Origin of the sequence: Cohnella sp. GbtcB17 (assembly GCF_019091135.1) — a bacterium.
Classification (GTDB): domain Bacteria; phylum Bacillota; class Bacilli; order Paenibacillales; family Paenibacillaceae; genus Cohnella.
Window position 1 is genome coordinate 95,272 of the sequence record NZ_JAGXJW010000011.1, and the last position, 57,671, is coordinate 152,942.

Annotated in this window: 42 protein-coding genes and 2 riboswitches (1 of these 44 running past the window's edge); of the genes, 4 read left to right on the forward strand and 38 right to left on the reverse strand. The window is 61.4% G+C overall.

The annotated features are described in order from the left end of the window. Positions 1-467: 467 nt before the first annotated feature. The 5 genes from KVT38_RS08205 to KVT38_RS08225 form a co-directional block, all read right to left on the reverse strand. A complete protein-coding gene (locus KVT38_RS08205; RefSeq protein WP_217593201.1) occupies positions 468-1,226 on the reverse strand; it encodes a phytanoyl-CoA dioxygenase family protein in 759 nt (252 codons plus the stop codon). Beyond that, the gene (locus tag KVT38_RS08210; protein ID WP_217593202.1) at positions 1,223-2,629 is read right to left on the reverse strand and encodes a class I adenylate-forming enzyme family protein; all 1,407 of its coding nucleotides are present in this window, start codon (positions 2,627-2,629) and stop codon (positions 1,223-1,225) included. The genes KVT38_RS08205 and KVT38_RS08210 overlap by 4 nt, the downstream gene beginning before the upstream one ends. Then, on the reverse strand, positions 2,608-4,026 hold the full coding sequence (locus KVT38_RS08215) for a DUF4872 domain-containing protein (RefSeq protein WP_254639082.1): 1,419 nt from the start codon (positions 4,024-4,026) through the stop codon (positions 2,608-2,610). Before KVT38_RS08215 ends, KVT38_RS08210 begins: the two co-directional genes overlap by 22 nt. After that, complete coding sequence (locus KVT38_RS08220; protein ID WP_217593203.1) at positions 4,010-5,404, reverse strand: alpha/beta hydrolase; 1,395 nt, start codon at positions 5,402-5,404, stop codon at positions 4,010-4,012. The genes KVT38_RS08215 and KVT38_RS08220 overlap by 17 nt, the downstream gene beginning before the upstream one ends. 251 nt (positions 5,405-5,655) lie before the next feature. Then, positions 5,656-6,930, reverse strand: a complete 1,275-nt coding sequence (locus KVT38_RS08225) for an MFS transporter (RefSeq protein WP_217593204.1) — start codon at positions 6,928-6,930, stop codon at positions 5,656-5,658. 179 nt (positions 6,931-7,109) lie between these two features. Here KVT38_RS08225 and KVT38_RS08230 point away from each other — a divergent pair, with 179 nt between their 5' ends. Together KVT38_RS08230 and KVT38_RS08235 are read left to right on the forward strand one after the other, a co-directional pair. Continuing rightward, positions 7,110-8,036: a LacI family DNA-binding transcriptional regulator gene (locus tag KVT38_RS08230; RefSeq protein ID WP_217593205.1), complete on the forward strand. Its 927-nt coding sequence runs from the start codon at positions 7,110-7,112 to the stop codon at positions 8,034-8,036. A gap of 257 nt (positions 8,037-8,293) precedes the next feature. Then, positions 8,294-10,453: an alpha-amylase family glycosyl hydrolase gene (locus KVT38_RS08235; RefSeq protein ID WP_217593206.1), complete on the forward strand. Its 2,160-nt coding sequence runs from the start codon at positions 8,294-8,296 to the stop codon at positions 10,451-10,453. A 101-nt stretch (positions 10,454-10,554) separates the two neighbouring features. Here the strand turns inward: KVT38_RS08235 and KVT38_RS08240 are convergent, their stop codons facing one another. The 5 genes from KVT38_RS08240 to KVT38_RS08260 form a co-directional block, all read right to left on the reverse strand. Further along, positions 10,555-12,582: a methyl-accepting chemotaxis protein gene (locus tag KVT38_RS08240; protein WP_217593207.1), complete on the reverse strand. Its 2,028-nt coding sequence runs from the start codon at positions 12,580-12,582 to the stop codon at positions 10,555-10,557. An 86-nt stretch (positions 12,583-12,668) separates the two neighbouring features. Further along, positions 12,669-14,213, reverse strand: coding sequence for an alpha-amylase family glycosyl hydrolase (locus KVT38_RS08245; protein ID WP_368859068.1), 1,545 nt, complete (start codon positions 14,211-14,213; stop codon positions 12,669-12,671). Positions 14,214-14,386: 173 nt separating this feature from the next. Continuing rightward, positions 14,387-15,223: a sugar ABC transporter permease gene (locus KVT38_RS08250; RefSeq protein WP_217593209.1), complete on the reverse strand. Its 837-nt coding sequence runs from the start codon at positions 15,221-15,223 to the stop codon at positions 14,387-14,389. Next, a complete protein-coding gene (locus KVT38_RS08255) occupies positions 15,220-16,530 on the reverse strand; it encodes a carbohydrate ABC transporter permease (protein WP_217593210.1) in 1,311 nt (436 codons plus the stop codon). The genes KVT38_RS08250 and KVT38_RS08255 overlap by 4 nt, the downstream gene beginning before the upstream one ends. An 87-nt stretch (positions 16,531-16,617) precedes the next feature. Continuing rightward, positions 16,618-17,958: a sugar ABC transporter substrate-binding protein gene (locus tag KVT38_RS08260; protein WP_368859069.1), complete on the reverse strand. Its 1,341-nt coding sequence runs from the start codon at positions 17,956-17,958 to the stop codon at positions 16,618-16,620. 450 nt (positions 17,959-18,408) lie between these two features. On the opposite strand from KVT38_RS08260, the gene KVT38_RS08265 reads away from it, so the two are divergent. Then, on the forward strand, positions 18,409-19,437 hold the full coding sequence (locus KVT38_RS08265; protein ID WP_217593211.1) for a LacI family DNA-binding transcriptional regulator: 1,029 nt from the start codon (positions 18,409-18,411) through the stop codon (positions 19,435-19,437). A gap of 6 nt (positions 19,438-19,443) precedes the next feature. After that, positions 19,444-21,417 (forward strand): glycoside hydrolase family 15 protein, encoded by a 1,974-nt coding sequence (locus KVT38_RS08270; RefSeq protein ID WP_306795300.1) that lies wholly within the window; start codon positions 19,444-19,446, stop codon positions 21,415-21,417. 315 nt (positions 21,418-21,732) lie between these two features. Here the strand turns inward: KVT38_RS08270 and KVT38_RS08275 are convergent, their stop codons facing one another. From KVT38_RS08275 to KVT38_RS08410, 28 genes are all read right to left on the reverse strand, one after another. Beyond that, positions 21,733-21,987, reverse strand: a complete 255-nt coding sequence (locus KVT38_RS08275) for a S66 peptidase family protein (RefSeq protein WP_217593212.1) — start codon at positions 21,985-21,987, stop codon at positions 21,733-21,735. Between the two features lie 149 nt (positions 21,988-22,136). Next, the gene (locus tag KVT38_RS08280) at positions 22,137-22,958 is read right to left on the reverse strand and encodes an alpha/beta hydrolase family protein (protein ID WP_217593213.1); all 822 of its coding nucleotides are present in this window, start codon (positions 22,956-22,958) and stop codon (positions 22,137-22,139) included. 333 nt (positions 22,959-23,291) lie between these two features. Further along, a complete protein-coding gene (purD, locus tag KVT38_RS08285) occupies positions 23,292-24,551 on the reverse strand; it encodes a phosphoribosylamine--glycine ligase (RefSeq protein WP_217593214.1) in 1,260 nt (419 codons plus the stop codon). A gap of 22 nt (positions 24,552-24,573) precedes the next feature. Then, a complete protein-coding gene (gene purH / locus KVT38_RS08290) occupies positions 24,574-26,133 on the reverse strand; it encodes a bifunctional phosphoribosylaminoimidazolecarboxamide formyltransferase/IMP cyclohydrolase (protein ID WP_217593215.1) in 1,560 nt (519 codons plus the stop codon). Between the two features lie 377 nt (positions 26,134-26,510). Beyond that, a complete protein-coding gene (gene purN / locus KVT38_RS08295; protein WP_217593216.1) occupies positions 26,511-27,131 on the reverse strand; it encodes a phosphoribosylglycinamide formyltransferase in 621 nt (206 codons plus the stop codon). Then, entirely contained in the window at positions 27,128-28,174 is a 1,047-nt protein-coding gene (gene purM / locus KVT38_RS08300) for a phosphoribosylformylglycinamidine cyclo-ligase (protein ID WP_217593217.1), read from the reverse strand. Before purM ends, purN begins: the two co-directional genes overlap by 4 nt. Before the next feature lie 192 nt (positions 28,175-28,366). After that, positions 28,367-30,004, reverse strand: coding sequence for an amidophosphoribosyltransferase (purF, locus tag KVT38_RS08305; RefSeq protein ID WP_483298165.1), 1,638 nt, complete (start codon positions 30,002-30,004; stop codon positions 28,367-28,369). Beyond that, the gene (gene purL / locus KVT38_RS08310) at positions 29,989-32,232 is read right to left on the reverse strand and encodes a phosphoribosylformylglycinamidine synthase subunit PurL (protein ID WP_217593218.1); all 2,244 of its coding nucleotides are present in this window, start codon (positions 32,230-32,232) and stop codon (positions 29,989-29,991) included. Before purL ends, purF begins: the two co-directional genes overlap by 16 nt. Next, entirely contained in the window at positions 32,210-32,902 is a 693-nt protein-coding gene (gene purQ / locus KVT38_RS08315; RefSeq protein ID WP_217593219.1) for a phosphoribosylformylglycinamidine synthase subunit PurQ, read from the reverse strand. Before purQ ends, purL begins: the two co-directional genes overlap by 23 nt. A gap of 6 nt (positions 32,903-32,908) precedes the next feature. Continuing rightward, positions 32,909-33,151, reverse strand: coding sequence for a phosphoribosylformylglycinamidine synthase subunit PurS (gene purS / locus KVT38_RS08320; RefSeq protein WP_217593220.1), 243 nt, complete (start codon positions 33,149-33,151; stop codon positions 32,909-32,911). Between the two features lie 329 nt (positions 33,152-33,480). After that, a complete protein-coding gene (locus KVT38_RS08325) occupies positions 33,481-34,404 on the reverse strand; it encodes a phosphoribosylaminoimidazolesuccinocarboxamide synthase (RefSeq protein ID WP_217593221.1) in 924 nt (307 codons plus the stop codon). A gap of 32 nt (positions 34,405-34,436) precedes the next feature. Then, complete coding sequence (gene purB / locus KVT38_RS08330; RefSeq protein ID WP_217593222.1) at positions 34,437-35,732, reverse strand: adenylosuccinate lyase; 1,296 nt, start codon at positions 35,730-35,732, stop codon at positions 34,437-34,439. A gap of 6 nt (positions 35,733-35,738) precedes the next feature. Then, complete coding sequence (purK, locus tag KVT38_RS08335) at positions 35,739-37,022, reverse strand: 5-(carboxyamino)imidazole ribonucleotide synthase (protein WP_483298167.1); 1,284 nt, start codon at positions 37,020-37,022, stop codon at positions 35,739-35,741. A gap of 5 nt (positions 37,023-37,027) precedes the next feature. Next, positions 37,028-37,513, reverse strand: coding sequence for a 5-(carboxyamino)imidazole ribonucleotide mutase (gene purE, locus KVT38_RS08340; protein WP_217593223.1), 486 nt, complete (start codon positions 37,511-37,513; stop codon positions 37,028-37,030). A 264-nt stretch (positions 37,514-37,777) separates the two neighbouring features. Continuing rightward, positions 37,778-37,879: riboswitch (purine riboswitch) on the reverse strand. A gap of 244 nt (positions 37,880-38,123) precedes the next feature. Next, positions 38,124-38,693, reverse strand: coding sequence for a hypothetical protein (locus tag KVT38_RS08345; protein WP_217593224.1), 570 nt, complete (start codon positions 38,691-38,693; stop codon positions 38,124-38,126). 230 nt (positions 38,694-38,923) lie between these two features. After that, positions 38,924-39,439, reverse strand: a complete 516-nt coding sequence (locus KVT38_RS08350; RefSeq protein ID WP_217593225.1) for a hypothetical protein — start codon at positions 39,437-39,439, stop codon at positions 38,924-38,926. A 28-nt stretch (positions 39,440-39,467) separates the two neighbouring features. After that, entirely contained in the window at positions 39,468-41,597 is a 2,130-nt protein-coding gene (locus KVT38_RS08355) for an ABC transporter transmembrane domain-containing protein (protein ID WP_217593226.1), read from the reverse strand. Positions 41,598-41,911: 314 nt separating this feature from the next. Continuing rightward, positions 41,912-43,303: an NCS2 family permease gene (locus KVT38_RS08360; RefSeq protein WP_217593227.1), complete on the reverse strand. Its 1,392-nt coding sequence runs from the start codon at positions 43,301-43,303 to the stop codon at positions 41,912-41,914. A gap of 130 nt (positions 43,304-43,433) precedes the next feature. Beyond that, positions 43,434-43,534, reverse strand: a riboswitch (purine riboswitch). Positions 43,535-43,728: 194 nt separating this feature from the next. After that, entirely contained in the window at positions 43,729-44,481 is a 753-nt protein-coding gene (locus tag KVT38_RS08365) for a YdcF family protein (protein ID WP_217593256.1), read from the reverse strand. A 75-nt stretch (positions 44,482-44,556) separates the two neighbouring features. After that, positions 44,557-46,077, reverse strand: a complete 1,521-nt coding sequence (gene guaA / locus KVT38_RS08370; protein ID WP_217593257.1) for a glutamine-hydrolyzing GMP synthase — start codon at positions 46,075-46,077, stop codon at positions 44,557-44,559. A gap of 253 nt (positions 46,078-46,330) precedes the next feature. After that, positions 46,331-46,807, reverse strand: coding sequence for a thioredoxin-dependent thiol peroxidase (bcp, locus tag KVT38_RS08375; RefSeq protein WP_217593228.1), 477 nt, complete (start codon positions 46,805-46,807; stop codon positions 46,331-46,333). A gap of 179 nt (positions 46,808-46,986) precedes the next feature. Continuing rightward, complete coding sequence (locus KVT38_RS08380) at positions 46,987-49,152, reverse strand: Sip1-related alpha-galactosidase (protein WP_217593229.1); 2,166 nt, start codon at positions 49,150-49,152, stop codon at positions 46,987-46,989. 53 nt (positions 49,153-49,205) lie between these two features. Beyond that, complete coding sequence (locus KVT38_RS08385; RefSeq protein WP_217593230.1) at positions 49,206-50,246, reverse strand: ROK family protein; 1,041 nt, start codon at positions 50,244-50,246, stop codon at positions 49,206-49,208. Beyond that, the gene (locus tag KVT38_RS08390; protein WP_217593231.1) at positions 50,243-50,872 is read right to left on the reverse strand and encodes a D-sedoheptulose-7-phosphate isomerase; all 630 of its coding nucleotides are present in this window, start codon (positions 50,870-50,872) and stop codon (positions 50,243-50,245) included. The genes KVT38_RS08385 and KVT38_RS08390 overlap by 4 nt, the downstream gene beginning before the upstream one ends. A gap of 32 nt (positions 50,873-50,904) precedes the next feature. Beyond that, the gene (locus KVT38_RS08395) at positions 50,905-53,340 is read right to left on the reverse strand and encodes an alpha-mannosidase (RefSeq protein ID WP_217593232.1); all 2,436 of its coding nucleotides are present in this window, start codon (positions 53,338-53,340) and stop codon (positions 50,905-50,907) included. Then, positions 53,341-54,846 carry a sedoheptulokinase gene (locus KVT38_RS08400; protein WP_217593233.1) on the reverse strand — a complete coding sequence of 502 codons (1,506 nt, stop codon included), beginning with the start codon at positions 54,844-54,846 and terminating at the stop codon, positions 53,341-53,343. Between the two features lie 106 nt (positions 54,847-54,952). Further along, positions 54,953-56,212 (reverse strand): amidohydrolase family protein, encoded by a 1,260-nt coding sequence (locus tag KVT38_RS08405; protein ID WP_217593234.1) that lies wholly within the window; start codon positions 56,210-56,212, stop codon positions 54,953-54,955. A 170-nt stretch (positions 56,213-56,382) separates the two neighbouring features. Next, positions 56,383-57,671, reverse strand: partial view of an extracellular solute-binding protein gene (locus tag KVT38_RS08410; protein ID WP_217593235.1) — the 3' portion only. Its footprint extends 73 nt past the window's final position; 1,289 of the gene's 1,362 nt are visible here — the last part of the coding sequence; its start codon lies off the right edge, out of view; it ends in the stop codon at positions 56,383-56,385.

The window sequence follows — 57,671 nt, forward strand, 5'->3', positions numbered from 1 at the left end:
TTCCTAACCGAGACTTCGGCGACCGCGCGATGGCGCATGAGGGCCAGTTTGTTCCTAACCGAGACTTCGGCGACCGCACAATGGCGCATGAGGGCCAGTTTGTTCCTAATCGAGACTTCGGCGGCGGGGCGACAGTGCGAGCGTAGTTGTTTGTTTCTAGCCGAGAATACTTCGGCAACTCACGGTGAAACCGTCTCTTGGGTTGCTACTGAAGCAAACTGAAATAGGGCAGCATCCAACACCGAATTTTTCTGATAGGTGCAATAAAAGCGGCAGGCTCTCCGCCTGCCGCTTGTTGCCGATACCGGCATCCTACTAAAGCCACTGGACGCTGATATCGCGATCCGTCGGCCTGACTTCTATGCTTTTCTCGCTTTCACGCTTTTCACGCTTTCACGCTTCTCACGCTTTCATGCTTTTCGCACCTTCACACTTTCCGCGCCTTTACACTTTCCGCGCTTGGCCGCTTAAAACACCTGCTCGCTGTAGCCCATCAGCCGCCGCCTGCGCGGATTGCTGCGCTGGGCGATCTCCTCGGGCACCCGATAGGCTCCGTTGATATCGTAAGTCATGTGCGGCACAATAAACTTTTTGCGGTAGATGACCTGCTGCACGTAGCGAGGATCGTCGCTTTGATTGCGCGCGCCCCGGTGCCAGATTTGGCTGTTGAAGACGAGGCAGTCTCCCGCTTCGGCCAAGATCGACACAGGTCCTTGCCCTTTGTATTCGCCGATCTCCTCGGCGAAGCGGATCGCCCGGCCTGCGCGGTGGGAGCCCGGCACGACCTGGGTCGGACCCTGATCCTCCGTGACGTCGTCCAGATAATACAACGCGTTCAACAGAAATACCGGCATCGGGATGCTCGCGTCCAGCTCGGCGCCCTCGGGCAGCGGGAAAAACAGCGCCTCGTCGACATGCCATTTGCTGACGCCGTTGTTCCTGGTCGTACGCATGCCGTTCATGCTGCTTAACTGGCAATCGGGCCCGAGCACCTCCTCGATGAAGGCGCTGATGACGGGATGGTCGACGAGCGTCTCAAATATCTCGCCGCGTTCGAACATCGGCCCCTGCATCATGACATGGTCGTCCTTGCCCTCAAACGCCAATCGTATCCCTTCCTTGAGCGCAGCCGTCTGCCCTCGGTCCAGCACGTTTTTAAATAAGACGTAACCGTCCCTATGAAGCTGCTCCAACTCTTTGGCAAAATGCGTCGCGATCGTCGTCATTTTGATTCCGCCTCTCTTCGTTCATTCATATATGGCATGCCTGCCTGCGCTTGCGGATTGCGAATTTTTTTCAGCCGGCTGCTGATCAACGATTCCCGGGTAATGACGATCTTCTGCGGGATCTTGTGGGCCGGCAGCTTATCCCGGCAAAATGCCCATATCCGCCTTCGAAGCTCGCTCACGCTCGGATCCGCATCCTCGCGCAGCTTCACGGTCGCCATCACCATTTGCCCCGTGATGCCGCTCGTCTCCGCGCTCACGACGACTTCCTCGATGCCGGCCAGCTCCTGAAGCACGCTCTCCACCTCCGCGGGATAGACCTTTTCGCCGCCGACGTTGATGATCTCGGATCGCCGCCCCAGAATGCGGATGTAGCCGTCCTCCACGACCGCCTCGTCCCCCGTGCGCAGCCATCCGTCTTCGGTGAACGGGTCGGGCGCGTTCAGATAGCCGATCATCGCGGATTCGGCCTTGATCTCGAGCAGTCCGTCGACGATCCGGTATTGGGCCCCGTCTCCCTGCAGCGAGAACAGCAGCGAATCCGAGCTTTTGGACTTCGTCTTGAGCACGCCGAGCTCGGACATGCCGTACGCCTGTACGGTGCGGATATCGGGGAACGCCGCGTTCCAGGCTGCAAGCGTGTAAGCCGGCATCACTTCGGAGCCGTAGGAGACGACCTTCAGGCTGCTTAAATCGTATGTGCGATGCGCGCCGCTCAGGAGCAGCAGGTTCATAAAGGTCGGCGAGACCGGCAGCGCCTCGATCCGATAGCGCTCGATCGTCCGGCACACCTCCTCCGGTGACCGGTCCTTCAGCACGTGCAGGCAGCCGCCGTTCGCCAGCGTCGTCAGCATCGTGTTCATCCCGCCGATATGATCGAACATCATGAAGGGAATCGTCCTCGCGGCTCGCCCTTCGGTGCGGAACTTCGCCAGCAGCCTGTCGGCGCGGTGCACAGCCGCCTTGCTTCTGCCCGTCGAGCCGGAGGAAAAAAGTACGATTCCCGGTACGCGCTGGTAGAGAAGACCGCGCAGCAGGGGACTGCGAACCTCCCTGCCGTCCATGCGGCGGATCGACAGCCCCGACTCGCTCGCGCCTATCCTTGCCTGCGCTTCGCCGACGTCGAGGTACTCCTCGATCTTGGCCGCCACCAGGCTATCGTCGATCGGCAGCACGATGCAGGACTGACCGAACAAAGCGAACACAGCGGCTGCGGCATAAGGCGAATATTCGGTCTCGAGCGAGACGACGACGCGCTCGAGACCTTCGGCCTGCAGCCGCCTTCTCATCGCCTCGATCTGTCCGATCAGCCAAGCGTAAGAATAAGCCCGGTCCCGCCAAACGATCGCCGATCGTTCGCCGTACCGTCCGAACCGCTCCGTCAGCATGCTGTATTCTTCCATCGCGCTCCTCCTCGCTCCGCCTCCGGCAGTCGTTCGAGCAAATATTCGACCAACGTGCCGACCGTGCGGTAGGGACTGTCGGGCACGGCGGCGGCAGCGATATCCGACAGCGCCACGGCAAATCCGAGCGTCTCCTCGATGCCTTGCTCGACAGAAGCGAGCAGCGAGACGAGTCCGAGCGAGTCGAGATTGCCGTTGCGGCCGTAGAGCGGCGCTTCGGTGCCGAGCTCGACGGGAATGGCGCCGTCATGGAGCCGATTCACGTCCTCGCAGCTATCGAGTACGATTCGCAGCAGCGCTTGCCGAACGCCCGTGTCTCCATCTTCCTGACGCCTTCGCTTGCCGAACAAGCCCGCCGTCCGCGAATCCGCCCAGAGCGTCTCGTACAGCCGATGCTCGCGACCGGCCAATGCCTCCAGCGAGGCGCCGAGCTGCGCCAGTCGTTCGGCGGCCGATCGGCCCTGCAATTGCTTGTGCGCCTCCTCCCACTCCGCGACGATCGCCTCGAACGCTTCGGCATGCGCCTTGAACGGCGAACCGAGCGTCTCCGCCGCCTCCCGCAGCAAGTCGCGGAAAAAATACCGGCTCCACCGCATGTCGAACACGAAAGCCGACAGCGTGCCAAGAGACGCCGTCCCTTTAGCCAGAATAAGATGCAGCTGGCCCAGCAGTCTCCTTGTCACCGCGTGGCCGAAATAATACGTACGCTCCCCTTCCGCGATCTCCCGGGCCGACAAGTATTCGTGTGCATGCGTGGCTACCGCTCGCAGCAGCAGCTCCTCATAGGAAGAGGAACGCGTATCGTCGGAGGCGGCGATGCCGATGGAGCAGTACGAATGCAGCTCCTCCTTGCGTTTCGCGCCCGCCAGCTCGGGGATTGCCTTGTTGCCCTTCCAGAAATCGTCGAACGCCTGCAGCGACAGCGGACCGATATATCGTGCCGGCACCGGGTCGTAGACGTGCAGCCGCGTCTCTTCGATGCCGTACACGGCGAGCCAATGATCGACCAGATACTGGCGCGAGGCGGGATCGACGAGCTTCGCGATATACTTGGGAGACAGGTAATCTTCGCAATAAGGCAGGTAGTAGCTGGTGCCGGTGACCAGGAACAGCTCGCCTTCGCCAATGAGCCGGCGCCCTTCCCGCAGGCCTTCCTCGAGGCTCGCGAACTCCGTCTTGCCCGTCTGGCGCCAGACGGCCTCTGAATAATCCAGCTTGTTGAAGTAGGTCTTCACCAGACCCGTGTCCGAGCAGGCAGTCACGCCGTACAAACGCGCAGCAGCCAGCAGGCCGAGACCGCTCCGCACGCCTTGCCGTTCGAGCACTTCGCGGATGAGCGGAAAATTGCAGGGAAAGTAATAGGGAATGTCCATCAGCGGTTCAAAAGGTCGGATCAACGCGGCCCCTCCCTTCCGTCGTGCGGGATCGCGTCTCTTCCCAGCGCGCGATCTCGTAGCGAAGCGACAGATCGCCCGACGCCCGGAACGAGCGGTTCGGCAGGACGCCGCCTTCGGCATCCGTCTCGAACTTGCGGAATCCTTTGGTGAAGCGGAAGCGGTAGCCCGTGTCCCTCGGCACCCGGAATCGTCCGGCATACCGGGTACCGCCCCTATGCTCCAGGCGCATGCCCATCGCCCCGTAGATGGCGTCCGGCAGCTCTTCCCCCGGCGACACGTCGGCGGTTATCTCGACGACGACGCGATCGGACAGAACGGGAACTACCGTGTAGACGCCGGTCGCCACAAGCCCGCCGGCCGACAGCGTCAAAGTCGTCGTGCCCGGCCGCAGCGGGATCAACGTGCCGTCGGGCAGCGCCTCCAGCACGGTCGGATCTCCGACGCGGTAGTCGCCGTTGAGCACGCTCATCGCGAAGCCGCTGTCGTAGCGCAAAATCGCATTGACATGCGCCCGGTGTCCGCCCGCCAGGCCGATCTCAGTCCGGCCGCGCAGCTCAAGCGATACGGGTCTTCCCGTTCGTCCGAACATGAACAATAGCGGGATATGCGCCCGATCGCCCCAGTCGGTCTCCTGGTGCGCGGCCTCCGGCTGCTCGAGATAAGCAAGATCATCGCCGTAGCGGAAGCCTTGCCCGATCAGGTCGACGGCGACTTCGCGTACGTGCCTCGGCAGAAACAGTCCTTCCGCATCCCCGATGTCCATCCATACTTTCAGGGGAGAGCGACTCTTGTACGATTCATAAAGTCGTTCTTCCCGCAAGCCGGCGGGCGCCTCGTCGTCCAGCTGCGCCTTGACGAAGTAGGGCGACAGCAGCATCAGCTTGCCGAATACGTCCGGACGGCGGAATCCCATGTGGTAGGTGCACAAGCCGCCGGCGGATGACCCGATCAGGCCTGTATTCGCCGGATCCGGCAGCGTGCGGAACCGGGCGTCGATGTACGGCTTCACTTCGCTGACGACAAAATCCTCATAGTCAAGTCCTGCGCACCGGATAGCGTTCGCTTCCTCGGCCGGGGCTTTGAAGTGATAATACTCGTTGACTTCGGCGGGCCTGACATGGGCGATCGCCACGATGATGATCCCGTCCATCAGCCCCGCTTCGATCAACCGGTCGGCTGCGCGATGAATGCGCCAGGACTCGGTTCCCGGCGCGGCCGGATCGAAGGCGCGCTGTCCCGCGTGCATATAGAGCACCGGATAATGCGTGGACGTCTCACGCTCGTAGCCCGGGGGCAAGTATATGAATAACCTCCTTTCATTGTCTAAACGGCTGGCGCGAAATCCATCTACCGTCAGTACAGCTGCTTGAAGCGGCATATCTCTCCCTCCAATCTGCTATCTTTCTAAACTACTCTCCTCCTCCTCTTCTCCTCTCCTCCTTCCGCGCCTCCCCACTCCGAGCTGCGCCAAAAAACCCCGCTCTCCCGAAGCATGCCGGGAAAACGGGGTTGTTTTTAAAACATGACAACCATGTTTTAAAAATTCATGGCCCTCAGATTGTACGTGAACGACGCACTTCCAACTTAATACAATTTGGATAATTTGTAAATATTTAATTTTCGACATGCTTATCGATAATTGCGAATCGGCTTCAGCAGCGCTGCGGCAACAATGCCCAGCGCCAGCAGCAGCAACCCGAGAACGACGAGCACGCGCCCGGCGCCCCAGCGGTCGGCGAGTATGGAGACGGCCGCCAGCGACAGCGTAGGCGCCACGCTCGTGATGGCGCCGAGCGTCCCGTAGATGCGGCCCTGCAGTTCTCCTCGAACCTCCGACTTCAGAATAATCTGGATCATCATCGAGCAAAAGGCGAACAGCAGACCGCCGAGGAGGATCAACGGCAGCGCCAGCAGCGGGGACGAGATAAAGGATACGGCGGCGTATAACGGTCCGAGCGGCAGAAGACCGGCGAATACAAGCCGCCCCCTCCTGCCCATCCTTTTGCCCAAACTCAGGATGATGCCGGCCCCGGCCAGATAGCCGAGCGGAATGCACATCTCGAGCAGGCCGAACTCGACGGGATTCGCCCGCCACCGGCCGACGGCGATGACTTGGACGAGCATGATGGCGCTCAGAAAGAAGGCGGACAGCAGCGGCGCCAAAAACACAATGGATCGAACGAGCGCATCCTGCCGTATATAGTCGATTCCGCCTCGCCAATCCTGCAAAAAAGTGGGCCTGGTATCGACGGCGGTGCGCTCCACCGGCGGAAATCCTCGCGTGAAGAGCGTGCAAACGGCGGAAAACAAGAAGGCGGCGGCAGTGGTCAAAATGGCGGTCAATCCCCCGAAGGAAGAAACGACGACGCCGGCAACCGCCAGCCCCGAGATGCGTGCGGCATTGTCGGCAATATGAATGGCGCTCGCGGCCTGCTGAACGCGCGCGGGACCGACGATTGCCGTCGTCGACGCATGGAAGGCGGGGCTAAGCAGCAGGCTGCAGAACATGGACAGAGAAGCCAGCACGAGCAGCGTCGGGAACGGCGCGTGGAAAACAAACAACGAGACGGCCAGAATCGCCGCGATCGCGCTGCGCGACAGCTCCGAGAACAGCATCAGGCGACGGCGGTCGATCCGGTCCGCGATCGTGCCCGCGAACGAGCCGAACAGGAAGCCGACGCTCAGGTAGCAGATCTGCACGGCTGCCATTCGCTGCGCGCTGCCGGTCGTCTGCAGCACCCACAGGCTGATGGCGATGCCGTTGAAGCTGTCTCCGAACACGGACGCCGTATAGCCGGTCAGCAGCCGCATGAACGAGCGATTGCGCCATACCGGCAGCGTCTCGCCGACAGCCGTCGGTCCCGCCTGCCGGCGGGCGTCCGCGGCTTGAAGCGGCGTTTGCATTCGTATCCCCCTTTCTGAAATTCGCTTGAGCGACAACAACTTAAACGTTTAAGTTTCTTAAGTATAATAACTCTCCCTAAAAATGTCAATCGCGTTTTGCTCGTTTGACAGTCTCTCTAGAGGCCAACTATGATAGATCTAATACGCGAAATCGGACCGGAAACGAGGTAGTGCCGCCCATGAAAAAACCGACGCTCAAAGACGTCGCCAAGGAAGCCGGCGTCTCCGTCGCAACGGTGAGCTACGTCCTGAACGACGTCGCCCACCAGACGATCCCCGATGAGACCAAGCGTCGCGTCCTCGAGGCGGTCGGCAAGCTGAATTACGTGCAAAATCTCGCAGCCCGCTCGCTTTCCTCCGGCCGGACGCAGCTCCTTGGCGTCCTGCTGGTGGGAAGCGAGCGCGATCTCGTCTCCAAGTACATCAGCTACGGCAAGTTCATCGACGAGCTGGAGCGGATGAGCAAACCGCAGGGCTACCACCTTATGACTTCGCAGATCGACCCGGTGACCCCCAACTTTGCCATCATCGCCGAACGCAAGCTGGACGGCGTATTCCTGATCGACGCGCGGGAAGGCTCGTTTTATTCGGTCTCCGAGAAATTTCCCTACGGTTCGCCGCTCGTGCTGGTGGACGGCAACATCGAGGATCCGCTCTTTCGCAGGCTCATGCCCGATTTTAGCCAGCTGTTCGGACTTGTCCGCGAGACGTTCGCCGGCAGTCCCTTCGCCGTCATCTGCGAAAACTACCACAACCGGTCCATGACCGAGTCGCTGGCAGCCGCAGCGGACGTTCCTCCGGAGCGGCTGCTTGCCCTGGACGCCGACGGGGACCTGGCCGCCTTTCTGGCGCGCAACCGGGGGCTTCCGCTTGTCGTGTTCAACGAGTTCCTCGCCATGCGGCTGCTCGGACGCGTCGATCCGTCCGCCATGGTCGTCGTCTGCGCTTCCGAGGCGCCCGGTTACCTGCCGGAAGGGATCCGCCTTCTTGTCCTCGAGGATTCCAAGGCATCCGTCGCCTACGCGACGATGGAACAGCTGCTTCACCGGCCTTACGAGCCCGAAGAAAAGATTCGCAAATTCCGTTTTAAATTGTTCACGTCATGACGCCGCTATTTTTTGATTGACAAAACGACCAAAATTTTCTTATTATTAGGTCGCTAATCATAATTTGAGGGCACTGCTTTTTAAACCTGACGGTTTAAAACAACCCCGGTAACTCCCTTCGGAGCTGCCGGGGTTTTTGCCGTTGCGCAAAAGGAGGTGGCGCGGACGCATTTCGCAAAGTACGGCGACTCGGAACTCGTTTTGTAACCGCTTCAGACTTGTCCAGGGCACCCCATTTCAGAAAGGTGGATTTTCTCATGTACAAATGGCTTAAAAAGGGATTGATCTCCGCGGCCATCGCGGGGCTGCTCGTCGCGGGGCTCGCTGCGCCTGGCACGCCGATCGGCACCGCCTCCGCAGCGGCCGACACCGCCGTCTCCAACAAGCAGAACTTCAGCACGGACGTCATTTATCAGATTTTTACGGACCGGTTCTACGACGGCAATACGTCCAACAATCCTTCCGGCTCCACCTTCAGCTCCGGATGCACGAACAAGCGCGTTTACTGCGGCGGCGACTGGCAGGGCATCACCGACAAGATCAATGCCAACTACTTTACCGACATGGGCATCACGGCGCTGTGGATCTCCCAGCCGGTCGAAAATATTTATGCCGCAGTCACCTACTCCGGCGTCGTCAACGCCTCTTATCACGGCTATTGGGCCCGGGACTTCAAGAAGACGAATCCTTATTACGGCAGCTTCACGGACCTGCAGAACCTGATTAATGCCGCGCACGCCAAAGGCATCAAGATCGTCATCGACTTTGCCCCGAACCATACGTCGCCCGCGATGGAGACCGACACCACGTTCGCCGAAAACGGCAAGCTGTACAACAACGGCACGCTGCTGGGCGGCTACACGAGCGACACCAACGGCTACTTCCACCACAACGGGGGCTCCGACTTCTCCAGCCTCGAGAACGGCATTTACAAAAACCTGTACGACCTGGCCGATATCGAACAGCAGAACAGCACGCTCGATACTTACTTTAAGGACGCCATTAAAGTATGGCTCGATCTCGGCGTAGACGGCATTCGCGTCGACGCAGTCAAGCATATGTCCATGGGCTGGCAAAAAAACTGGCTCTCCTCCATCTACGGCTATCAGCCCGTCTTCGTCTTCGGCGAGTGGTTCCTCGGCTCGGCCGCTGCGGATGCGGACAACACCAAATTCGCGAACGAATCCGGCATGAGCCTGCTCGACTTCCGGTTCAACGCCAAGGTGCGCAACGTGTTCCGCGACAACTCGGATACGATGTACGGCCTAGACTCGATGATCTCGGCGACCGCCGCCGATTACGCGCAAGTGGCCGATCAGGTCACCTTCATCGACAACCACGACATGGAGCGCTTTAAGAACAGCGCCGTCAGCGACCGCCGGCTTGAGCAGGCGCTCGCCTTCACGCTCACGAGCCGCGGCGTACCGGCTATCTACTACGGCACGGAGCAATATATGACCGGCGGCACCGATCCGGACAATCGCGGCATGATGAGCTCGTTCTCGACGACCACAACTGCGTTCAAAGTCATCAAGGCGCTCGCGCCGCTTCGCAAGTCCAACCCTGCGATCGCGTACGGCACGACCCAGCAGCGCTGGATCAACAACGACGTGTACGTCTACGAGCGCAAATTCGGCAGCAGCGTGGCGGTCGTCGCCATCAACCGCAGCGCCAGCGCCTCCGCCTCAATCTCCGGGTTGATCACGTCGCTGCCTGCCGGCACCTATAGCGACGCACTCGGCGGCCTGCTCGGCGGCGGCGGCATCACGGCCGGCAGCGGCGGCGCCGTGAGCACCTTCACGCTTGCCGCCGGCGGCGTGGCGGTCTGGCAGTCGACGCCGGCCACGACGACGCCCGTCATCGGCCATGTCGGCCCGGTTATGGGCAAAGCGGGCAACACCGTCACGATCGACGGCCGCGGCTTCGGAACCACCAAGGGAACCGTATACTTCGGCACGAACGCGGTGACGGGAACGAATATCGTCTCCTGGGAAGATACCCAGATCAAGGCCGTCGTCCCCGCAGTAGCGGCCGGCAAGTACAACGTCAAGGTCCGCACCTCCGGCGCCGTCGACAGCAACGCCTACAACGGGTTCAACATTTTGAGCGGCGACCAGGTCTCCATCCGCTTCATCGTGCAGAACGCGACGACGTCGCTCGGCGAGAACGTCTACCTGACGGGCAGCGTATCCGAGCTCGGCAACTGGGCGCCGGCCTCGGCTGTAGGCCCGATCTTTAACCAGGTCATCGCCGCTTACCCGAATTGGTACTATGACGTCAGCGTGCCGGCGAACACGGCGCTGCAGTTCAAGTTCTTCAAGAAAAACGGCTCTGTCGTCACGTGGGAGGGCGGCTCGAATCATACGTTCACGACGCCTTCGAGCGGCACGGCGACCGTGACGGTGAACTGGCAGTAGCAGAAGCTTGAGCGCAAAGCGTACTCAAAAAGAGGAGAAGCGGGATCATCCGCCTCTCCTCTTTTGGCTTCGCTTTTAAACCCTGACCGAAACTTAATCGATCAAGCCTTCTTTTGATCGAACATCTCCAACTGCGCGATCAGCTGTTGCGACAGCGACTCCAGTTCGTCGGCGAGCGCGACGAGGCTGGCGCTGACGCCCAACTGGCCGGACGTCATCCTCGCGACCGCCTCGGACGAGGCGGCAGATTGCTCCGAGACGGCGCTCACCGTGCCGATCGCCTCCACGAGCGCTCGCTGCGAGCCGTCCAGCTCGACAATAGAGGCCGAGGATTGCGCCAGCTCTTCCGCGAATTCGCTCATCTCGTGTTTGACGCCGCCGAAAATATCGGCTGCCTCCTTGACCGCTCTTCCCTGCTCCTGCAGCACGGGGGACACTGCGCCCAGCTCGGCGACCGTCGCGTCGATCTCCTGCCGGATATCGCCAATAATGCGGGAAACGACAGCGATCGAATCCTTGGATTCGGCCGCCAGGCGGCGGATCTCGTCCGCCACGACGGCGAAGCTCTTGCCGTAGGCGCCTGCGCGCGAAGCTTCGATTGAAGCGTTAAGCGACAGAATGTTCGTCTGCTTTGACATCTCGTTAATGACGTTAAGCACGGTATGAATCGAACCCGCCCGCTCCTTGAGTTTGCCGACGCGCGCCGCCAGGGAACCGGACAGCCGCTCCGTCTCCTCGGTCTTGCCGATAAGCTCCGCCATATAGGCGGTACCGCGTCCGCTAATCTGCTGTACGCGCCCTGCCGACGACTCCAGTCGCGTGTTGGTATCGATCGCGATTCGAAGCTTGGCGCCGATCGTCTCGGTCTGCCGGATGCCGCGCTCGGCCTCCGTCGCCAAACTGGACGCGCCTAGCGCGATCTGTTCGGTCACCGCGGCGATATCGCCCGCCGTGGCGGCCGTCTCCTGCGAGACCGCCTTCAGCTCCTTCGCGGAGCTCACGAGGCGCAGCGCCGACTCGTTCGTTCGGCCGACGAGCGCGCCGATCTGTTCCATCATCCGGTTGAAGTTGCCGGACAGCCGCCCGATCTCGTTGCTGCGCCTGTAGTCCATGCGGACCGACAAATCGCCCTTCTCTCCTCGCTCCATCAGTGCGCACAGCCGCTCCAGCGGATTGCCCACCAGACGTATTAAGAGATAGCCGATGGCGATCGCGGCGACGGCCGCGGCAGCGATCATCCAGACGGTTAGGCTGAGGATCGTCTTGGAGTCGCGCTCCAGCTCGCCGAGCGGCACCGAACCGACCAGTTTCCAGGCTGCCAGCCTGGACGGCTCGTTCAGGATCAGACGGTCGTCGTCCCAGGCCGGGGGCGTCTGCTCGATCAGCGAAGTATCGGCAGCGTAGACGACCTTGCCGTCGTCTGCCAGGACCCGCATCTCGCCCGTCTCGCCGATCTTGAAGTTGGCGAAGGCATCGCCGAGCAGCTTGCTTTTCAACTCGATCAGCAAAATGAATTCGGCGTCCGGATGCTGCAGGTTTTTCATCAGACGGCCCAACGTCACCGACGGTTCGGAGGCGTAGCCGAACAGCCCCTTGCTCATCGTCGGCACGTAGACGATCTCTCCTTTGGCTTCCGCCATCTTCTGCAGCCATGCCTTGCTGCCGTCCGAGATCTGGAGCGCGCTTGCGCCTGTCGAAGACAACGCCCCCGTATTGTCCAGCGTTTTCGGCACGATGCGGATAGACATCATGTTGGGCTCAGCGGACAGCATGCTGTTGAAACGGTCGACGATGCGATCCTGCGCCGCCTGCTTCTCGCCCAGGGGCGAATCCGTCCTCGAAAAGGCGACGAGATCCTGACGCAGCGAAGTATCGACCATGAACTGCCGGCTAAGTCCCCCGTACATCGACAAGAGGAAGTCCAGCTTGTCCCTCGCCTGCTGCAGCGTCTGCTGCGACGACAGCGACATTTTGTCGCGGATGATGCTTTTTGCCAGCTGATAGGAGCTGAGACCGAGCGCCGTCACGATGACGACGATGCTGGCGAACACGATGCCCAGCATCTGGACCCCCAGCGACTTGCGCTTCTCTCTCCATGCTTGTCCGAGCGAACGAGTGGCGGCAGACATGCCCAGGTCTCCTTTATGGATGGAATCGGGTAAAAAAAGAGCCGCTTCCTTGCGGAATGCGGCCATTGGCGCTCCTGCTTCTGCGATCACTGCAAAATCGCCGTACCGTAGGGCGGCAGCCGCAGCTTGCCGTCCGCGAACGCGGTCGACTCGCTGTCCGTGGCAAAGCGTACGCCGCCGACGGAGCTCGCGCCGACGGCATGCAGATCGACGGTTCGCGTCTCGCCCGTCAGATTGTGCACGACGAGCAGCGCCGCAGACGCGCTTACCCGTGCGAAAGCGAGTATGCCGTCCGCCTCGACTTCGTACGGAGCGAAGCCTCCGTCCCCAAGCGCCGGCTCCTCGTTGCGCCAGCCGATCAGCAGCCTGTAACGGCTGAGCAGCGAGTCCGGGTCGGCGAGCTGCTCTTCTACGGATGGCGTATCTGCATTGCTCGACGGACTCTCCCACGACGTCTGGCCGCCCGACTTGCGGTCCTTCTTCCAGAGCATCGGCTCCCGGATGCGTTCGTCCGGCTTGACGCCCTTCATGCCGATCTCTTCGCCGTAATACAGGAACGGATTGCCCGGCATCGTCAGCAAGAGAGCCGCTGCCAGCTTAGCCCGCCCGACGTCGCCGCCCAGCTCGCTCATGACGCGGTTTTGGTCGTGATTGCCCAGAAACGGCGCGTCCACGAACCCGCCGCCCGACACTTTACGATAGTAGGCAAGCTGACGCGCCAGCACCGAGTCAAACGAGGAGGCGTCGCCCGTCTTGACCGCGTCCAATACGAGCTTCGCCGCCTCGAAGTTCAGCGCCGAATCCAGCGCCTTGTCGAGGAAGGGGCCGACGACCGCGGTCGTGTCCCATACCTCGCCGACGAGATACGGCTCGCGCCCGCTCTCCGGGACGCCTTGGCGGAATTGCTGCCACCAGGCGACGTTTTGCTGCGAGGTCGCGGGATCGGCCGACGACGATTGGAAGTCTTCGTATACATGCTTGGCGGCATCCAGACGGTAGCCGTCCAGGCCCAGCCCGAGCCAGTATTTTCCGATGCGGATCAGTTCCGCGCGCACGTCCGGGCTGTCCAGGTTCAGATCCGGCATCCCGTCCGAGAATACGCCGAGATAAGAGCCGCCGGATGGCCCACGGTGCCACACGGCCTGTCCCCACGGACCGAGCGCGGATACGTCCGCTCCGTCCGAGGCCCACTTGTACCAATCCCGCTTGACGCTCCTCTCGCCACCGGCGGAATCAACGAACCAGGGATGCCGGCTGCTCGTATGGTTCAAGACCAAGTCCATGATGACCTGGATGCCTCGATCGTGCGCCTCCGCGAGCAGCGTCTTCAGGTCGTCGACCGTCCCATATTCGGGGTTGACTGTGTAATAATCGGTTACATCATAACCGTGGTACGAGGGGGACGGGTTGATCGGCATGAGCCAGATCCCCTTGATGCCGAGCTGCTGCAGGTAATCCAGCTTGTCCGTGACGCCTTGCAGGTCGCCGATGCCGTCGCCGTCCGAATCGCTGTACGAGCGTACGAAAATCTCGTAGAATACGCCGCTGCTCCGGCCCATCGCCGGCTTGTTCGCTTCGCCGAGCGGGGCTGTTCCTGCGTCCGAAGCTTCGGCGACGGGCGAAGCCGGCACCGTGGCAGAGGCAGGCGCCGAAGCTTTAGTCGATATCCTGGGAGACCCAGAACCGCTTGCAGCGCCGCCCGGCGCATCCGCCCTTTCGCAACCTGTGAGCCATACCGTCCCAGCCACGCACAGCGACACGGCCAACGCCAGCGGGAGACGCCTCCCCCTCCGCCGGCGGCGCCTCATCCTTTGTCCGCGCCGGCCGTCAAGCCTTCGACCAGCAGCCGCTGGAAGATAATAAAAATGACCACGACCGGAATCGAGACGAGCACGGAGCCTGCCGCAAAGACGGTGAATTCCGTCGATGTCTGCGTGTTGACCATGTTGAACAAGCCGACCGCCAGCGTCTGCTTGGCCTCCGTCCGAAGCACCGTCTGCGCGAAGATGAACTCGCTGAACGTGCCGGCGAACGAAGTGACCGCCATGTATACGACGAGCGGACGGGACAGCGGCAGCAAAATCCGGACGAATACGCCCCAGTTGCTTGCACCGTCGATGATGGCGGCCTCCTCGAGGCTTTTCGGAATCGTATCGAAGTACCCTTTTACCAGCAGGTAACCGACGGCCGCGCCGGCCGAAGACACCATAATTAGCGCCGTGTGCGTATTGAGCAGCTTCATGTTCAGCAGCAGCACGTATACCGCCGTCAAGCTGAGAAACGAGGGAAACAGGCCGATGATGAACAGGCCGCTCATGATCGACTTGCGCGATTTGAATCGGAACCGGGAAAAGGCGTAACCGGTCAGCAGTTGGAAGAATACGCTGAGCACCATCGTCGTAAGCGAGATTTTGAGCGAGTTCATGTACCAGCGTCCGAACTGGAACTTCTCGAACAGCTCCTTGTAATGAATGACCGTCCATTTCTCGGGGATCAGCGTCTCGCTGAACAGCGACGTGCCCGCGCGGAACGAGGACAGGACGATCCAAAGCGCCGGATAGATCGTAAAGACGGCGATCAGAATCAATAGCACGTAGCTGACCGTCAGCCAAGCGTTTTTTCTAAAACGATATCCGCTCATCGCAACAAATCATCCTCTCTGAACGAGCGTGTGCGCCTGAAGCTGAAAAGCGCGAAAAGCGCGATGATGATAAACAGGAAAATGCTGATGACCGCCGCGAAGTTGTACCTGCCGTTCGTAATCGAGAGGCTGTACAGCCAAGTGATTAATATATCGGTATGTCCCGCGAACTGGTACTCGCTGTTCGTCGGGCCGCCTCCAGACAAGAGGAAGATCACGTTGAAATTGTTGATATTTCCCGCGAATTGTCCGATGAGGATCGGCGACAGGGAGAACATGACGCTCGGGAACGTAATTTTCCGAAATTTATAAAACGCCGAAGCTCCGTCGACTTCGGAGGCTTCGTACAGGTCGCGTGGAATCGTCGTCAGGATGCCGATTATAAGCAGCATCGAGAGCGGAAATCCAAGCCACAGGTTGACGATGACGATCGTCGCCTTGGCCCAGAACGGATCGGACAGCCACTCCGGGCCGACGATTCCGAACTTGAGCAAGGTCGAGTTGATCGGTCCGAATTGGGCGTTGAACAAATTGCGCATGATCAGCAGCGACAAAAAGGCGGGAATCGCGAATGGAACCATGTAGATGGCGCGGAAAAACGATTTGAAACGGATGCCCTTCTGCTGCACGAGCAGCGCCACGGCAAACCCGCCGAAAAAGGTGGTGAACGTGGAAAGCACCGCCCAGGTCATCGTCCACGTGAAGACGCCGAAAAACGTATGCGCCCACTGGCTCAGACTGAACAGATCCTTGAAAGCGCGAAAGCCTTGCCAATCGACCAGCTTGCCCGGCGGCTCGTGCGTATTGTTATAGTTGGTGAATGCGATCATGACAGAAAAAATAATCGGCAGCACGCTGAAAAAGAACACGAAGACCAGCGGAATCGTAATGATTAAGTGCGCGAACTTTTTGTCCGGAATATAGCGAAGCGTCTGCTTGATATTGTTAAGCTTCTTTCCTTCATCGCGCAGCTTGCCTCCGCGATAGGCGTCGATCGCGTTCATGACGAGCAAATAGGCAAAAAGCGCGAAAATGAAGAGCATGATGAGCCCTTCAATCATCAAAAAGATCGAGTGGTCGCCCTTGACGGGCTTGTAAATCTTGCCGACTAGCACAAGTTTCTGCTGCGTCTCTCCGAGCGTGGTGATCCCCCAGATCGCGTGATGCCAATTGGCGATCGTAAAGTAGACCGCGAACGCGTAGAAAGCGGCGAACGCCGATCCCTTTACGTATTGTCGGTTGTATATTTGGCCCAAGCCCATAAAAACAGCCGAGAGCGTTGCTGCCGTAATCCGATGCTGGCGCAATGTCGGACTCTCCTCTCATTGGACAATCACCCGCAGCAGGTTACGGGTGATTGTCGGTTAATCTAACTTCTGCCTGTCGGAAAAAGACTACTTCGCTTGCTGGATCAGCGTCTTCATGTCGGAGACGGCTTTGTCGAGCGTTGCCTTCACGTCCGCGTTGTTATCCCAGATTTGCGGATAGACGGCTCCCATCGCGGTCCAGAACGAAGCGGTCTCCGCGATCGAAGGCATCGCCTCCACGTTTTTGAACTGCTCGACGAACGCGGCGACCAGCTCGTTGTCCTTAAGCGCCGGATCCTGATCCAGCCCGTTGCGGGCGGAGACGACGCCGGACATCTGGTACATCTTGATCGCGGCGTCCTGCGACGAGACGTAGTGGGCGAACAGCTTGGCCGCGTTCGGATATTGCGAGAACTGGCTGACGAAGTAAGCCTGCACGCCGGCGAACGGCTTGGGCGACTTACCGTTCGGCATCGGAGGCAGCGGCACGGCGCCGACGTCGAAGCCGAGCTTCTCCTTGGTGAACGAGCCGAGCTGCCAGATGCCGTCCATATCGATGGCGAGCTTGCCCTTTTGGAACAAATCCGTCTTGACGTCCGGCGTCGCGTCGGCCACCTTGAACGGCATGACTTCCTTCATGCTCTGCATGAACTTGAGGCCTTCTACCGAGCCTTCGTTGTTGAGGCCGATGTCGGTCGGATCGGTATTGTTATTGCCGAATACGTAGCCGCCGTTGCCGCCCATGAATGCGTAGTTGAAGTAGGAGTCGTCGAGCTTCCACATGATGCCGAATTTTTTCTCCGCCGGTACGTTGTACGCCTTCGAGAATGCCTTGATCGCGTCCCAGGACGCCAGATCCTCGGCTTTGGCAAGGTTTTTGTTATAGAAAAGCAGATAGGTCTCAATATTGCGAGGATAGCCGTATAAGATGCCGTCGGTCGCCGTCACCGCATCGACCGCCGTCTTTGCGAAGTTCGCCTGGGTATCTTCCGCGTAGAAGTCGTTCGGAAGAACAACGCCCGCTTGAACGGCGCGGTTCAATTGGTCGTGAGCAAGCATGAACAGGTCCGCGCCGACGCCTGCGGGGCCGTCTTTTACGATTTTATTGAGCGCGTCCGCGGAACCCACTTTTTGGAATTCGACTTTGATTCCGTATTTCGCTTCAAATTCTTTGCCCATCGTCTCCAGGAAATCTTTTTGTTCCTGGGCTGCCCATACAACGAGCTTGGCGCCGGCTTCGGGCTCGATGTCCGTCGCTTCCGGCGATGCGGATTCGGATGGCGCCGATGCGGACGCGCTGGCGGAAGGAGACGCGGCGGATGCCGACGGCGAGGCGTTTCCTTTCCCGTTGTTGCCGCTGCAAGCTGCGAGCGATGCGGCCATCAGGGACAGGGCGGAGATCATAGCCAAAGATTTGTTTAATTTCACTGCTTTTTCCCCTCTCTTCAGATCGAGTTCAAGCTTGGGCACAATGCGCAAACGTTTGTACTACGGGGCAAAAAAAGGCGGAACATCGACTTTGAACGATTTGGATAACCGTTTAAGTTGTCCCGCATCTCCCTGCCGTTCATTTGGAAGCGCTTTATGTGCCGCACAAATAATATACAACATTTTCCCGGTATGTAAAAACGATTGCGCATGCCAAAAACAGATTCGAAAACCTAACAAACTTCTGTTTTCTCATTAATTCTCATCATTTCTCACTCATTCTAAAATTCAATTTCTTTTTTATTACATTTATAAAAGCAGGAACGCAGAAGTAGTACCGGTTTCCCTCATTCGTGTTTTTCCAGTCCAAGGTACCGTTTACAATAACGGAGCGTTCATGTAACATAGAATTATTCATGAGTTCAAACGCTTGCATAAGTGGAGGTCGCCATGACAGTCACGATTAAGGACGTCGCCAAGAAGGCGGGCGTATCCCCGTCCACCGTCTCCCGCGTGCTCTCCAACCATCCGCGCATCAGCAAGGAGACATCGCAGAAGGTGAAGGAGATCGTCGAGGAGCTTGGCTATCATTCGAATATTATGGCCCGCGGTCTCATCAGCAACAAGACGTACACGCTTGGTATGGTGCTGCCGCGTCCGGCCGAAGAGCTTTTTCAGAATCATTTTTTCTCGGAGAGCATCAGGGGCATTACGACTCAGGCTTCCCGCCAGGGCTACGATGTGCTGATGACCGCGGGCAGCTCGGAGCAGGACGAAGTGGAGGCGGTCACGCGTCTGGTCAGGGGAAGGCGCGTCGACGGCATTATACTGCTGCAATCCCGCAAGAACGATCCGATCATTTCGTTTTTGCAAAAAGAAGCGTTCCCCTTTATTCTGATCGGTCACTACGGGAACGAGGAGATCCTGTGCGTCGACAACGACAACGAGCAGGCTTCCTACGACGCCACCGTTCACCTGATCTCGCAGGGACACGAGCGGATCGGATTCGTCAGCGGACCGACCAATCTCACCGTATCCGACGACCGTCTCAAGGGTTACAAAAAAGCGCTGTCCGAACACGGGCTCCGGATGGAGCCGGACTGGATCGTGGAGGGAGAATTCCTTCAGGAGAGCGGCTATCGGGCGATGGCCTTCTTCATGAATCTTCCGGAGCGGCCTACCGCGCTGGTCGTCATCGACGACATCGTCACCTTCGGCATTCTGCGCGGATTGACGGAGCTAGGCTACAAGGTCCCCGACGATCTCAGCCTGGTCAGCTTCAACAATATCGCGCTCTCCGAGCTATCGTCGCCGCCGCTCTCGAGCGTGGACATCGGCATTTATCAGCTCGGCTACATGGCCTCGCAGCTGCTCATTCGACACATCGACGAAGACAAGCCCCAGCAGCTGCGCACGATCGTGCCGCATAAGCTGATCGTCCGCGAATCTTCCGTTAATCTCAAACGCAATTGGAGCTGAACCTCATTGAACGATTTTACGCTTAACAAACCGCATTTGATCGACGCCGTCGCAGGCAACGGACGCATGCTTGCCTCGCTGGGACGTACAGGACGTCTGTACCGTCTTTGGTGGCCGCACGTAGACTTCCCGCAGCACGTCGACGAGATTCGAACCGGCCTTAAGCTCGACCATTCGTCTTCGGGCACAGTCTGGTTCGACGCCGACGAAGACGGCTGGCAGCACCGCATCGAATACGTGCCGCACACCAATATCGTCCAGGTGCGCGCCGAACATCCGAGTTTTCCGCTCGCGGTCGAACAGAGCGACTATGCGGTGCCCGATCAGGATTTTATGGTGCGGTCGTACAAGATCGACAATCGTTCCGCCGAGCCGCTCTCTTTTACTTTCGTCTGGTACGCTTCGTTTCGCATTGCGGAGAGCGCGCTGTACAATACGACCCTGTTCGACGAAACGAACGATGCGATGGTCCATTACCGTCACCGCTACTTTTTCGCCGTCGGCAGCGATCGCGAATGCGTCGGCTTCCAGTGCGGATCGTCCAGGGAGCAGGCGGAGCATGCCTGGCTGAACGGCAACGATATCGATATGCAGCCGGACGGCGCGCTCGTCTGGCGCATCGAGGATCTTCAGCCCGGGGAATCGTTCACGCTCCCCGTGTACATCGCGGCGGGCCATAACCGGCCGGAAGCGCTCGGCGCGCTGGCGCACGCCAAGAGCCGCTCCGTCTCCGAATGGTTCGAACGGACGACAGACTATTGGCATCAGTACCTTCGCGATGCCAATCGCGCGTCGGCTGGCGTCGATCCGGCGATTGCCGATGCATACGAACGTTCGCTCCTGACCTTCAGGCTGATGGCGGACGAACGGACTGGCAGCCTGCTGGCGGCGCCGGAGCCCGACGAGCAATTTTCCCGCTGCGGCGGATACGCTTATTGCTGGGGCCGCGATGCGGCATTTATTACGACCGCGCTTAACAAATCCGGACTGTCGGGCGTCTCGGAAAAATTTTACGAATGGGCATTGAGCGCGCAGGAGCCCGACGGCTCCTGGCAGCAGCGGCATTATCACGACGGCAGCCTCGCGCCCTCATGGGGGCTGCAGATCGACGAAGGCGCCTCCGTCATCTGGGGCATGTGGCAGCTGTACGAACAAACTCGCGACGCGGCGTTCGCGGAGCGGATGTGGCCGGCCGTCGCCAAGGGCGCGGCGTTCCTCGCGGGCTACATCGACGAGGAGACGGGGCTGCCGCTCCCCAGCATGGACCTGTGGGAGGAGCGCAAGGCCGAGCATACGTATTCCGCGGCAGCGGTGTGCGGCGGGCTGCGAGCGGCTGCATCGTTCGCGGAGCTGATGGAGGACGCCGAGCTGGCCGGCCGTTGGCGGGAGATCGCGGACCGGATCGCCGCATCGATCGAGTCGCTATGCTGGAACGAATCGGCCGGCAGCTTCTACCGCGGGCTGAAGCTCAAGGTGGACGGCGGCGTCTTCGCGCATGCGGTCGCTCAAGGCTCGGAGGGCAGCGCAGGCAGGACTGCCAAAGGCTACGAGCATTACGAGCTGCGACACGATCCAATCGTCGATATCAGCCTGCTCGGCGTATCGGTGCCGTTCGGCGTGCTGCCGGCGGAGCATCCGTATATGCAGCGAACGGCGGATACGATCGCCCGATTGCTGCACGTCGAAGGCGTGGGCGGCATCAAGCGCTACGAGAACGACGGTTACATCGGCGGCAACCCGTGGATATTGACGACGCTGTGGCTTGCGCAATACCGCGTGCAGAATGGACAGCTGGCCGAAGCCGGCGAGCTGCTGCGCTGGGCGTGCGAGCATCGCACGGAGACCGGCTTGCTCCCGGAGCAGATCGACCGCGTCACCGGCGAGCCGGCCTGGATCGTACCGCTCACCTGGTCGCATGCGATGTTCGTGCTGACGGTGTCGATGCTTGCGGAAGCGGGGTATTGGTCCGGCAAGGAATGAGCGAAGATGGCAAGCAAAAAGAACCGCTGCGAGGCGGTTCTTTTTGCTTTACGGGCCACGCTTGCTCCCTTGCTTCGATCGTACCGTTGCAGCGTTGGTTTTCTCGCTTACAGCTGGGACCAAGCCTTTGTTCCTCGCTGTAGCCGTGCTTTTCTCGCTTACAGATGCGGCCCGCGCCTGTAACGATCATTTTCTCGCTTACAGGCCTGTTTGTGACCCGGTGCTTCTCTGTAGCCGTGCTTTTCTCGCTTACACTCGCGGCGGTCGAGCCCGCGGCGTCATCGATCCGATCCGATCCGCTCCGATCCGCTCCGCTTAATGCTTAAATGTCTGCACCAGCGTCCCCCGTCCCGCTTCGACGGTAACCTCGGCATACGCTCCGTTGATAAGCGTCAGCTGCGGCGGCTTGTGTCCGCAGTCGATATCGTACGCGACCGGCACGCCGATCTCTTCGGCGATTTCTTCGAACATATCGAGCTCGGTATAGCCTTCTCTCGGCATATGCACGCCGCTGCGTCCGAACAGAATGCCCGAGCCATTTTCGAACCATCCTACCCCTTGATCACTCACCGGCTAGCCAATCGCCGTACGCCGAATCGGCTGCGTGCGTCCATCGGGACTGAACCAATGTGTGCTCACGGCAAAGCGAACCGCGTTCAAAACCGATCGCATCGCGCAAAAAAGCAGCGGCCTGGGCCGCTGCTTCGCCATATTAAGCATCAAATGCTCCAATGCTGCCAGTCCCGCTGCCGCTGCTCGTACCCGCCGAGCCAATCGCCCGTCGCCTTGAAGAGCTGTTCCTTATGCTCGCCCTTCGAATACGTATGATCCGCCTGGAAAATAATCGACTTCTCGCAGCGCCCTTCGCCGCGAAGCCAAAATGTCTTTTCCAGCAGGAACGTATAGTCGACTGGAATCGTCTCGTCCCCCGTGCCGTGTACCAGGAGCACGTCGCCCGGGAATTTCTGCGTCTCCTGAAACGGCTGATGCTTCATCAGCGCATCGAAAAACGCCGGTTTGATCGAGTAGCCGAGATAGTCTGCCCGGCCTTTGGTGACGGCTTCGTCGTACGCCTTGCGTCCGACAATTCGGAGAATGTCGTTAAACGGGTAGGCGACCGGCGACCAGAGCGCCAGCGACTTGACGCGCCGGTCGCGCACGCCCGTCAGCAGGGCGACCGCGCCGCCCAGACTATGACCCAGCAGCGTAACGCGCGTCGGGTCGACGATATCAAGGCTCAGCGCATAATCAAGCACCGCCCGCGTCTGTTCGATCATCGAATCGAGTCCGTGATCCCCGTATGAGCCCTCGCTCTCCCCGCATCCCGCGAAGTCGAAGCGGATCACGAGGCTACCCCGCCCGGCGAACTCCCGCGCCGCCAGCACGAAGAGCCGATCCACGCCGATGCGGTTGCCCACGAAACCGTGATTAATGATGACGAGCGGCAGCTTGTTGCACTCGGTCTTTCCCTCGGCAGACGGATAATGAATCGTCGCGGCCAGCGACAACTCGCCGTATCGTATCGTTAAAGAGCGTTCCATAAGAACGACCTCCTTTTCCATTAATTCCGATTAAAATACTATGTATTAAATATACCGCCTGCCGCCCTTCCTGTCAACATAGTCGATGAGAAATTAAGGCGCGACTGGGCAACACTAGCCTTATCGACTCATCAACCTGCGAGGAGGTCGTCGGATGGAAGCTTTCACGGATTGGGTGTCCTCACATGTACTCACGTCTATGCTGATCGTCGGATCGGTCGTCGCCGTCGTTTTCGTGTTCGCGAACCGCAAAGCGCTGTTTTACAAGCAGTAAACGAAAGAGCCGCCCCGGCGCTGCGATAGCGCGGATGCGGCTCCTGTGTTATATGGCGATTAAACCAATGCCTTTGCGGCGATGTCCGTGCGGTTCTGCTTGCCTTCGAACGTGATGCCGGAGGCGGTCCGGTAAGCCGCTTCGCGCGCTTCGGCGATGCCGGCGCCAAGGCCCACGATGCCCAGCACCCGACCGCCCGCCGTCACGATCCGGCCGTCTTTCTCCGCGGTACCTGCGTGGAAAACGAGGCCTTCGATTGCCGTATCGAGCCCGTCGATCGGCAGCCCCTTCGGATAGGATCCGGGATAACCCCCGGATGCGAGCACGACGCATACCGCCGCTTCGTCGCTCCATTCGATCTCGATGTCGCCGAGACGTCCTTCGAGCGAAGCCAGAATAATCTCCAGCAGATCGCTCTTCAGGCGCGGCAGCACGACCTGCGTCTCCGGATCGCCGAAGCGCGCGTTGAATTCGACCGTCTTGGGCCCTTCCGGCGTCAGCATGAGGCCGCCGAACAGCACCCCGCGGAACGGGCGGCCTTCGGCAACCATCGCGCGCGCGGTCGGCTTCACGATGTTCTCGATCGCTTCGTCGATGACCGACTGCGGGATGTGAGGCAGCGGCGAGTAGGTGCCCATGCCGCCCGTGTTCGGACCTTTGTCCCCGTCGTATGCCGGCTTGTGATCCTGCGCCGCAGGCATCGCCCGCACCGTCTCGCCGTCCACGAAAGCCAGGATCGACATCTCCTGCCCGGTCATGAATTCCTCGATGACGATGCTATCGCCGGCTGCGCCGAACGATTTGTCGACCATCGTGTCCTTCAGCGCCTGCTCCGCCTCCTCGCGGGTGAAGCAGACGGTGACGCCCTTGCCCGCCGCCAGCCCGTCGGCTTTGATGACGATCGGGACCGGCTGTGAAGCGAGATAGTCGCGCGCCGACGCGTAATCCGTGAACGTCTCGTACTTCGCGGTCGGAATATCGTATTTTTTGAGCAGGTTTTTCATGAAAATCTTGCTGCCTTCGATCTCCGCTGCAGCCTTGTTCGGCCCGTATACCGGAATCGCTGCCGCTTCAAAGGCGTCTACGATACCCGCGGCCAGCGGATCGTCCGGCCCGACGACGACGAGGTCGATCGCCTGATCCTTGGCGAACTGCACGAGCTTGTCGAACTCAAGCTCGCCGATCGGCACCAGTTCGGCAAGCTGCGCAATCCCCGCGTTGCCCGGGGCGCAGAAGATGTGCTCGGCCTTCGGATTTTTGCGGAGCGCCCAAATAATCGTATGCTCCCGGCCGCCGCGGCCGATGACTAAAATACGCATGTACTCGTTCTCCCCTCGCCGATCAATGCTTGAAGTGACGGACGCCCGTGACGACCATCGCGATGCCGGCTGCGTTCGCAGCCGCAACCGATTCTGCGTCCTTGACGGATCCACCCGGCTGGATGATCGCAGTGATGCCCGCTTGCGCAGCCAATTCGACCGTATCGCCCATCGGGAAAAACGCATCGGAGGCGAGCACCGCGCCTTTAGCCTTGTCGCCGGCTTGTTCGATGGCGATGCGGGCTGCGCCGACGCGGTTCATCTGACCGGCACCTACGCCGACCGTCATGCTGTCCGCCGCCAGCAGGATGGCGTTCGACTTCACGTGTTTGACGACTTTCCATGCGAAAAGCAGCTGCTTCAGCTCTTCGGCCGTCGGCGCTCGCTCCGTGACGACCTGCAGGTCGGCTTCGTCCAGCGAATGAACGTCGCTCTGCTGCACGAGCATGCCGCCATCGACGCTCGTCACGAGCCATTCCGGCTTGCGCTCCGCTGCGCTCTGTACCTGGCTGTCAGTGCCGGTGGCGAGCAGGCGAATGTTCTTTTTGCGGCTCAAAATGTCCAGCGCTTCCGGCGTGAAGTCCGGCGCGATGATGATCTCGAGGAAAATCTGCGCAAGGCGATCCGCCGTCTGCACGTCGATCGTGCGGTTCGCCGCGACGATGCCGCCGAAGATCGACGTCGGGTCGGACTCGTACGCTTTGACATACGCTTCGTCGATGTCCGCGCCAATGCCGACGCCGCACGGATTCATATGCTTGATCGCCACGACGGCCGGCTCGTCGAATTCGGAGACGATCGCAAGCGCCGCGTTCGCGTCGTTAATGTTGTTGTAGGACAGCTCCTTGCCGTGCAGCTGCTTCGCCGTCGTGATACTAGGACCCTTCTTGGCGAGCGGCTTGCGGTAAAAGGCGGCTTGCTGGTGCGGATTCTCGCCGTAGCGCAGCTCCTGCACTTTTTCGTAGGTGAACGTCAGGCTCTCCGGGAGCGGATCGCCGAGCTGTTCGGCGAAGTATTCGGAGATGAGCGCATCGTAGGCGGCGGTGTGACGGAACACTTTGGCTGCAAGGCGTTTGCGCGTCTCGAGCGTCGTGTCGCCGTTCGCTTGGATTTGCGCGAGCACCTCGGCGTAGTCGCCTGCGTCGACGACGACGGAGACGAATGCATGATTCTTAGCAGCGGAGCGCAGCATCGTCGGACCGCCGATGTCGATGTTCTCGATGGCGTCCTCGTAGCTGACGTCGGGTTTGGACACCGTCTCCTTGAACGGGTACAGGTTCACGACGACGAGGTCGATGTAGTCGAGGCCGAGCTTCTCCATCGCCTCGACGTGCTCGGCACTGTCGCGGATCGCGAGCAGTCCGCTATGAACGGCGGGGTGCAGCGTCTTGACGCGGCCGTCGAGAATTTCCGGGAATCCCGTCACGTCCGAGATGCCGATGACCGGCACGCCTTCGCGTTCGAGCAGTGCATGCGTGCCGCCCGTCGAGATAATCTGCACGCCTTGCGCGGCGAGTGCACGGCAAAATTCGGTGATGCCCGTCTTGTCGGATACGCTGACCAGCGCTCTTTTGATAGCCATGACTTTTCATCCACTCCTAAATGGTTGATTAATGCCGCCGGGGTGGGGTTATCCCCTTCACACAGGACGGCGCGGGCGGAAGCCGCACGATACCTGAGCGAACGGGATAAGCCCACCACGGGGCGGGCTTGCGATAAGTCTGGGGTGACGCTTGAGACCGGCGAGCGGCTAGTTCGTTAAAGCGAAATAGCGGATACGGCGCTTCTTGCATGGAGCAAGTGATGCGCTCCGGTGCGATTAGCGGTATGGCAGAGCGTTATGCGGCATATGTGGCGCTTCATTGGGCAAATAGCGGTGCGGCAGATCGTTATCGAGCGGCCCCCGCGCGATTATCGATCGATAGCGATACGGCACATCGTTAAATCCGCGCTCCCCGTCTACGCGTCGACCGTGACGAAACGCCCGGCCAGCTTGACGCGGCCTTCTGCGATCAAGCGCACCGTTTGCGGCAGAAGCTCGTGCTCGATCGCATGGATACGCGGCGCGAGCGTCTCCGCCGTGTCGCCGGGAGCGAGCTCGATGACCCGCTGCGCGATGATCGGGCCGCTGTCGAGACCTCCGTCCACGAAGTGAATCGTTACGCCCGTAACTTTGACGCCGTAGTCGAGCGCCTGCTCAATCGCGCGGACGCCGGGAAACGCGGGCAGCAGCGACGGGTGCACGTTGATCATGCGGCCCTCGTAGGCGCCGACCAGCACGTCCGTCAAGATTCGCATATAACCGGCCAGCACGATCAGGCCGATCCCGCGCGCGGCCAGCTCGGCCGCGATCTCGGTTTCGTACGCCTCGCGGGACGCGTATTCCTTCGGCCGGAAGGCGAACGTCTCGATGCCAAGCTCGCTAGCACGGGACATGACCTTGGCCTCCGGCTTGTCGCAGACGAGCAGCGCGATCTCTGCAGGGCCGAGCTCGCCTGCCCTCGCCGCTTCGGCCAGCGCCTGGAAGTTGCTCCCGCTGCCGGACGCGAATACGGCGATGCGGAGCTTGTCGCGGCTCATTCGAATTCGGCGCCTCCGAACGTCACGACGCGCGAGCCTTCGGTAACGCGGCCGATAACGTAAGCTTTCTCGCCGAGCTCGCCCGCCAGCTTGACTGCCTGCTCCGCCTGGTCGGCGGGCACGACCAGCACCATGCCGATGCCCATGTTAAACGTCGTATACATATCGCGGTCGCTGATTGCGCCGTCGCGCTGCATAAGCCCGAACACCGGCTGCACCGGCCATGCGCCGAGATCGATATCGACGTTGACGCCTTCAGGCAGCACGCGCGGGATGTTCTCGATGAACCCGCCGCCTGTGATATGCGCCATGCCCTTCACCTGCACACTCTCGATCAGCTTCAGAACCGACTTCACGTAGATGCGCGTCGGCTCGATGAGCACCTCGCCCAGCGTCTTGCCTTCGAGCTCTGGCAGCTTGTCCGAGAACTTGTAGCCCTTCGTGTCCAGCAGCAGCCGACGAACGAGCGAGAAACCGTTGGAATGAACGCCGCTCGATCCAAGGCCAATGACCGCGTCGCCGGCCGCGATGCCGCTGCCGTCGATCGCCTTCGGCTTGTCCACGATGCCGACGGTGAAGCCTGCAATATCGTACTCGCCGTCCTGGTACATGCCCGGCATCTCCGCCGTCTCGCCGCCGATCAGGGCGCAGCCGGCTTGCTCGCAGCCGTCCGCGACACCTTTGACGATGGCTTCGATCTTCTCGGGCACCAGCTTGCCGCAAGCCAGGTAGTCAAGGAAAAACAGAGGCTCCGCCCCGGTCACGACCACGTCGTTCACGCACATCGCCACCGCATCAATGCCGATCGTGTCGTGCTTGTCCATCTCGAACGCCAGCTTCAGCTTCGTGCCGACGCCGTCCGTGCCGGAGACGAGCACCGGCTCCTCGTACTTGTCCTTGTTCAGGCCGAACAGCCCGCCGAACCCGCCGAGTCCAGTCAGCACCTCCGGACGCATCGTGCGCTTCACGTGCTTTTTCATTCGTTCGACCGCTTCGTTGCCGGCGGCAATATCGACGCCGGCTTGTTTGTAAGCTTCGGACACTTGGGTTAAGCCCCCTTGGTATTATTGTAAAACCAAACCGTATCGCTATTCGCAATACACTCACCACGACGCAGGCACTTAAAGTAATCAACCGCCTATGTGTAGGCCGATAGCGGCACCAAATGCCGCTATCCGCCCCCCTACCACGAGGCACACGCGATTGAGCCAGTCAGTCACTCGTCGCGCCAGGCCTCAGTCGCAGCTGCAGCTCGTCGCCTTGGCGTCCTCGAACTCGACCGGTGTCGGGTAGTCGTTGGTGAAGCAGCCGAGGCACAGGCCGCGGTCGTACTCGCCCTCGGCGCCGCCGACGGCTTCCAGCAGACCCGGCTTGCTGAGGAAGGACAACGAATCCGCATTGATCGCCTTGCGGATCTCCTCGACCGTCTTGCTCGACGCGATCAAGTCGCGGCGGTCCGGCGTGTCGATGCCGTAGTAGCAAGGGTTGGCGAAAGGCGGCGACGTGATGCGCACATGCACCTCGAGCGCGCCGGCTTCGCGCAACAGATTGACGATGCGCAGCGAAGTGGTGCCCCGCACGATCGAGTCGTCGATCATGACGACGCGCTTGCCCTGCACGACCTTGCGGACGGCGGACAGCTTCATCTTGACGCCCTTCTCGCGCAGCTCCTGGGAAGGCTGGATGAAGGTGCGTCCGGTATATTTGTTTTTAATGAGGCCAAGCTCGTACGGAATGCCCGTCTGCTCCGCATAGCCGATCGCGGCCGAGATGCTCGAATCCGGCACGCCCGTCACGATGTCGGCGTCGACGAACGCCTCGAGCGCGAGCTGCTGCCCCATGCGCTTGCGCGCGCTGTGCAGGTTGATCGTGTTGATGTCGCTGTCCGGCCGCGCGAAATAGATATACTCCATCGCGCATACCGAGCGGCGCTGCAGCACCGCGTACCGCTCCTCGCGGTAGCCGTGCCGGTCCAGCACGATCATCTCGCCCGGTTCGACGTCGCGGACGTACTCCGCGCCGATGACCTCGAAGGCGCAGGACTCGGACGCGAAGATATACCCGTCGCCGAGCCGGCCCATGACCATCGGACGCAGGCCGTTCGGGTCGCAGGCCGCGATCAGCACGTCCTTGGTCATGATCAGGAACGCGAAGCCCCCGATCAGCCGCGAGAACGCGTCCTTGACCGCCTCGACGAGATCCTTAGGCGAGCGCGCGATCATGTGCGCGATAACTTCGGTGTCGCTCGTCGTCTGGAAGATCGAGCCCGACTCCTCCAGCTCGCGCCGGATGATCGGCTCGTTGACGAGGTTGCCGTTCGTGCAAACGGCCAGGTCGCCGCCCCGATACTTGAAGACGAGCGGCTGGGCGTTGGCCAGCCGGCTCGCGCCGGCCGTCGAATAGCGGACGTGGCCGATCGCGTTGGCTCCGACGAGCGAATGCAGGCGGTCGCGGTCGAACACTTCCTTCACTAGGCCCATGCCGCGGTGATAGTGGAAGTCGCCGCCCAGATCCGTCGTGCAAATGCCGCAGCTTTCTTCCCCGCGGTGCTGCAAGGCGTGCAGTCCGTAGTAGGACAGCTCCGCCGCGTCCTTGTGGCCGAATACGCCGAACACGCCGCATTCTTCCTTCAGCTTGTCCATCATGCCCGACGCCTGGTCATTGCCCTGATTATAATAATCCCCGGTCCAGAAACGCGCCTCGGCGGCCGGCAGTCCATCCGTCTGCTTAAACGGCAGGTCGCCGGTCCGTCCGCTCATGTCGTAAGGCAGGATGCTTGCGGTCGGACCGTGCGGCAACATGCCGGCCGAGGCGCTTGCTCCCTCGACGACTGGCAGCGCACGGCCCGCTCCGGCGTTTATTTCATCCGGCATGGGATCGCTTCCTTCCATTCTGTGCGGAATTCGTTCACAGGTGCCTGAATTGCCGTATGTCCGTTAACCGCGATGACGAGCTCGTCGCCGCCGACCACGCCCAGCTTCTGCGCCGGCACGCCTTGCTCCGACAGCCAAGCTTCAAGCGCCGCAGCGGATTCCGGCTTGGCCGACAGCAAAATGCGCGATTGCGATTCGCTGAACAGCGCCAAGTCCGGACGCAGGTTGGTCGTGAAGTCGACCTTCGCGCCGAGACCGCGGCCGAACGTGGACTCCGCCACTGCCGCAGCCAGACCGCCTTCGGACAGGTCATGCGCCGAAGCGACGAGCCCTTGGCGAATCGCGCCGAGCACGGCGCCGTGAAGCGCCTTTTCAACGGCCAGGTCGATGACCGGCGGACGGCCTTCGGTCAGGCCGTGTACCGCGTATTGGAACTCGCTGCCGCCGATCTCCGCCTTCGTCTCGCCGAGCAAGAAGATGACGTCGCCTTCGGCCTTGAACTCTTGCGTCGTGATGTGATCGATATCCGTGATCAGGCCGACCATGCCGACGACCGGCGTCGGATAAATCGCGCCCTTCGCGTTCTCGTTGTACAGCGACACGTTGCCGCCGATGACCGGCGTCTCAAGGAAGCGGCAGGCTTCGGCCATGCCGTCGACCGACTTTTCCATTTGCCAGAACACTTCCGGCTTCTCCGGCGAACCGAAGTTCAGGTTGTCCGTGATGGCGAGCGGCTCGCCGCCCGAGCAGACGATGTTGCGGGCAGCTTCGGCGACGGCGATACGTCCGCCGACTTCAGGATCGAGGTACACGTAGCGTCCGTTGCAGTCCGTCGTCATGGCAAGCGCCTTGCGCGTGCCGCGAATCGCGACGACAGCGGCATCCGAGCCCGGCACGACGGCCGTGGACGTGCGGACCTGGTAGTCGTACTGGCTGTAAACCCATTCCTTGCTCGCGAGCGAAGGAGAGCCGAGCACCTTTTTCAGCGAATCCGTCAGATCGAGCATCTGCTCGTAGCGGTTCGTATCGATGGAGCCGTTTTTCAGATAATAGTCCGGCACCTTGGAAGGCTTGTTGTACACCGGGCAGTCGTCGACGAGCGCCTTGACCGGCATGTCCGCGACCTGTTCGCCCTTGTGGAACAAACGGAGACGGCCGTCGTCCGTAACTTTGCCGACCTTCGCGCAGTGCAGTCCCCAACGCTCGAAAATCGCCTTGGCTTGCGCCTCGTGCTGCGGCTCGGTGACGAAGAGCATGCGCTCCTGCGACTCGGACAGCATCATCTCGTACGCGGTCATGCCTTCTTCGCGCTGCGGCACCTCGTCGAGGTACAGCTCCATGCCGTTGCCGGCCTTGGACGCCATCTCCGCGCTCGAGCAGGTGAGGCCCGCTGCGCCCATGTCCTGAATGCCGAGCACGATACCGGAGTCGATTAGCTCAAGCGTCGCTTCCATAACGAGCTTCTCCATAAACGGATCGCCGACCTGGACGGCCGAGCGTTTGGCTTCGGACTCGGCGGTCAGATCCTCGGACGCGAACGTCGCGCCGTGGATGCCGTCGCGGCCGGTGGCCGGTCCGACGTAAAATACCGGGTTGCCGACGCCCTTGGCGACGCCGCGCTGGATCTTGTCGTGGTCGATGAGGCCGACGCACATCGCGTTGACGAGCGGGTTGCCTTCATACGCTTCGTCGAACATGACCTCGCCCGCGACCGTCGGGATGCCGATGCAGTTGCCGTAGCCGGCGATGCCGCTGACGACGTGCTCGAACAGATACTTGACGCGGTCGCTCTCGAGCTTGCCGAAGCGCAGCGAGTTGAGCAGCGCGATCGGGCGCGAGCCCATCGAGAAGATGTCGCGGACGATGCCGCCGACGCCGGTCGCGGCGCCTTGGTACGGCTCGACCGCGGACGGATGGTTGTGCGACTCGATCTTGAAGACGACGGCTTGCTTGTCGCCGATGTCGACGATGCCGGCGCCTTCGCCCGGTCCCATCAGGACGCGCGGGCCGCTCGTCGGGAAGCGGCGGAGCAGCGGCTTGGAGTTCTTGTATGCGCAGTGCTCGGACCACATGACGCTGAATACGCCGATCTCGGTGTAGTTCGGCTGGCGTCCGAGGAAGCCGCAGATGAGTTCGAATTCGGAATCGGAGACGCCGAATTGCTTGTAGATTTTCTGCTCGGCGATCTGCTCGACCGTCGGTTCTTTAGCGGGTGCTTGCTGCGCCATTGCGTTCCCTCCAAGCGTTCAGTACTGACGTAAACATCTTCGCGCCGTCCGCCGAGCCGAGCAGCTCGCTGACCGCGCGCTCCGGGTGCGGCATCATGCCGACGACATTGCCCGCTTCGTTCGAGATGCCGGCGATGTTGCCGACGGAGCCGTTAGGGTTCAAGCCGTCGTATGTGAAGACGATCTGGCCGTTCGCCTTGAGGCTCGCCAGCGTCTCTTCGTCGCAATAGTAGTTGCCTTCGCCGTGCGCGATCGGAATCGTGACGACCTCGCCTTGCTCGTAATCGCCGGTGAACGCCGTATTCGCGTTCTCGACGCGCAGGCCGACCGGGTGGCAGCGGAACTTGAGGCTGTTGTTGCGGATAAGCGCGCCGGGCAGAAGACCCGCCTCGGTCAGCACCTGGAAGCCGTTGCACACGCCGAGCACGAACTTGCCTTCGTCCGCGGCCTTGCGCACTTCAGTCATGACGGGAGCGAGCTGGGCGATCGCGCCGCAGCGCAGGTAGTCGCCATAGGAGAAGCCGCCCGGCACGAGAATGCCGTCATAGGCGGACAGATCGGTGGCCGTGTGCCAGACATAATCGACGTCCTCGCCCAGAACGTCGACGACCGCGTTGTACATGTCCAGGTCGCAGTTGGAGCCCGGGAATACGATGACCGCGAATTTCATGAGGTCTCAGCCCTCCAGTTCGAATCGGTAGTCTTCGGATAGAGTGTTGGCGAGCAGCTTTTCGCACATGGCCTTCACGCGCTCTTCGGCGACCGCGCGATCCGTCGTATCGAGCGTGAGCTCCATGTACTTGCCGATGCGGACCTTGGCGACTTCGTCGAAGCCGAGCGTCTGCAGCGAGCCTTGAACGGCGTTGCCTTGCGGGTCGAGCACGTTTTCCTTGATGGTCACGTATACCGTTGCTTTCATGGGGCGGGTCTCCTCCTGGATAGGAACATGGGTTATAAAGCCTAGAGCCGATGGTAAAAGTAAGCCTGGATTAGGGCGAACATACGAGGCAAGCGACGATGACGGTAGAGGTGAGCGGCCATTTAGTTGTTGAAAGGCAGCTAATCTGAGCTTGTATAAATCCGTACGCCGATTAGTTGCTAAAAAGCAGCTATTTCCGGATCAATCCGCTTCAAGAAGGCCGTTTCCATAAAATAATTGCCTTTTAGCAACTATCAACCGGAAATAAACCTTTTTTTCGACAAATAAATGCCTTTTGACCGTTATCGGCGGCGGACAGCCGCGCACGCTCAATACTTGACCGGCTGGAACGCGGTAAAGCCGTAGCTCGTCGGCTCGGTCAGCCGGCGATAGATCTCCTGGTAGCGCGCCGTCGTCGCGTCCACGACATCGTCGGGCAGACGCGGCGGCGGGCTGTTGCGGTCCCAGTCGGTGCCGAGCAGGTACGTGCGCACCGGCTCCTTGTCCATGCTGTCGATCTCGATATCGAGCTCGTACTTCTCCTCGGCCCAGAAGCGCGAGGAATCCGGCGTGAACAATTCGTCGATCAGGATGATCTCGTCGCCCAGCAGACCGAACTCGAACTTGCAGTCCGCGAGAATAATGCTCTTGTGCTCGCATACCGCGAGCGCGTAATCGTACAGCAGGAGGCTGCGCTTGCGAAGGCCCGCGGCCAGCTCGGAGCCGATGCGGCGCTCCATCTCCTCGAAGGAGATATCCTCGTCGTGGCCGACGTCGTTTTTGCCCGCGGGGGTGAAGATCGGCTCCTCCAGCTTGGCGTTCTTGCGCAGGCCGTCAGGCAGCGGAATACCGTTGACCTCGCCGTTCTTCTGGTACTGCCGCCAGCCGCCGCCCGTAATGTAGCCGCGCACGACGCATTCGATGTCGATCCGCTTCGCCTTTTTCGTGACCATGATCCGCCCTGCCAGCTTGTCCGGCTCGGACACCAGATCGCCCAGCTTGCGGACGTCCGTATGGACGACGTGGTTCGGGACGAGGTCCTTCGTCTTGTCGAACCAGAAGGCGCTAAGGCCGTTCAGCACCTTGCCCTTCTCCGGAACGGCGGGGTCCAGCACGTAGTCGAACGCCGAGATCCGGTCGGTGACGACGATGAGCAGATGCTCGCCGAGGTCGTACAACTCCCTGACCTTGCCCTTGTGGATGAGCGGCGCATGGACGAGTCCTTCCGCGGTAGATAACGCTACTGTAGACATGTCAGCCTCCTGCACTCTTTATATAGAAGAAACTATTCCAGACCGAGCCGCTTGAAGATCGTGTCGACGTGCTTGAGGTGCCACGAAGGGTTGAACGCGTCCGCGATCTCCTCGGCGCTCAGCAGGTCGGTGATCTCCTTCGTCTCGGAGACGATAGACTGGAAGTCGCGCTGCTCCTCCCACGCCTGCATCGCGCGCGGCTGTACGGTATCGTACGCCTGCTCGCGGCTCAGGCCCTTGTCGATCAGCTTGGTCATGACGCGTCCGGAGAACGGTACGTTATAGGTGCTGCGCATGTTGCGCTTCATGTTCTCGGGGAAAACCTGCAGGTTTTTCACGATATTGCCGAAGCGGTTCAGCATGTAGTTGAGCAGCATCGTCGCGTCCGGCAGGATGATGCGTTCGACGGAGGAATGGGAAATGTCGCGTTCGTGCCACAGCGCCACGTTCTCGTAGGCGGTCACCATGTGGCCGCGAATGACGCGGGAGAGGCCGCTGATATTCTCGGCGCCGATCGGATTGCGCTTGTGCGGCATCGCCGACGAGCCCTTCTGTCCCTTGGCGAACGGCTCTTCGACTTCGCGGAACTCGCTCTTCTGCAGCGCGCGGATCTCGGTCGCGAACTTGTCGAGCGAAGAGCCGATGAGCGCCAGCGTAGCCATATACTCGGCATGACGGTCGCGCTGCAGCGTCTGGGTGGAGATCGGCGCTGCGCTGATGCCGAGCTTGTCGCACACGAACTGCTCGACGAACGGGTCGAGGTTAGCGTACGTGCCGACCGCGCCGGACATTTTGCCGTATTGGACTTCGTCCGCGGCTCTGCGGAAGCGCTCGAGATTGCGCTTCATTTCTTCGTGCCACAGCGCCAGCTTCAGACCGAACGTCGTCGGCTCGGCGTGCACGCCGTGCGTGCGTCCCATCATTGGGGTCGACTTGTACTTGATCGCCTGGTCGCGGAGAATAGCGATGAAGTTGACGAGATCGCGCTCGAGAATCTCGTTGGCCTGCTTCAGCAGGTAGCCGAGCGCGGTATCGACGACGTCCGTCGACGTCATGCCGTAGTGCACCCATTTGCGCTCCTCGCCGAGGCTCTCGGAAACGGCGCGGGTGAACGCGATGACGTCGTGGCGCGTTTCCTGCTCGATCTCGTAGATCCGGTCGATGTCGAACTTGGCGTTCTGGCGCAGCAGCGCGGTGTCCGCCTTCGGGATATGCCCGAGCTCCGCCCAAGCCTCGCAAGCGCACAGCTCGACTTCGAGCCAAGCTTTGAATTTATTTTCTTCGGTCCAGATAGCCCGCATCTCGGGGCGGCTGTAGCGTTCGATCATGATGGATTAGACCCTCCAAATGGTTGATTCGTTGATCCAGGCGAGCGCGGCTTCGGTGTCCGCGGCCAGCACGTTGACATGGCCCATCTTGCGTCCGGTCTTGGCCTCGGCTTTGCCGTACAGATGAATCTTCGGCGCGACGCCGAGCCGTTCGGCCTCCGGGTCGTGCGCCTGCATCCAATCGAGCAGCGGCTGCACGTGCTCGCCGAGGATATTGCCCATCACGACGGGCGACAATAACGAAGTGTCCCCGAGCGGCAGATCGCAGATCGCGCGAATATGCTGCTCGAACTGGGACGTGCGGCACGCCTCCATCGTATAGTGCCCGGAATTGTGCGGACGCGGGGCCAGCTCGTTCACATATAGCGTGCCGTCCTTCGCGACGAACATCTCGACCGCGATCAGGCCGACTGCGCCGAGCGTCTCCGCGATCGACACCGCGAGGCGCTCGGCCTCGGCGATGACGGCGTCCGGCACCCGCGCGGGCACGATGGACAAGTGCAATATGTTACGAACATGGATATTCTCGGCAGGGGGGAACGTTCGGATCTCGCCGGACGGCCTGCGCGCGGCGATGACCGAGATCTCCCGCTCGAAGTCGATAAACTTCTCGAGCACGAGCTCGGTCCCTGCACGGCTCGCCTCGTCCCAGGCGGCCGCAAGCTCGTCCGATCCGCGCAGCACCCATTGGCCTTTGCCGTCGTAGCCGCCGGTCGCCGTCTTCAGCACGGCCGGCAGCCCGAGGCGCTCGGCCGCCTCCTGCAGGTCGGCGAGGCTCGCGATCTCGGCGTAAGGCGCTACTCTCGCGCCCGCCGCCTCGATGGCGCGCTTCTCGCGCAGCCGATGCTGCGTCGTATGCAGCAGGGCGCTGCCCTGCGGCACGTACGATTCCGTCTCCAGCATCGCCGCGACGTCCGCGTCCACGTTCTCGAACTCGTACGTGATGACATCGCTGCGCCGCGCCAGCTCGCGCGCCGCGTCGCGGTCGGCGTAGCCGGCCACGATCTGCTCGGCCGTCTGACCGCAAGGCGCGTCCGGCGTTGGATCGAGCGCCACGAAGCGGTAGCCCATCCGGCTGCCCGCATGCGCCAGCATCCGGCCCAGCTGCCCGCCTCCCAGCACGCCGATCGTGGCGCCGGGCAGGATCGGGCGGGCCGCCTGGCCGCCCAACGCTGCGGCATTGCCCTCCGCCTGCGTCGCGTCTTCCACCATGCCGCCGACCGGCTCGCAGCCGTCGATCCCGCATGATTCGCCTGCGCCGCTCAGCAGCCCTTCAAGCTCGCGATTCAGTCCGCTCATGGCAGCACCGCGTTGCCCAGCACGTCCTGCGTGATCCGCTCGCGGCGCGCGGACACGCGCGCCTGCACGTCCGCATCGAACGCGCCGACGATCTGCGCCGCCAGCAGCCCTGCGTTCGTGGCGCCGGCCGCGCCGATCGCGACCGTAGCGACCGGAATGCCGCCCGGCATCTGCACGATCGACAGCAACGAGTCCAGCCCGTTCAGCGCGGCGGACTTCACGGGTACGCCGATGACGGGCAGGACGGTCTTCGCGGCGACCATGCCGGGCAGGTGCGCGGCGCCGCCGGCTCCGGCGATAATGACCTTGAGCCCGCGCTCCGCGGCGGATGCCGCATATTCGAACATCAAATCCGGCGTACGATGCGCCGATACGACTTTTTTCTCATAGGGGACGTTCAGTTCGTCCAGCACCTCGCACGCCTTCTTCATCGTCTCCCAATCGGACGTGCTGCCCATGATGACCCCGACGATTGCCGACATGGTTCCACCCTTTCCCCCGTTAGCTTTTCCTGATTGTCATTATTGCACAAATATCGTCGCAACTCGTCCGGTCCGCGAACTCGCCCTCGCGCGGTGGCGGTCCCCGGCCACGGACCCGGATCAAAGCGCAAAAAGGGGCGACTTCCGGCCGCTATCGGCCCTCCGTCTAACCCCGTCTCTCTCCCTGTATTCCCGGCTTCGCTCCCAGGCGCCGCAAAGGCGCAACGCGTTCCTTCCCGCGAGGGATCGTCCCGCATTCCGCCTGTCGTCCGTCCGAGAGCTCGTAGTCCGGAAATTTAAGGTCTCCGGGTAGAGACGATCGGGCCTTATTCCCGATAATATACGAGCGATTCCGATTCTGTTTGCCGGTTTTTAGTTTAACCCAAACCTTACATGTCTGTCAAACGAAAAGGCGAACGCTAACGTTTACAGAAAAAACGAATGTTCGGATTTTGGCCACACAATTCCGAGGGCGAAGGTTAGATTAAGAAATATTCAGCAAATTTAAGATTATGAAGGTTAAACAAAAGCGTTGCCCGTTCGCGCGGCCTCTTCACGCAAAAGGATGCCTCCGGCCCTACGGCCTTCGGCACCCCTTGTTTCTTGCGCTTCAACGAACCTTCCGTCTGCCCGCCCGCCTCGATGCCAGCCCTCGAATCCATCGTTCCAGCTGGTCAAGCGGCAGCTTGTACAGCGCCAACGACCCGTTAACGGTCCGCGACGCTTCCGGCAGAGAGGCGATTCGTCGCAACAGCCGCCCTTCGCGTGTCTCCGGCGACGTCGGTACCCAGAACTGGATGTACCGGACTTGCGGCTCGCCTTCGCGGATATCGTCTACGAGCTCGCCTGCCGCTGCGAGCAGAAAATCCGGCGTCCGCCGCTTCTCTTCGATAAAAAACACTTCAAGCTGACAATTTTCCCGATCCTCGTATTCGCCCGGCCCGGTGCCATAAGCGAAGCCAAATGCGCCCAGATTCTCGTATGTATCCTCGCAATGCATCAGCATCGCCCTGCCAAGCACGAGCGGGCTCGCGAGGAAGCTCAGCTTGGTTGCAAACGAATAAGGGAGATGAAGACTGGCGTGACGCGATATCAAATAACGGAGGTAGGAGGCGTGGTCCATCTCCAGCTCGCAGCGCCTGAATATGCAGTTCGCATGGATGATCGCCCTGCCGGCCACCGTCTTTACCTCCCGGTTCTTCATTCATAAGTGTGCAGCGGAGCTGCTCCGCCTGATTTCGCGCGGAGCAGCCGAGCTTCTTACTGCTGCGGCTTTACGCGAAGATTGTCATTCGCGATGACGATTCTGCCGAAACCGCTGCCCTTTTGCGTGCCCTTATCGATCGTTGGGGGAACCGGGAACATGTTCTCGACCTCCTTCGACAAAAATTGGATATGTATCCATCTCAACTATACACGATTCCATTTGCCGAGCATAGACAAAATGTGTTCGATATCGCCTGCATAAAGCGTCTCTGCGCCCAGAACGCCGTCACGCACGCCGTAAGGCCGGACGAACTTCGCGTACAGCCGGTTCAAGTATTGGTTGTCGGATTGCGCCGCTAACCGGACTTCCCGCACCTCGGGATGCCGCTCCGCGATCGATCGAATCGTAAAGCCGAAGCCGTCAAGAAATACGCGGGTCCCCCGATGCGATCGGACGGCGAGCGCCAGGTCGATCAGCGCGACGTCTTTGTCGTTGAACGCCTGCTCCCTCGTCCCGTGGTAGTACGCGCCCAGCCCCACCGCTTGTCCGCCTTCTCTCACCAACACGATCGATCCTTCAGTGATGTATTGATAGGCCAGCGTAACCGAATCGAGCACCGAAAACGAAGGATGCACGTCTCGCATATGTTCGAGCAGAAACAGGGTGGCTTGCGCAAAATCGTCGTCCGTCGCGCATACCGCGCATTGAAGCGCCGTCATCAAAACCTCTCCTTTTGCTGTCGACTGCTCAAGCTCTCCGCTCGAGCGCGCGGTTCAGTTCGTTGCGGAGCTGCGTTGAGCCGCTCAGCAGCCGCTGAAACGTCTCCCGGCGCATCGTCAGCAGCACGGCAGGACCCAGCGCGCGTACGGTGGCGGTTCGCGGCACTTCCTTCATAAGCGCGATCTCACCGAAATAATCGCCGTCCTGAAGCGTTGCGACGCGTTTTTCGCCCGCATCCTCCGTCTGCTTGGTCACTTCGAATTTGCCGCGCACGATAATATAGAAGGTATGGCCTTCCTCGCCTTCCCGGACGATCGCCTCGCCCTCTCGGCACGTCTGCGTCGAAAAGGCGGCGGACAGGGTGTCCAGCAGCGTGGCGTCAATGCCTGCAAGAAACGGAAGCCGCGCCAGCCAGTCTGTGTCCACGTCCGCGTGCAGGCCATCCTCCGACAGCCGGAAGCCCTGCTGCTTTTCCCACAGCCGCGCATATGCTCCATCTCGGACGAGGAGCTGATCGTGCGTGCCGCTCTCGACCACCTCGCCCCGGTCGAACACATAGATACGATCCGCGTCTGTGACGGCGGACAGGCGGTGCGTCACCGTTACGACCGTCTTGCGGCCGCGCAGCGACAGGACCAGCTCGTTGACCCGCGCTTCCGATGCCGGATCCAGCGCCGAGGTGACTTCGTCCAGCAGCGGCACATCCGGATCGCGGAGCAGCGCCCGGGCCAGCGCGTTGCGCTGACGCTCCCCGCCGGAGAAGCTGCCGCCCTCCTGCCGGACGAGCGTATCGAGTCCCTCCGGCCAACGCGCGACCGCCTCTTGCAAGCCAGCCCTGCGCACCGCTTCATTCATATCGGCCTCGCTTAAGTCTTTTTTGTCCAGCAGCAGATTGTCCCGGACGGTCGCGTTAAACAAAAACGTGTCCTGCCCGACGAGCAGCGCCAGCTCCCGCAGCCGCCGCTCCCCGATCTCGCGCAGGTCGACGCCGTTAATCGCGACACGCCCCTGCCTCGGATCGTATAAGCGGGCGAGCAGCTGCAGCGCCGTGCTCTTGCCCGAACCGCTGGCGCCGACGAACGCCGTGTAGCTGCCGCCCGCGATGCCGAGCGACACGCCGCGCAGCTGGTCCGATCCTTCTTCGTAGCCGAAAGTGACCTTGTCCATCGCGATCTCGCGGATCGGCGCCGAGGGCGAGCAAGGCTCGGAAGGCTCGGCCACCTCGGGCTCGCGCGTCATCAGCTCGCCGATTCTGGCGAAGCTGACCCGCGCCTCGATCATGCCGGGAATCAGGTAGGTCAGGTTTGTCGCGGACTGGCCGACCGTCATGAACAACGTAAAGAATGCCATGAAGCCGCCGATCGTAAGCTGGTCGCGGAAGATCAGGTAACCGCCAAAGCCGATCATCGCGCCGTTCAGGACCATGAGCGACACCAGCGGCAGACGCTCCATCCAAGAAGTGACGAGGCGGAGCCGCAACCCGTTTTTCAGCATGTCCCCGATGAGACGGGCGGACAGCTGGCGCACCCGCTCCTGCTGATACAGGCTGCGGATCGTCTTGTGTCCCTTCACCGTCTCGTCGATGGCGTTCATGAAGCGCTCCTGGGACAACTTGAGCTTCTGCTGGCCGGCTTCGGCTCTGCGCTGCAGCAGCTTGGGTCCGACGATCATGAGCGAGGCGCCCGCGAGCATGATCAGAGTCAGCCTCCAATCGAGCGCGAACAGCATGCCGATCCCCAGGCAGGCGCTTAGCGTCTGCGCGAACAGCATCGGCACCGTCGCCCCTACTGTACGCTCGACCGAAGCGGTATCCGTCGTGAAGCGCGCGACCAGGTCCCCTGTGCCGTACTCTCGGTAGAAAGAGATCGATTGGCGCTGAAGGCGTTCGAACAGGTCGAGTCGAAGCTTCGCGATGCCTTGGCCGACCAACTTTCCCAGCGCGTAGTCGCCGGATAGGGAGGCGGCGATCGACAGCAGCCCCGCTCCGATCAACAGTCCCAGAAGCAGGGCGAACGCGCCGCCGTCTTTGGGGACGAACGCTTCATCGACCAGATACTTCAGGCTGAGCGGCGCGGCGACGGCGTACGCGGCTTCGATCAGGAGGCAGAGCAAGAGCAGGGCGAGCAGCCCTCTGTAGGCGGTGAAATATTTCAGCATATGGTCTCCCTTGCAGGTGCGAGCGATGGATAGCTTGATAGCTTGATAGATCAACCATAGCTTACCTTTTCAAAAAGTGTCAATCCTTGTCGGAGTCGCCACCCGGGAGCGCATTGTGCGCTGGCGCCGCATAACTACAACTGTTTCGCCGCCTTGAAGCATCGTTGTGCGACAGTACCGCATAACTCAGCCGATTCCGCCGCCCGGGAGCGTCGTTGTGCGATAATACCGCGTATCTCCGCAATCAAACATAAAAAATCCCCGCTCTTCTTCTTGAGAAGGAAGCGGGGATTGCAGGCGAAGCAAGCGTAAAATCAGCCTTCCGCGCCGATGAATACGTAACGCGCGATGACGAGCACGAACAGCACCCACATCAGCCAGTGCACCTGGTACTTTTTCTTGCCGGCCAGGTTGGCGATGACGGCCAGCACCACGTACGAGATGATGCCGAACGAGATGCCGTTGGCGATGTTGTAGGTGAACGGCATCATGGCGATCGTCAGGAACGCCGGGATACCGAGGACGAGATCCTCGAAGTCGATCTCCTTGACCGATTGCATCATGAGCACGCCGACGATGATGAGCGCAGCGCTCGTCGCCGGGGACGGCACGAGCAGCGCGATCGGCGCGAGGAACAGCGATAGCAGGAACAGCACGCCGGTCGTCGAGGACGTCAGACCCGTTCGGCCGCCTTCGGCGATGCCTGCGGAGCTCTCGACGAACGCGGTCATCGTGCTCGTACCGAGCATGGCGCCGCCGCTGACGGCTACGGCATCGACGAGCATTGCTTTGCCGACGAGCTTGCGCCCTTTTTCCTTGTCTTTGAAGAAGCCGGCGCGGTTGGCCGTGCCGACCATCGTGCCGAACGTGTCGAACAGCTCGACGAACGTAAACGTCGCAATGGCCGAGAGCAGGCCGGTCGTCAGCAGGTCGGCAAAGTCAAAGTCCCAGAAGTTCAGCTTGCCGAAGTCCGGCACCCAGTCCGCGGATTTCAGCGAGTCGAAGCTGACGACGTCCACGCCTGGGATCGCGCCGACCAGCGTCGTGATAAGAATGCCGAGCAGAATGGCACCGCGCACGCGAAGCACCATCAGCGCACTGATGATCAGCAGGCCGAGGACGGTCAGCCATACGGACGGCTCGGTAATGTCGCCGAGGTGGAAAATCGTCTCGTTGCTGTTCAGGTTGTTGTAAGAGCCGGCTGCATAATCGGCAAACGGGCTCAGCGAGATCGTCAGCAGGCCGCTGCCCTTAAGGCCGATGATCGTGATAAACAGGCCGATGCCGACCGTGATCGCAACCTTGATGCTGTCGGGAATGGCGACGATCAGCATCTGGCGAACCTTGGTCACGGTCAGAATGATGAAAATAATACCCGAGATGAATACCGCGGCCAGCGCCATCGACGGCGAAATTTCGTGTCCTGTCGCTTTGGACGCTACGACTGTCGTTGCGAAGTAGGCATTGAGCCCCATGCCGGGCGCCAGCGCGACCGGGAAGTTGACGAACAGGCCCATCGCGAGCGTAAAAATGCCGGCGCCCAGCGCAGTCGCAAGGAAAATGCCGTACGTGTCGAGACCGGACCCTCCCAGCACCAGCGGATTGACTGCCAGAATATACGCCATCGTCATGAACGTCGTGATGCCCGCCATGATCTCCGTGCGTACGTTCGTACCGAATTCCTTCAGCTTAAAGAAACGCTCCATCGTCTCCAAAGCTCCCCTTTCGCCCCTTTAAAGTTGGCGCCACAACCAAAAAAACCTAGAAGAAGCTTCTCCTAGGTTCCGCATAAAAACGCGTTCTCATGCAGCGAAGCACGATCGCTTCGATCGCAGCTCCGCCTTGCGCGTTTTTCGTAGCCAGGTCCTTTGCGGTGACCTTGTAGAGACATCCGGGCCAATCCCCGGAAATATACGAATCGATATGCAATTGTTTTAAGTTATGGTCACTCGCTTATTCTAGAGCCGAAATTTGTCGGGTGTCAATACAAACCTGAATATTAAAGGCCATAACAATTGATTTCGTTAATGAATTAGCAATATTATCAAACAACCATCTGTAATTGTATAATGTAAGCGGAATCAAAGTGAACATTAAGGAACGAGGCGCAGCATTCCACCGTCTTTATGCCTTAACGCAGCTTGAGCGCCAGCAGGCCGAGATACTCCTTGAAGGCGGTCCCCGCCGTCGCAGCGGCCGCGCTGCTTGGCGAGAGCAGTCCGGGGTAGAAGGCGAACCGCCCTCCGCTCGCAAGATAGTCCGTCGGAAAAGGCTCAGGTTCGACACCCGCCAGACGGAATTCCCGTATCGCGCGCGGTAGATGGAAGGCGGAGGTGACGAGCACCGGGTGCGACAAGCCGGACGACTTAAGCAATGCCGCCGTATACACCGCGTTTTGTTCGGTATTCAGCGAGCGGTTTTCGACCAGGATGTCGCCCTCCGGTACGCCAAGCGCGATCAGCTGCCTTCTGGCAATATCAGCTTCGTTGCCACTGTCGGAGAATACTTGTCCGCCCGAGAAAAGAATCGGCAGTCCCGTCGCCCGGTGCAGCCGAACAGCCGTCAACAGCCGGTTGGCCGCGCCGCCGGACAGATTGCCTTCGCCGCCAAGATCAGGCGTCCCGCGGGTAGCCCCGCCGCCGAGCACGACGATGACGTCGCCGCCGACGCTGCCAGGCTGATCGTATTGCCGCTCGAGCCCTTTGATCAGCGCCTGGCTCGTCAGCGGTATGACCGAGAGATAGAGCAGCAGCGCGATGGCGGCGATCGTCATCGCCTGCTTGCGCGACTTCCGCCATAGCCAGACCGATGCCGCCAGGAGCAGCACAACAAAGATCCCCGGCGGCAGCACGAAGCTGTACAGGAACTTAATGATATAAATCAGCTGGGCGCCCTCCCTTGACCGGTCATGAAAAATCCCTCTTATTTGCCGATGGAGCAAATAAAAGGGATTCGCTTTTTATTCCCACTCGATCGTGGCCGGCGGCTTCGACGTGATGTCGTAGACGACACGGTTGACGTCCCGCACTTCATTGACGATACGTACGGAGATCTTCTCCAGCACGTCCCACGGAATGCGCGCCCAGTCGGCGGTCATGCCGTCGATGGACGTTACGGCGCGGATGCCGACCGTGTAGGAGTAGGTCCGGCCGTCGCCCATGACGCCGACGCTCTTCATGCCCGGCAGCGCCGTGAAGTACTGCCAGATCTCGCGATCGAGACCCGCCTTCGCGATCTCGTCGCGCAGGATCGCGTCGGATTCGCGGACGATCTCCAGCTTGTCTTCGGTCACTTCGCCCAGCACGCGGATCGCAAGACCCGGGCCCGGGAACGGCTGGCGCCAGACGATCGCATCAGGCAGGCCCAGCTCGGAGCCGACTTTGCGGACTTCGTCCTTGAAGAGCGCCTTCAGCGGCTCGACGAGCTTGAACTTCATGTCTTCCGGCAGGCCGCCGACGTTGTGGTGCGACTTGATCGTCTGCGCCGTCGCGGTGCCGCTCTCGACGATATCCGTGTACAACGTGCCTTGCGCCAGGAAGGCGAAGTCGTCGAACTTCGCGGACTCTTCTTCGAACACGCGAATGAAGTCGCCGCCGATGATCTTGCGCTTCTGCTCGGGATCGCTGACGCCCTTCAGGTTGCCCAGGAAGCGCGCACTCGCGTCGATCTTGACGACGTTCATGTCGAACTTCCCGACGAACGTATCCATGACGCTCTCGGCTTCGCCCTTGCGCAGCAGGCCGTGGTCGATGAACATACAAGTCAGTTGGTCGCCGATCGCGCGGTGGATGAGCGCGGCCACGACGGACGAGTCTACGCCGCCGGACAATGCGCACAGCACCTTTTGATCGCCGACCTCGCGCTTGATCTCGTCGATCATGTCCTCGATGAACGACTCCATGCTCCAGTCGCCCTTGCATTCGCAGATGTTATAAAGGAAGTTGCGGATCATCTCGTTGCCGTAGACGGAGTGGCGAACCTCCGGGTGGAACTGAACGGCGTACAGCCGGCGCTCCGGATGGCTCATGGCCGCAACCGGCGCGTGCGGCGTGCTCGCGTCGACGCGGAAGCCCTCAGGCAGCTCGGTGACATGGTCGCCATGGCTCATCCAGACGGTCTGACGCGTCTCGAGATCGCGGATCAAATGCGAGTCCGCGACGAAGTCGACGTCCGATTTGCCGTATTCGCGCTTGGAAGCCGGTTCGACCTTGCCGCCTTGCTGGTGGGTGATCAGCTGCATGCCGTAGCAAATGCCGAGAATCGGAACGCCAAGCTCGTAGACGCCCGGGTCGACGGAAGGCGCGCCTTCCGCATAGACGCTGGCCGGACCGCCGGAGAAAACGATGCCTTTGGGATTAAGCGCGCGGAGCTTGTCCGCCGGAGTATTGTGGGGAAGCAGTTCGCTGTATACGCCGAGATCGCGGATCCGCCTGGCGATAAGCTGGTTGTACTGGCCGCCGAAGTCGAGAACCACGATCATTTCATGCTCATGTTTAGTCACTGGATGAACAGAGCCTCCTAATAGGTCTGCAGGCGCCGCCGCGGACGAACGAGTCGTCCGGGCACGCCTGTGCCGGATACACGCAAATCGATTGTTGTAATTATAGCTTCGCCGCTTCGACAGCGTCAAGGCGATTCAAGCCTTTTGCAAAAGCGGTTCGAGGATCAGGCTCGTCGTGCTGTTCTACGGGAAATAAGACGATGCCACATCTTTATTTCCGCTACGAGATGCTTTACCGGGCATCTTCGCCGCGCGCCGCCGCGAGCACCACATCGGCGTGTCCCTTCACCCGCACGTTGCGCCATTCCCGGCGCAGAATTCCTTCCTCGTCGATGAGAAACGTCGAGCGGACGATGCCCATGTATTCCCGGCCGTAGAGCTTCTTGAGCTGCCAGACGCCGTACAGCTCCGCAACCCGATGGTCTGGGTCCGACAGCAGCAGAAACGGGAGGCCGAACTTGTCCGCAAACTTGCGGTGCGCCTTCAGATCGTCCGGACTGACGCCGAGCACGACGGCGCCGGAGTCGTCGAACGACGGATGCGCGTCTCGGAAATCGCACGTTTCCTGCGTGCAGGCCGGCGTGTTATCCTTCGGATAAAAATAAAGCACGACCTTGCGGCCGCGGTATTGGCTGAGACGGACCGGCCCCTCCGCGCTCTCCAGCTCAAAGTCCGGAGCGGGGGATCCGACTTGAAACGATGCTTCCACTTGTTGCTTCTCTCCTTTAATCTACAGTTCTCCCCATAGCCTAGCAGAAGTCGTTAACGGAGTAAAAGCTTGTCGTCGCGGGCGCGGCAATTGACGTTATTTCCCGGGAAAAGAACAACCGGATTCGCCACCCCTCGCGGGTCTGGCGAATCCGGTCATGAAGCGGCAGCCCGCTTGGCTCATGGGTTGCCGGCTGCGGCGAGCTCGATCTCGAGGGAGCATTCTCCCTTGCTCTCCGGCAATTCGACGGTGTAAAAGCGCGCGCCGGAGCTTCTGACTTCGACATCCTCGCCGCCTACGCGCGCGGATATCGGCGGCCTGTCGGAGACGAAGCCGAACGGTCCGCCGCCTTCGCGGACGCGAATGCGCATCCCGCCGCGGCTGTCTGCCGCGCAGGAGAGCACCGCATGCGAGCCGGCAAACTTGTCGAGCCTGCCGAGCGGCGCGAAGCCGTCCGCAAGAGGCGCGACGGTCCAGATCGCGCTGGCGCCAGGCGCAAGGTCCAGCGGAATCGACTTGCCGCGGCTCACGATCTCCACCTTGCCCGAGCCGTGCTCGTGCAGCGCAAAGCATTCGCCGTCAAGGCCCGGCACGTCGCCTGGCCCGATCGAAGCCACCATCCGGCCCGGCTCCGCATCGATCCGAAAAACCGCGATCACGCCCGCGCCGCCCGCCGTATTCCACAGCTTCAGCGGCAGCGCTTCGCGCGTCGGATCCTGCAAAAGGCAGTCCGGCGCCGGAACCGCGACCCTGTCGCAGCGAAGCAGCGTGCCGTCGCAGTAGGAGAGCGGCTGCAGCAACGCAGGATCGGTCTGGTCGGGCGGATCGCTCACATAGACCGGGCCGCCGCTGATTGCACGGAGCAGCGCTCCTGCCCGCGCATCCTGGTGCCGCGTCCAGAACATATCCCAGTCGCCCCAATAGAAGGCGCCGTGCCAGTAGGAATTGTAGGCATTCTGCAGCGCATGCTCTGCAAAGCCGCGGAGGCCCTGCGGCACGAAGTCGTCGCTGCTGCGGGATACCGCGGACTTCGGCCGGTGCCATACGTTTTCGGCGGCCATGCCCATGCAGTTGATCAGCGCCGAGTCGAAGTGGAGCGCTACCGACGCTTCCAGCGAGACATGCGACGCCGAGACAGCTTCGCCGACCGCGTGCGTGCCCGCCCAGAAATTCGACACGGCGCTCTGGCTGTCGACCTTGACGAAGTCGACGCCCTGCCGCGACAGCCAATCGTGCCAGCCGTGCCAAAATCCGAACGCTTCGCCGGGCTCTGGTGACGGCAGCAGCTGTCCGCGGCCATTTGTGCGCAAGGCGCGGCTGTAGATACGCGCTTCCTCGCTTTGCGGATCGATGCCGCCCCAATAGCCCGCTATCGTATGCCATACGCCGACGTGACGGATGTCGAATTGCTTTTTAAGCTGACTGATCGTGTGGCCGAGCCCGCCGGGAAACTTCTCCCGATCCGCCTCGAATCGCGCCAGCTTGCCTTCACGGATATCCGACCAGCCGTCGTCGATCATGAACCAGCCGGCCGGCACGCCCAGGCGCTGCAGCTCCTCTGCTTTTTGCAGCAGACCTTCCTCGTTAACCTTGTGATAAAAGGCGTCCCAGCTGCACCAGCCCAGACGATCGAGCAGCGGCGGATATGTTTTGTTCGAGCGAAGCAGCCCGGTTCTGCCAAGCGACTCCGCGGCAACGGCCGCATGTCGCTCGATGAGCGTGTATGGATCCTCGCCGGCACCCATCACGAAGGCAAGCGTGTCGAGCCGCGTCATCCCCGCTCCGCCCGGCGTCAGCCGCACAACGATCCCGGCTTCGCAGCCTGACACATCTGCGCGTATGGCGCCGCCGCTGACGAGCAGCACCTGCAGATAGCGTTCGCCGTCGCCGCATAGCAGCGATTGGGTACGCTCGGGGACGGCCTTCCAGTCGGCGCCGAACGCTGGACGCGTCCACCAGTCCTTGTGCTGGTAGACAGCCATCCAACGTCCCGGAACGGCGCCGGCATCGAGCCGGAGCTCGATCGCATTCGCCTGTGCGAACCTTCGCTGGCTCCCGAATACATTTTCGTTCGCAAGCTCCGCCTCGACATATCCCGTCACGCAATCTCCCTTGTGCCGGATGACAAGCGTGACGCGAATGCCGCCCTTCTCGTCCGCGAAGGCGTATCTGGTTTCTTTTAATGTATTTTTGTCGCCATTCGTCGTCACGTCGGCGACCGAAGGCAAGCGCAGCTCCGCCGGCACGCCGCCCGGTTCGTTCAGTCTGACCGTACAGCTCGCCCAAGGCGCCTGACCGCCATTTCCTTCTTTAGCTCCCGAAGTTAGCAGCCGATCGAACACCATTCGTCCCTCCTTCGCCTTTCCACTCGAATGCCTTCTACTTCAAGCCCGCTCGCTCACGCTTCAAGCGCGTGAAGCGCGACAGACAGGCTCGCCGCGTCCCCGACATTCTCCCGCAGCTGCGACGGCAAAATGCGGCACGCCGCCAGCGAGCGCGGCAGCGCCTCCCGCCGCAGCGTCTCCAGCACGGCCGGCGCAAGCAGCTGCTCCTGGCGTGCGTAGATGCTGCCGATGACGATCGCTTCGGGATTCAGCATGTCGACCATGACGGCGAGGCCGCGGCCGAGCTCGATGCCAGTGACGCGCACGATCAGCGCGGCGAGCTCGTCGCCGGAGCGGGCCGCCTCGAAGATGAGGCGGGCCGACAATGCTTGCTCGGCGTCGGCGCCGCTCGGAAGAGCGGTCGTCTTGCCGGCCTGCACCCACTCCTCGATCATGCCGATGCCCAGCCTCGCCATGCCCCCGCCGCTGCAGAAGCCCTCGAAGGAGCCGGCCTTCCCGTAACCGACAGGACCTTCGTCCCGCATGCGCATATGGCCGACCTCGCCCGCCATGTCGTTCGCTCCCGTATACAGCCTGCCGTTTAATATGAGCCCCGCCCCCATGCCGGTGCCGAAGGTGAGAAACGCCATATGCCGCGTGCCTCGCCCCGCGCCCCAGCGCCACTCCGCCAGCGCACAGGCATTGGCGTCGTTCTGCAAGGCCGCAGGCACGCCGAATCGCTGGCGCAGCGGCGTCAGCACGTCGACGCCGTCCCAGCCGGGCAGATTGGGCGGCGACAGCACAAGACCGGCCTCGCTGTCCAGCGGGCCGCCGCAGCTGACGCCGATGGCGGCAAGACTGCGCGAGGCAAGATTCGGCGCTCGCCCCCCCGCCTCTTCCGACGCCGCCGTATCGGCCATTCCCGCCTGGCTGCCGCCATGCTCGGCCAGCAGCGCATCGAGCGCGGCCATCAACGCGTCCATCGTCTCCTCCGGCGTTCCGGGCGTCGGAAAGCTCGTTTTTCCGAGGATGTCGATCCCGCTCTCCGACGCCTCTCCCACGACCGCCGCGCACTTCGTGCCGCCGATGTCCAGCCCGCCAAGCAGCCGCCTCATGGGAAAAACGTCTCCTCAAGCAGGATGCAAAGCGCATGGTAGATCGGCAGGTGCCGCTCCTGGATGTCCGGCGTCCGGTCGTACGGCACGCGAATCGCCACGTCGCAAAGCGTCGCAAGCTTGCCGCCCCCTCGTCCGGTGAAGGCGATCGTCGCAAGTCCAAGCGACTTGGCGACCTGGACCGCGCGCACGACATTCACCGAGTTGCCCGACGTGCTGAACACGACGAGCGCGTCCTCCGGCCGGCCGTACCCGTACACCTGCTGCGCGAACACCATGTCGGCCGCCACGTCGTTGATGTACGCCGTCGCCAGCGCCGACTGGCTGACGAGCGAGATCGCGGGCAGCGCGCCTTGCAGCTGGTCCGCTATATAGGCGCCTTCCTCGCCCCAGACGGCGAACCGCTCCCGCGCTTCCTCGCCAAGCCGGCGCGGCGACATAAAGCCCTTCATCAGCTCGCCGACCACATGCTCGCAGTCCGCCGCGCTGCCGCCGTTGCCGGCGAGCAGCATTTTTCCGCCTCGCTCGAACGAGCTGCGCGCGGCTTCATAGGCCCGCTCGATATCTCCGCGGCAGACGGCCAGCTCCGGATACTTCGCGATCAGATCCTCCAACGTCCGGCTCATGCGCGGCACCTCCTTTTCATTGCTTCATATCGTTAAACGTCGCGCTCCAGCAGATCCGTCTCGACAACCGGCTGCGCTGCGTTCCGCGGCACGCGGAACGTCTTGATCTCGCTCGGCCCAAACTCGGCGCGGATCGTGCGTCCGAACCTCGGCAACGCGATCTCCGCCTGCGTGCGGCGACCCTCCGTCTCGTAGGCGCGCACGATCAGGTCCTCGCCGCCGCCTTCCGCGATCTTCACCGCGCTCACGAGAACATTGTCCGCGTCCGACGCTACGTACGAATCAGCCAGCGGCAAGTCGCCCTCATGGTACGTCTCGATGACCGCCGTCGGCCGGCAGTTCAGCTCCGCCGCGCGATGCACAGTGCCGGCCTGCTCCCAGCCGCCATCGTGCGGCAGCAGCGCGTAGTTGAACCGCTGGATGCCCTGGTCGATAAACGAGTATTCGCCGTCCGGCTCCGGCACGAGCGGATCGTGATGCGCATAGATCGGGCTGCGCAGCACGGTGAGCGCGAGCTCCTTGCCCGCGATGCTGTAGCTGTACTTGGCGTCGTTCAGCAAGCTCACGCCATAGATCTTGTTCGTCTCGCGCGTCAGCCCCGTATAGTCAACCCAGCTTTGGCCCGGCTCCTCTTCGCCGTTGTGCTCGCGCTGGATCGTGCCGTAAGGCGTTTCGTACGTATGCTTGCTGAAGATGACGTTGATCGGGAAAACGAGTTTAAGCATCTTAAACTTCTCGCGCCAGTCCACCGTCACGCTGACATCGATCAGCTCGCGGTCCGGATACATGGCGAAGTCCTGCACCAGCTTCGATTCGTTGTACCGGCTTACGACGCGGATAACCGACTTGACCGGTCCGTGTTCGATGCGCGACACTTTAACCGCCTTAAATTCCCCTGCTACCTTATTAAAATGAAGCACGTCGTGGCTCCACGTATCCGACTTGTCGTCGAGGACGACCGCGCGGGCGGCAGGACCGGCGAACACGTCGTGCTCCGCCTTCTTGTCCCGCAGACTCTTGATCGCGCCCGAATCCCGATCGAACTCCAGGCGGAAGCGTCCGTTTTCCAGCACCAGGTCGTTGGCGGCGATCGGCGTGCCTATCGCTTTAAGCGACTCCGACTCCGCGACCAGCTTGTAAGTCCGGTAGCCGAGCGGCGGCAGCTCCGCCATGAAGCTCAGGCGATAGCGCCCCCCCGAGGTCGCCTGCGACTGCACCGTCTGAAACGGCACCGGCGTATCGTTTTCGTCCGTCAGCACGGTCTTCGGTCCGATGCCGCCGACTTCGAGCTCCACGTTCACCTTGCTCGCCCATGCATGCGGATTAAACACGACGATCGGCTTCATGCCCTCGTCCTGCCGGATGCCGACGCGCCACGAGATCGACTGCACCGCATCGTTCAGCGCGCGGTCCGCGATCGCCATCGCCTCGCCGAACAGGTAATGCGCGTCCTCGTAGGCCGACTCCAGGCTCGTGCCCGCGAGAATGTCGTGGAACTGGTTAAACAGCACGTTTTTCCACGCGCGTCCGAACGCCTCAAGCGGGTACGGCTGCCCCGTGATCCAGGAGGCGAGCGCCGAATACTTCTCCGCCGCGGCGAGGCGGTTCTCGGCCTGGCGGTTCCACTGCTTGATGCCCGAATGCGCGCTGTAGCAGCCGCTCGCATGGTGCTGCAGATCGTCGTGCACGACCGGAAACGACAGCCCGGATGCCTCCATGTCCGCAAAGTACTGATCTGGTGTCGAAAATACGAGCTTCGGCAGCTCCGGATCGTCGTTCAGCGCGCGGATGCTCTCGATGTTTTCCTTGGTCGGACCGCCTCCGTGGTTGCCCACGCCGTAGAAGAACAGCAGGTCGTTCAGCGGCTCCTTGAACTCGCCGAGCGCGCGGCGGACGTGGCCGCCGAGCTCCTTGCCCCAGGACAGGTATTCGAACATGATGCGGAACGTCAGCACCTTCGAGCCGTCGTCAGACTGCCACCAGAACAACCGGCTTGGCAAGCCTTTCTCGTTCGGCATCGGCCGCATCATGACGTAGTAGTCCATGCCGCTCTTCTTCAGAATCTGCGGAAGCATGGCGTTATGGCCGAAGCTGTCGACGTTGTAGCCGACCTTCGCCGTCACGCCGAACTTTTCCATAAAATAGCGCTGTCCGTACAGCCCCTGCCGCACGAACGATTCGCCGCTCGGAATGTTGCAGTCGGGCTGAATCCACCAGCCGCCGACGATGTTCCATCGACCCTCGGCCACCCGCCGGCGGATCTCCTCGAACATGTCGGGCGCGTTGTTTTCCACCCATTCGTACATGGCGGCCGAGCTGGACGTGAACACGAAGTCTTCGTACTCCTTCATCCGGTCGAGCGCCGAGCGGAACGTCGCCTTGACTTCCTGGAAGCCCTCCTGCCATTGCCACAGCCATACCGGGTCGAGGTGGGCATTGCCGATCATGTAGAGCTTTCTGTGCTTCATTTAAACGATATCCCCTTCCGTCAGGTTGGCGCCGCCCAAGCGGTCCAACGCCTCGTCATAATCTGCGAAAATGCCCGCGCACACCGCTGCATGCACGGCTGCGCCACAGGCGGCTTCTTCCCGCGCCCCGGCCAGCTCCAGCGGCGCGCCGATGCGCGCCTCCAGCAGCCGGCGCAGCGCCGGGTTGCGGCGAAGGCCGTTGCCCGCGCCGACGCGGCGCCGCACGCCGGGGAGCAGCTCGGCCGGCAGTTGCGCGGCGAACGCGGCCAACTCGTCGGCGACGCCGGCGAGCAAGCCCGCCGTCAGCGCCTGCGGCGTCAGCGTCGCCGATGTCAGCGACGCGATCTCGCCCGTACGCGCAGGGTCGGCGCGCGTCCCAAAAAACGCGGCGTCGACGCGCGGCAGCGGACGCCCCTCGTCGAGCGCGGCCAGCGCCCAGCGATTCATCGCGTCGTACAAGCGCTCGCTCGGCACGCTGTCTTCACCGCCGCCAAGCGTCTCCGCGATCTCGCGGTAAAATCCGGCGAGCAGCGCATAGGACTTGCCGCCGCCCAGCGAGGCGCCGGCCAGCAGCCAGCCGCCGTCCGGAAACGGGCGCAGCTCCAGCCCGCCCGCCGGCTCGACCGGCTCCGTCGTGTAAAGAGACAGCTGCGCGCCCGTTCCTACATTAAAAAGCAGGCTCCCCGCCAGCGCCGGCACCGTGCCGAGATAGCTCGCCTGGTTGTCGCCGATGGCGACGGCGACCGGAATGCCCTCGGGCATCGTGCCGACGAGAGCGTCGGCCCGCGTCGCACCCGACCGCGTGCCGGCCGGCCCGGCCAGCTCCGGCAGCAGCGCAGCGTCGATGCCGGCGCGCGCCGCCGCAGCCGCGTCGAACGACCGGCTACGCAGGTCGAACAGCCCGAGGCCCGCCGCCTGCGTGGCGTCGACGAGCGGCGCCGCCCGGCCCGCGAGCCGCATCGCGGCATAGTCGCCGACCGTGCACAGCTTGGCCGCAGCCGCCGGCACGCCCCCGGTCCGGCGCAGCACGTCGTGCGTCAGCAGGCCGTAGCCTGACGGAACGGGATAACCCGTCAACGCTTCGAGCTGCTGCCGGTAGGTCGCCGCGCCGGAGGCAGATTGCCCTTGCGTAGCAATCGGCCGCTCGCCCCTTCCGTCTTGCCAAGTATAGAGCGGACTGACAGCCCTGCCGCGACCGTCGACGTAGAGGATGCCGTGCATCTGCGCGGAGATGCCGATCGCTGCCGTCTCGGGAAGCAGGTCGCGCCATTGATCGAGCATGGACAGCAGCTCATCTACGATGCGGTCCGGATCCTGAAGACGCTCGTCCGGCGCCTCCCCGGCGATCACGGCAAGGTTCGGCCGAACGATCGTACGGACGACGGTCCCGTCGCGCGTATCGATGGCCGTCGCGCAGAGCGAGGTCGTGCCGACGTCCAGTCCGATGACGTACCTTTTTCCGGCCTCGTCCGCCGCTCGTGCGGCGATTCCCTTCTTTTCAGACATGAGACGCCTCCTCTCCGCAGCCTTAAACTCGATCCTATCGATGCAACTCGCACCCATCCTGCAAAAGCATTTGCACGTTAGCCCAGCCCAAAGCCGCGCTTCCCGCCTAACTCATCCCTTCCAATCCATACAGCTCAATGATGTTGCCCCGGAAAATCCGGTTCGCGAAGTCGATCGCTTCTGCCTCACCCAGCGCCCCCGCTTCCACCTTCTCGCTGAGCGTCTCGGCTACGATGCGCCGCGCCAGCTTCAGATGCGAATAGGTGCCTTCGATATGGTTGTAGTCCCCGCCGAAACCCTGGATCTTGTTGGCCGGCACCATCTCGATCGCCTGATGCAGCGTCTGCTTGGCGGCGGTCGGCGTAATAATGTAGACCCATGTGAAATCCATGTACGCGTTCGGGAAATTTTTGACCATGCTGAGGTACACCTGATGATAGGGAAAACCGACGTGCAGCAGCACGAAGCGTGCATCCGGATAATCCAGCAGCAGTGGCACGAGATGCTCGGCGTTGGAGCGTCCGATGATGTTGCCGTCGCCCGAGACGCTCGTCTCGTGGTGACCGGTGTGGATTTGCACGGGCAGACCGATCGCGGTCGACCGTTCGATGACGTGCCGGATGATGTAGTCCTGCAGCGGCCTGAGCTCGCTCTCCGTCATCGCCGTGCCGCCAAGCAGCCGGTCGTAGAGCCGCTCCGCGTCGTCACGCGCAGGATTGCCGCAGGCCAGCGTTCTCCAGTAGGCGTGGCCCAGCTTGGTGGCGACCATGCCTTCTTGCTTGTATCGTTGCAGCAGGCCGTCCGTCGCGTCCAGGTAGGCGCCGAACGAACGCGCTTCCGCGTCCTTGTCCATCGAGCGCCAGACCGCGAGGAGGTCCTCCGTCGTATTCAATCGGAAGGTAAAATCAAGGAACATGATCGGCCGGAACCGATCGTAGCCGAGGTCCGTCGTCTGGATAAGCGTAAAAGCCAGATCGATGCCCGACCGCTCGCCGAGCACGTCGTCGTACCAGCCCGGATTGGCGCTGGCCGCGAGCACGCTCGCATTGGCTTGCAGGATGCCTTCCGCGTTCCACTCGCGGAGGCCGTGAAGCTCTTCCATCGCCTGCTTGAACATGCGGGCGTAGGTCGTATTGGACGTGCGTTGCCAGTACTTCAGAAAAATCGCGGCCCGCTCTTCGTCGGACAAGCCCAGGCGCCGGTCCAGCGCGCCGCGCTTCATGCCCGCCGTGATGAGGTCGGACTCCAGGTAATGCAGCAGCGAGAACAGATCGTGATTCTCCCTGCGGCGAATCTCGGGCGTCGCCAGATGCTCGTGCGCGTCGATGATGCGGAGCTGCCGGATGTGATCGTGTATGGTTTGCATCTCTTCTGTCTCTCCTTCCGCTAGCTCATGCGCAATGGGGGAATCCGGCCGGCGATGAACGGGAACGTTCCCGTTCATCGCGACCCGACCCGGACCGTCGCCGCTGCCGCAGGCCAGTGCCCGATGCGCGCGGCTCTGTCGCCATTGCCGCTCCTTCGAATCTGTCGGCCTTAGTCGACCTTCAGTTCAGGGAAGGCGTTCTTGACTTCCTTCTTGAAGCTGGCGACCACTTTGTCGTAATCCGTCTTGTTCGTAATGCCTTGACCGGCCGACTTGCGCCACAGGCTCAGAATTTCTTCGCCGTATTTGTCGGCGGACAGCGCAGGCAGCTTCGTGACGGTGTCGTAGTAAGGCTTCAGGATGTTCTGGTCGCCGAAGAAGTTCGACTTGAACGAATCCATGTTGTCTTGATACACCGTAGCGAGACCCGGCATGTTGCCCGTCTTGCCAAGGTTGTACGTCTGCCATTCGGAGCTTGCGATATACTTGATGAATTCGTAAGCCAGTTCCTTGTTCGGCGACTTGTCGTAAATGCCGCGGTACGTGCCGCCCGTGTAGAAGCCCAGCGGCGTCGGCGCGACGCCGAACTTGCCGACAGCCTTGTCGTCTTTGTTGTCGACCATGAAGCCGGCCCACGCAGGCATCGACGTCAGCACGACCGTGCCGCTGTTCAGCGCCGTGCCCCAGCCCGCCGACATGAATTCGAGCTTGGCGTCGACGTTGTTTTCGCGGATTTTCTTTTGAACTTCATAGGTGTCCTTCCACTTCGGATCGATGTTCAACGCGCCGTCCTTGACCCACGGCTCGGTGTTGTAGGCCATGATGTCGAACAGATCGCCGGCGTTTTCGATCAGGTGAACCTTGCCGCCGCTTTGGTCATATACCTTTTTGCCCGTCTCGACGAGCTTATCCCAGTCGCTCACCATCGCGCCGATTTGGGCCGCGTCGTCCGTGCCGAGATATTTTTTCGCCGTTTCCTTCAGGTACCAGAAGCCGCCCGGCGAGGAGTGGTCGGAGATCGCCTTCAGCTTGCCGTCGGAGGAACGTCCCAAACCTTGTACGTAAGGCACGTAGTCCTTGACGAGATCTTCCGCGCCCATCGCGGACAGGTCGGCCAGGAACTTGGAGTCGATGAACTTGCCGATGTAGCCGCGTTCCAGGTCGAAGATGTCCGGCAGGTCCTTGCCGCTTTGCAGCGCCGTCAGCAGCTTCGTTTGATACTGGTCGCCCGGGAACATCTTGACCTCGACCTTCACGCCCGGGTTTTTCTCCATGAACTTGGCCGCCATGTCGTTCACCTGGTCGAAGAACGTCCAGATGACGAGTTTGCCGGACAAGGCGCTAGGCGAGGCAGACTCGGAAGACGAAGCCGACGGGGATGCAGCCGGTTCGGAGGCCGAAGGCGAAGCCGAATCGGAAGCGGAGGACGACGGAGATGCGTTGACGCCGTTGTTGTTGC

What these genes read in the sequence shown, in the direction of transcription:
- KVT38_RS08405 (WP_217593234.1), bottom strand. Translation starts at nt 56,212, where the DNA reads ATGCAAACCATACACGATCACATCCGGCAGCTCCGCATCATCGACGCG.
- purS (WP_217593220.1), bottom strand. Translation starts at nt 33,151, where the DNA reads ATGAAAGCAACGGTATACGTGACCATCAAGGAAAACGTGCTCGACCCG.
- purB (WP_217593222.1), bottom strand. Translation starts at nt 35,732, where the DNA reads ATGATCGAACGCTACAGCCGCCCCGAGATGCGGGCTATCTGGACCGAA.
- guaA (WP_217593257.1), bottom strand. Translation starts at nt 46,077, where the DNA reads ATGATCGTGGTTCTCGACTTCGGCGGCCAGTACAACCAGCTTATCGCC.
- KVT38_RS08355 (WP_217593226.1), bottom strand. Translation starts at nt 41,597, where the DNA reads ATGCTGAAATATTTCACCGCCTACAGAGGGCTGCTCGCCCTGCTCTTG.
- KVT38_RS08360 (WP_217593227.1), bottom strand. Translation starts at nt 43,303, where the DNA reads ATGGAGCGTTTCTTTAAGCTGAAGGAATTCGGTACGAACGTACGCACG.
- purF (WP_483298165.1), bottom strand. Translation starts at nt 30,004, where the DNA reads ATGCCGGATGAAATAAACGCCGGAGCGGGCCGTGCGCTGCCAGTCGTC.
- KVT38_RS08240 (WP_217593207.1), bottom strand. Translation starts at nt 12,582, where the DNA reads ATGTCTGCCGCCACTCGTTCGCTCGGACAAGCATGGAGAGAGAAGCGC.
- purE (WP_217593223.1), bottom strand. Translation starts at nt 37,513, where the DNA reads ATGTCGGCAATCGTCGGGGTCATCATGGGCAGCACGTCCGATTGGGAG.
- KVT38_RS08325 (WP_217593221.1), bottom strand. Translation starts at nt 34,404, where the DNA reads ATGTCTACAGTAGCGTTATCTACCGCGGAAGGACTCGTCCATGCGCCG.
- KVT38_RS08380 (WP_217593229.1), bottom strand. Translation starts at nt 49,152, where the DNA reads ATGGTGTTCGATCGGCTGCTAACTTCGGGAGCTAAAGAAGGAAATGGC.
- purN (WP_217593216.1), bottom strand. Translation starts at nt 27,131, where the DNA reads ATGAGCCGCGACAAGCTCCGCATCGCCGTATTCGCGTCCGGCAGCGGG.
- KVT38_RS08395 (WP_217593232.1), bottom strand. Translation starts at nt 53,340, where the DNA reads ATGAAGCACAGAAAGCTCTACATGATCGGCAATGCCCACCTCGACCCG.
- KVT38_RS08210 (WP_217593202.1), bottom strand. Translation starts at nt 2,629, where the DNA reads ATGGAAGAATACAGCATGCTGACGGAGCGGTTCGGACGGTACGGCGAA.
- KVT38_RS08205 (WP_217593201.1), bottom strand. Translation starts at nt 1,226, where the DNA reads ATGACGACGATCGCGACGCATTTTGCCAAAGAGTTGGAGCAGCTTCAT.
- KVT38_RS08265 (WP_217593211.1), top strand. Translation starts at nt 18,409, where the DNA reads ATGACAGTCACGATTAAGGACGTCGCCAAGAAGGCGGGCGTATCCCCG.
- purH (WP_217593215.1), bottom strand. Translation starts at nt 26,133, where the DNA reads ATGGCTATCAAAAGAGCGCTGGTCAGCGTATCCGACAAGACGGGCATC.
- purD (WP_217593214.1), bottom strand. Translation starts at nt 24,551, where the DNA reads ATGCGTATTTTAGTCATCGGCCGCGGCGGCCGGGAGCATACGATTATT.
- KVT38_RS08350 (WP_217593225.1), bottom strand. Translation starts at nt 39,439, where the DNA reads ATGACGGCGCTTCAATGCGCGGTATGCGCGACGGACGACGATTTTGCG.
- KVT38_RS08280 (WP_217593213.1), bottom strand. Translation starts at nt 22,958, where the DNA reads ATGGAACGCTCTTTAACGATACGATACGGCGAGTTGTCGCTGGCCGCG.
- KVT38_RS08220 (WP_217593203.1), bottom strand. Translation starts at nt 5,404, where the DNA reads ATGCCGCTTCAAGCAGCTGTACTGACGGTAGATGGATTTCGCGCCAGC.
- KVT38_RS08400 (WP_217593233.1), bottom strand. Translation starts at nt 54,846, where the DNA reads ATGTCTGAAAAGAAGGGAATCGCCGCACGAGCGGCGGACGAGGCCGGA.
- purL (WP_217593218.1), bottom strand. Translation starts at nt 32,232, where the DNA reads ATGGCGCAGCAAGCACCCGCTAAAGAACCGACGGTCGAGCAGATCGCC.
- purQ (WP_217593219.1), bottom strand. Translation starts at nt 32,902, where the DNA reads ATGAAATTCGCGGTCATCGTATTCCCGGGCTCCAACTGCGACCTGGAC.
- KVT38_RS08230 (WP_217593205.1), top strand. Translation starts at nt 7,110, where the DNA reads ATGAAAAAACCGACGCTCAAAGACGTCGCCAAGGAAGCCGGCGTCTCC.
- KVT38_RS08235 (WP_217593206.1), top strand. Translation starts at nt 8,294, where the DNA reads ATGTACAAATGGCTTAAAAAGGGATTGATCTCCGCGGCCATCGCGGGG.
- KVT38_RS08385 (WP_217593230.1), bottom strand. Translation starts at nt 50,246, where the DNA reads ATGAGGCGGCTGCTTGGCGGGCTGGACATCGGCGGCACGAAGTGCGCG.
- KVT38_RS08225 (WP_217593204.1), bottom strand. Translation starts at nt 6,930, where the DNA reads ATGCAAACGCCGCTTCAAGCCGCGGACGCCCGCCGGCAGGCGGGACCG.
- KVT38_RS08250 (WP_217593209.1), bottom strand. Translation starts at nt 15,223, where the DNA reads ATGAGCGGATATCGTTTTAGAAAAAACGCTTGGCTGACGGTCAGCTAC.
- KVT38_RS08390 (WP_217593231.1), bottom strand. Translation starts at nt 50,872, where the DNA reads ATGAGCCGGACGTTGGAGGATCTGATCGCGAAGTATCCGGAGCTGGCC.